Origin of the sequence: Marinobacter sp. 1-3A, assembly GCF_016597775.1 — a bacterium.
Lineage (GTDB): Bacteria > Pseudomonadota > Gammaproteobacteria > Pseudomonadales > Oleiphilaceae > Marinobacter > Marinobacter xiaoshiensis.
In genome coordinates, this window is the sequence record NZ_VCGZ01000006.1 from 230,687 (window position 1) to 279,810 (window position 49,124).

A 49,124-nucleotide genomic window follows, 5' to 3' on the forward strand; every position below is an offset into this window, starting at 1 on the left:
AAACTCGGGGTAGCGGGCAATATCGTTAACCAAGTGAAACATGCGCTCCGCGGAGTGCATAACCAGGGCTGTTTTATCAATCTGATGAGCCATCGGAACCGGTTGTCCTGCTTACAAATACACTTTAAGGCCGACTACAGGCCCTACAACAACAATCACACCTGCGATCAAACGCTATGATAAAGGATATCACCGTCTTTAGGGGCATTTTGAGGGAGGGACTGAGGCAGGTCAGGTTTGTTCTCAGTCGCCTGCTCTGCTGGTAGCAACTCACCCGCACCCTCTCCTGCCCCGTCGTCGACAACACCCGCACTACCCGTTTCAATTATTTGTGGTGGAGTGCCATTTTGTTCCTGGAGCACCAGCCCAGGCCCGGGTTCGCACCAGAGTGCCTCACTGCCTGTGTCGCACATATTTACCAGTGAACCTGCAGTGTAGTGAATGCCAATGTAAGCAACGACCAGAGGCAGGACCAGGCGCATAACCCAGAACCAGATTGTGCCAAAAAGCCCCGGGGTCTTTCCGAGCATGCTTTTTGAGAGATTGCGTGTCAGGCACCAGCCAGTAAAGAGCGCTATAAGAATCGAAACTAAAGGAATCATCAACCCGCCGGTTAACAACTCAAGCCAGCGGAATACCGTGGCGCCTCCAAGCCGGTATTGCGACCACAAATTGAATGAAAACAAAGAAGCGAGCCCCGCAAGCCACACGACCAACCCCACTAACAAAACAGACAACCCTCGGGGCGCTCCCGTCCACTCACGGAACCAGCCAACGACCGGCTCCAGCAGTGCAAGTGCCGTCGACCAGACGATCATCACTACCATCAGAAAGACAGTTGCGATCACAAACTGACTCGCAGGCAGTTCAGCAAGCGAAACCGGAAGCGATACGAACAGAAGGCTAAAGCCTCGTTCACCATCAAAAGCACTGCCTTGCGTCGCCATGGCGAAAATCATTAACCCCGCCAGAATCGCAACCAGCGTATCCATCAACACAACGGCCAGAATGGATCGTTTGAGTTGCGTATTCGGTGTGGTGTAAGCACCCAGAACCGCCCACACACCCATACCTAATCCCAGGGTATAAAAGGCATGAAACAATGCCGCGCTCAGGCTGCCCCATGTGAGATCCTGTGGATGCATCTCGAGTATCTGGCTCATGGCGCCATCAATCCGGCCATACCAGGCAGCAAGCCCAAATAGCGCCAGCATAAGCATCAGCGTACCTGGCACAACGATTCTGAAGGCCCGCTCAAGCCCGCCAACTACACCCTGCCCAGACACCCACAAGACCATCACCAGGAAGAACCCATGCCAACCCATGAATACGCGAAACTCGCGGGGGTCGGAAACCAGCGCAGCAAGAATCCCGGTAGCCTCTGCATGACCAACTCCGGAAAACCGTCCTACGGCACCGTAAAACACATAGGCCAGTGCAATCGCCCCGAAAACCGCCGTAAACGACAGGACCAGGAATGCGCCCAAAATACTGAGTCGACCCACGGCCATCCAGGCTCTCGAACGTTTAGCGCTGCGTATAAGCCCGTCCATCGCCAACACAATACCGTGACGGGCATGCCGGCCAATGACCGCCTCAGTAATCATTAGAGGCAGGGTAACCAGCAACAGGCATCCGAGATACAGGAGAATAAATAGCCCACCACCATGCAAGCTCGCCAGATAAGGGAACTGCCACAGGTTTGCCAAGCCCACAGTTGCACCCACTGCAGCCCAGAAAAAGGTTGATTTTCGGGTAAACGACCCGATATGTGTTTGGTATGGCGTAGGCATTTTCGCCTCGGAAAGTGTCTGGCCAAGTATTGTAGCCGAAGGACTCCTCCACGCACGAACCGCCTGTACCTTTGAGGGTGATTTCGTGACCAGTCTGGCACTCCTGAGCTACAATGCGCCTTTTGCCGACCTGCGACAGGCCGGCCCGTTCATTCGTCCGCATCCGGATAATTGATTCATGAGCAAGAAAAAACCCGGTACGCCGAGTAGTACCATCGCCCTGAACAAAAAGGCGAAACACGAATACCACATAGAAGAACGCTTCGAAGCGGGTATGGTCTTACTCGGCTGGGAAGTGAAATCACTGCGAGCCGGCAAGGCCCAGATAACCGACGCCTATGTATTATTAAAAGACGGCGAGGCTTTTCTGCTGGGCGGGCATTTTCAGCCCCTTACAGAAGCCTCCACCCATGTTATTGCCGATCCTACTCGCACCCGCAAATTGCTGCTGCACGCCAAGGAGTTGGCGAAGCTGATCGGGGAAACAAGCCAGGCAGGTCAGACTTGCGTGCCTTTGGCACTGTACTGGAAAAACAACAAGGTAAAGTGCGAGATCGCCTTGGTGAAGGGCAAGAAGCTATTCGACAAACGCGCTACTGAGAAAGAGCGCGACTGGGACCGCCAGAAGCAGCGTATTCTGCGTGATGGCAACGCCTGACACCAGTTTTTAGCCGACCCTATACTGATCCGCGTCATAAAGTGCAGGTGCTTTGTGTCGCATACTCCCTCTCTATGCACCGTTTTTTATCCTGCCTATACTGCGGTTTCGGTGCACCTCGGAGGGAGGAACTATGCCACCTAAACGAACCCCAATGACGGCGGTAGACCGCTCATGGTTGCGGATGGACACGGCCAGTAACCCGATGATGATCTCGGCGGTACTGGTTTTCGATAAACCGATCGCAACAAGCCGCCTCAAGCTCATCCTCAATGAGCGTTTCCTGCGTTTTCAGAGGTTCCGCCAGCACATTGTTGATGAAGGTGACAAGGTATACTGGCAGAACGACCCGCTCTTCGATATTGACAACCACCTGCACCGGATAGCCCTCCCTGGCAAAGCCGGAAAGAATGAACTCCAGGCATTGACCAGTGATCTGAACAGCACCTCGCTGGATTTTCGTCGCCCCCTCTGGCAGATACATTACATCGATAATTACCAGGGCGGATGCGCGCTCCTGATCCGCATCCACCATTGCATTGCAGATGGCATTTCCCTTGTACGGGTGCTGCTGTCACTCACAGACAAAACACCGGAACCCGGCAGCAAGAGAGCATTCCCGACACGAGCCCAAAAACAGCCCTCATCTTCAATCGTGGGCCGGGTTCTACATCGCGCCCTTGATACCACCGAAGCAGCAACACAGCAGGCTCGCCTGTTTATGCAGGCGGTAAGGGACCAACCCAACTACCCCCTAAAGCTTGCCAGCACTGCCAGCGGTGTTGCAGTGGACCTGCTAAAGCTGGGCCTTTCGCCCTTTGAACCCAAAACAGGCCTCAAAAACCCACTTTCTGGCCGCAAGCAGGTAGCGTGGGCGGAACCACTGGATCTTGCGGAAGTAAAAGCCTGTGCCAAGGCGCTGGGTGGCACTATTAACGATGTCCTCCTGTGCGCCACAACCGGCGCACTCCACAGGCACTTTAAAGCGAGCAAGGAAGTTATCCCGGGCTGCGGGATACGTGTTGCCGTGCCCTTCAACTTGCGGCCACTTAACCAGCCCATCGAAACGCTTGGAAACCAGTTTGGCCTGGTACTGGTATGCCTGCCGATTGAAATCGCAGACCCGATAATGTGTTTCCAGCAGGTGCAGGAGAACATGAACCGCCTCAAACAGTCCTATCAGGCCCAGGTTACCTACAGCCTGCTGGACCTGTTCGGGCGTGGCCCGGACATTCTGGAGCGGCGAGCCCTGGACCTCCTCAGCAATAAAGCCTCGGCGGTACTCACAAACGTACCGGGCCCAAGAGAACCCGTTTATCTGGCTGGGAGCAAACTGGTGCAGCCTATGTTTTGGGTGCCACAAAGCGGCAACATAGGTATTGGCATGAGCATTTTCAGCTACGCCGGTACGGTGCAGTTCGGTATTACTGTGGACAAAGCCATTCATGCCGACCCGAATGACGTGATGGACTATTTCCGGGACAGCTTCGAGGCCTTGAGCCACGCAGCTCTGGCAGGCCGGCATGAGAGCAAAAAACACCAGTCAGCCTGAGAATCATTGGCCCTTCAGGCAAGACTGCACAAAACAACAACAATGAGGCCTTGAAGTTAAGCGAGGCGGCCACATATACTGTGAGTAAGGGGACGACATGGCTTCGACGCTGGTGGCGAACCCTTGGGTGCATGTCGAGATGGCAGCGAATCTCGTAAATCCAAAGCTGCAACGCAATAGTCGCAAACGACGAAAACTACGCACTAGCAGCCTAAGGGCCGCTAGTCGTCCTGACTGGGTCGCCCGTAGCCCAGAGCTACATCTCAGGACGTCATCGCTTACGGGATGCTCCGTTATCCAGAGTTCACTGGCTAACGGCTAAGATTTAAAGAACTCGCCTCTTACACCCTGGCCTTCGGGTCGTTCGAGGTTAAATCAATAGAAGGACATAAACATGTAGATCTCAAGGCACAGTGCTGGCGGACGCGGGTTCAATTCCCGCCGTCTCCACCAACCAAGAGTTTCAAGGGGTCCAGCGAGACCCACTGAAACGCCCCAAAGCCCCGGAAACGGGGCTTTTTTTATGCCTATTCATTCCATAATGATCCAAAAGCCAAATTACATCCCACTCCTTTCAAACCATGCATCATAAATCCGCTTATCCCATTTGCTCTGGAAGAACGCGATGGCGGCTTTTTGATCGTCCCTGGAGAGTTCATTTCCGAACGGGGGCATTTGGCCACCCATGGGAGCGCCACCCTGGTTGATCGTACCCATCAGCATGTCGAATGGATGATGCCAGGCGTGCCCCGTTCCGTTAAGTGGTGGCGGTGGATAGGAGCCATCCTCCAGCCGTTTTCTCCAATTAAAGGCGCCTTGGGCGTTGGAGCCGTGACAGCTTGCGCAGTTGTCGTCGAATACGGTTGCGCCACGCTCGACCTGGGCTTGGGTGTACCAGCGGCCATCTACCGTCCCGTCACTGCAACCACTGATCAATCCTACTAAAAGAATTCCAAATGAAATTTTTACCTTACGCATTCAATTCGTGCACCCAAGTTATTCAGTGGTGGTGTTCATCTATCTTCCTTTATGCTTCTTCTCTTAAAAGGAGAGCCGCGCCCCAACGACTACAAACCAATCCTCCGTGCTACCGCCATCGGCCCTGGCAAAATCCGCTGTATCACCGTATTTGCGTTCGTGAACAACACCAACGTAAGGCGAGAAAGCGCGGTCAACTAGGTCGTAGCTCAGCCGTAACCCGGTTTCTGTGGACACCAGGCCCTTCCCTACTCCAATTTCCCGATCCTCGCTGAACGCTGCTGTTGCATCGAAAGTAGCTGTGAGTATCCAGTAATTGGTGAGCAGCAATTCATACTCTGCATCCAGATCAGCAGAAGTGTCGCCGTCCTTGCTCACGTAAAGGTTCGCATCGATTTCAAACCACTGCGGCGCCAGGCCTGCCACACCGAGAACTGCATAGGTTCGATCCGGGCCTTCCGGAGTGTCGAATCGTACCCCGGCCTTTGCATCGAAGAATGTTGATATCGGGATTTGCCCCACCAACTGGTTTTCGAGTTTTTCGTAAGCTTGCTCTTCGAAGGAATACTCCCCACTGGTAAGCCAGCGAGTTTTGAAATTGTCAGTGCCATAAAAGAAATCCGCGTCCCAAACACCTATTTCTTCATCACTGTCACTGTAACGGTATTCAAGTTCTTCGAACTGCGCGCCCCACACCTTCAACGGTTGCTTGCGCTGGGTGGTATCCGGCATCCGCTCTTGAGCAGACGCCAGCGCCGGTATGACACTCAAGCTAACAACCGCACTTGCAATCAACGGCATCCAAAGCTTCATACGTCACCCCCAATTTCGCTCGGCTGCTCACTGAATGCGGCCTGAGTGGATTCCGGCCCACCCTCAACAATCACTTTTCGGAACATGCCAGCCGCCATGTGGTAAGTCAGGTGGCAATGGAAGGCCCACTGCCCAGGCGCATCCACTTCGGTTTCCATGTAAACCGTGGTGCCAGGCTGCACACTGACGGTGTGTTTGATCGGATTCCATTGGCCTGCGCCAACATCGAGAATCGACCACATACCGTGCAGGTGCATGGGATGCGTCATCATGGTTTCATTGACGAATTTGAAGCGGACCCGTTCGCCATATTTCAGGCGTATGGGATCAGCGTCCTCGTATTTAACGCCATTGATGCTCCAGGTGTAGCGCTCCATGTTGCCGGTAAGCCGCAGCTCGATTTCTCGTGCGGGCTCCCGTTCTTCATAAAGAGGCTTCTGTGCTTTCAGATCGGCATAAGAGAGGAACTTGCCGCCATTGGCTGCGGTTGGAACCAGCCCACTGCCTTTGGCGTAGAACGGATCACTTGCACCACCTTCGGGCATCATCACGCTATGATCCATACCCTCCATATTGGAATGGTCCATATCAGGCATCTCAGCCATTTTATTTGCACTGCCCATGTCACCGTGATCCATTCCCGGCATGCCGCCCATGTCCGCCATGGTCAATCGTGCGGGCTCACGTAACCCGGGAACAGGCGCTTCAATTCCTTCCTCTGGCGCCAGCGTTGCTCGCGCATAGCCAGAACGCCCCATAGACTCGGCAAAAATCGTATAGGCTTGCTCGTCCTTGGGCCGAACGATCACGTCGTAGGTTTCCGCAACACCAATACGAAATTCATCCACATTGACCGGCTGTACGTTATTTCCATCAGCCTGCACAACGGTCATTTTCAGGCCCGGAATCCGGATATCGAAATAGGTCATTGCGGATGAGTTGATAAAACGCAGCCGAATTCGCTCGCCGGGCTCAAAGAGACCGGTCCAGTTCTGTTCCGGACCTTTGCCATTAATCATGCCGGTAAAACCCTGCAGATCCTCAACATCGGCCTGCATCATGCGCATGTCGCCCCATGCCAGGCGTTCTTTCACCGTGCTCAGGAAGCCGTTTTCTGAAACGTCCGAAAAGAACTCCCCCACGGTTTGCTGTTTACGGTTGTAGTAATCCGGCGTTATCTTGAGGTTGCGCATAACCCGTTCGCTGGCGTGCGGGTGTTTATCCGTCAACTGAACCACGTATTCGCGATCGTAGCGAAACGGCTCTCGCCCTTCTGGTTCGATGATAATGGAACCAGAGGCCCCCTCCGGCTCCTGAAAGCCCGAGTGGCTGTGAAACCAGTAGGTTCCCGATTGTGTAATGGGGAACCTGTAGGTGAACGTCTCTCCGGGTTTGATGCCAGGAAAGCTGATCCCTGGAACACCATCCTGCTCAAAGGGAAGAATCAAACCGTGCCAGTGAATAGAGGTCATCTCGTCAAGGTTGTTGGTGACGTTGATAGAAACCTCTTCTCCCTCTTTGAAGCGTAAAGTGGGGCCAGGAGATGTACCGTTGTAACCAACCCCCTCTTTCACAAATTCCCCGGTATCGATTGTCACTCGGTCCACGGTCAGGTTGTACTCACCCGCTAAGCCAATAGCGGGCAAAAGCAGGCTTAATGCGCCTGCGACAAGGGTCATCTTCATGATCAACTGCTCCCGAACTACTTCGTCGTATTCAAAGATCCCGACCCGCCGGCTATTGAGCGGGCGCGATAAACTCTTACTTGTTCAAAAGGATTCAGTTGAAATTCACTTCGCCGTACATGCCTGCCTGATAGTGCCCTGGAACGTTGCAGGCAAATTCGATATTGCCCTTTTCGGAAAACGTCCAGATGATTTCCTGGCTCTCTCCCGGCTCTAAAAGCACGCTGTTCGGGTCGTCGTGCTTCATGGACTTGCCGTGCCCCATATCCATTTCCATCATGTCGTGATTGAGCTTGCCGCCCTGAATAGCGCCGTGCTCAACCATCATCATCATTTCTTTTTGATGTGCTTCGTGCATATCGGGGGTGCCAATGTTGAATTCGTGCACCAACTGCCCTTTGTTCTGAACGACAAAGCGCACCGTTTCTCCTGGCTTTACCTCGATTTTTTCAGGCTCGTAGTAGTTGTCATACATCTCCACGGTGATGCTGCGGCTGGCGTCCGAGGCTTTACCCGGTTCGCCGCTCTTGGCGCTGTGACCATGCCCACCTCCGTGGGTACCTGCTCCAAGTGCTGCCAAGGGCATTGAAATGGCAACTGCTGCAACTGCGAACTTTGCTAGACTCATCAAATCTTCTCCTGTGGTGCGGCGTAACGTGCGTTCAAAACCTGTGTTTGCCCCGCAACGTGAATGTTGTGCTAAAACGCCTGATACCATCGCGCACGAACCTGAACTCTTTCTGAAAATCCGGATTTATTTGCAGTTCAGGCTCAGTTCAGTTTGATAAGCGACACTGCTGCCGACTGTTTTGACGTAAGAAGGAAGCGACACATGAGACTGCTGCTGGTAGAGGATGATCGACTGCTTGCGGAGGGGCTTTCTAGCCAACTTGAGAAGGCTGGATTCAGTGTAGATATCGCCCACACAGCCAAAGAAGCGGTGGTTTTAGGTGAGCAGGAAGACTACAAGGCAGGCGTGCTGGATCTCGGGCTGCCAGACGGAAATGGCCTGGATGTGCTGAGACGGTGGCGCGCAAACAAAGTTGCCTTTCCGGTACTGATCCTGACCGCAAGGGGGGACTGGCAAGATAAGGTAAACGGCCTCAAAGCAGGCGCGGATGACTACCTGGCCAAACCCTTTCAAACGGAGGAGCTGATTGCCCGCTTGAATGCCATCATGCGCAGAAGCGAAGGCAGGGGTCACTCAACGGTAAAAGTGGGGCGGTTTGAACTCGACGAAAATCGGCAGTGCCTGCAAATCGAAGATGGCACGGAACACAGCCTGACCGGTACGGAATTCCGGTTACTGCGCTGTCTGATGGGACGGCCTGGTCATATTTTCTCCAAAGAGCAGCTCATGGAGCAGCTATATAATCTAAACGAAAGCCCCAACGAAAATATCATCGAAGCTTACATCCGGCGCCTGCGAAAGCTGGTTGGCGCAGAAACCATCGCAACCCGGCGCGGTCAGGGATATCTGTTTAATGACACTGTTTAGAAAGCCTGTTTCCATAAAAGGGGCACTTCTGCTCCTGCTATTACCCGCAGGCATAGGCTTGATGGCCATCGCATGGTTTGTGCATGGATTGCTTCTGGAACGAATGTCCCGGGAATTTGTCGAGAGCCGCCTAAAGGATGAAGTGGCTTTTCTGGAACATCATATTCGCCAGGCTGGTGGCCAGACAGACATGCTCAAGACTGGAGATTATTTTGAGAAAGTATTCCATCATGCTTTTGCTATCCAGTCTCCGGCTCAAACAGTCATATCTCCACAATCCTGGCAACCGTTGCTGAGCCCCATGCTGTTATCGAATGACCAGAACAGCATCAGGGTGCACGGTGCTGAGATTCCGAATGCGCCCTCCGACATTCTCGCCTATCGAAAATCATTTTTGGCAAACGATATACCTTTCACCGTGATCGTTTCAGAAGATATGGGCGCGCTGCAAAACAGCCAAGCCGAACTGCATGCCTGGACAGCAATCGTATCGATTTTGCTGATCTTGTTGCTTGTGGGGATTATCTGGTTCGGCATCAATCTGTCGATGCGCCCCGTGGTCTCGCTCCAAGCTGCTCTCAAGCGCCTACAGAGCGGTGAAATTTCCCGGATAAACGTGGAGGCTCCGGAAGAATTCCGGCCACTGGTGCAGCAACTCAACCAACTTCTGGACTCCCTGGACCAGCGGCTTGAGCGCTCCCGGGAAGCGCTCGCAAACCTGTCTCACAGCGTTAAAACGCCCATCGCTGCCGTCAGGCAGGTTCTCGAAGATACCAGCCGCCCGCTGGAAAATGATCTTAGGCATGAGATGGGCTCGCGCTTGAGTGATATCGACCGGCAACTGGAATCGGAAATGAGGCGCAGCCGGTTTGCAGGCCCACAGGTCGGCAAAAGCGTCTATCCCGTAAAACAAGCCCGTGATCTCCTGTGGATGCTGGGCCGACTCTATCCCGAAAAGTCGTTTGAACTGTCAACGTCACTCAGCGGCGAGTGTCACTGGCCAATCGAGGAACAGGACCTGAACGAAATATTAGGGAACCTTCTCGATAATGCCGGTAAATGGTCGACCTCGTGCGTTGAACTTTCTCTGACACAAGGAAAAAGCATTGCCAGCATCGTTGTGACTGATGACGGCCCCGGAGTCAAAGCACATGAAATGTCCAGCCTGGGCCAGCGCGGGTTGCGTCTGGATGAACAGATACCCGGGCATGGCCTGGGACTCGCCATCGTAAGTGAGATCGTTGAGCGGTACGGTGGGAACATAACCTTCTCATGCACTTCCAGGGGATTGAGTGTAGCTGTCGAAATGCCCAGCTAGCCTGCGAGCATCAACTGGATATAGCCCTCCCGATATCACTCTTGAACCTCGACATGACTGCTGAGTTCGGATGTTCCTCAGCATGCTTCCCAGAAGCCGCCAAACGAGCGCCTCCATGGGCAGAAAAACCGGGCCTGGATTGGTATTGGCAGGGTTTTTATGGCACTGTCCCGCGCCGGAATTTATTAAAAAAGGTTTAGTTTATGATTAAGGGTAACGACAAATCAGGCGGAGACTATTCAATAGCTCAGCTTGGCGACCCGGTAGTACTCACGCTCAGCGTTGGTTTTATTGCGCTGTTTGTTGGCTTTTCTCTGTTCGATCTCAAAGGCGTAGCTGAGCTGATTGGTAACGGTTTTGCCTGGACTGCCAAAGTGTTTGGCACTTACTTCCAGATGTTGTTGTTGGCCACATTCTTTATCGCTATTGGTCTGGCTTGCACACCGGCGGCGAAAGCTAAAATTGGTAACCTCGACAGGCCAGAGATGAGCACCTTCCGCTGGCTCTCTATCATTATGTGTACGCTGTTGGCCGGTGGTGGCGTTTTTTTTGCGGCTGGCGAGCCCATCTATCACTTTGTAGTAACACCGCCAGCCTACACGTCAGAGCCGGGCACTGCTGCAGCAGTTTCCAATGCACTGGCTCAGTCCTTTATGCACTGGGGGTTTCTGGCCTGGGCTGTGCTGGGCACCTTGGCCGCAATCATTCTGGCACACGCACACTATGTACAGGGCAAGCCTCTGCAGCCACGCACACTGCTTTACCCGGTATTCGGTGAGCGCGTTATGAGCGGCTGGCTGGGCAGTGTTGTGGATGCCTGCTGCGTAATTGCCATTGTAGCCGGTACTGTTGGCCCCATCGGTTTTCTCGCAACCCAGATGAGCTTTGGGCTCAGCGAACTGTTTGGTCTGACTGATGGCCTGATAACACAAATGGCCATCCTGATTGCCTTGGCTATGATCTACGTGACCTCAGCGGCAACCGGCGTTCACCGTGGCATTCAGTTTTTGAGCCGGATGAACGTGTTTTTGGCATTGGCCATCGGAGCCATTATTTTTGTCTTCGGCCCTACTTTGTTCCTCACCAACACCTACTTTCAGAGCATGGGCCAATACGTTTCTTCCTTCATGGCTATGGCAACCATGACGGCCGATACCGCCCCGGGCTGGTGGATGCAGTGGTGGACTGTGTTCTTCTTCGCATGGTTTATTGGCTATGCACCGCTGATGGCCATTTTTGTTGCCCGTATCTCTCGCGGCAGAACCATTCGTGAAATGATTCTGGCGGTTGCGGTTATGGCACCTGTTGCCACAACCATCTGGTTTACCCTGCTGGGCGGCTCAGGCATCTATTACCAGATGACCGGCGTGATAGATCTGACTGAGGCTCTGAACAGCTTCCGCTTCGATATAGCAACTTTGACGGTTGCCCAGGCTCTGCCAGGCGGCGGCTTCATGGCACTGGCTATTCTGGTACTGACCACGGTTTTTGTTGCCACCACCGGTGACTCCATGAGTTACTCCATTGCTGTTGTGAGCACTGGCCACGATCAGCCGAATACTTTTGTGCGCGCATTCTGGGGTTTGGCAATGGCAGGCATGGCAGGCATTCTGCTGTACATGGGTGCGGGGCAGATCAGTGTGCTTCAGCAGTTCATTGTGATCACAGCCATTCCGGTATCTCTGATCCTGCTGCCTTCTCTGTGGCTCGGCCCCAAAGCGGCTTATGCCATGGCGCGGGAACAGAAGCTGATTCCTGAATAAACAATACTGATCAGCAGCCTCGGGAGCGTCGCTCTCAGGCTGTGAAACATTCTTGCTCCTCCCGACAAGCGCTCTGCTTTGCGGGAGGAGCAAGCACATCAGCACCCTGCCCCGTCACACCACGTCATACTGCAACTTCTCCAGAACAAAAGAGTGCATAGCTTGAGCTGCCGGGCTGAGCGTGCGGTTTGCCGCCTGCACCAATCCAATTCTGCGCACAACATCCGGATCACATAACGGGATAAAGCAAAGGTTAGCGCTGTGCTCCGGGAACGCCAATCGCGGCAGGGTTGTTATGCCAGCACCCGCTTCCAGCATGGCAATCAGTGAAATCATGTTGGAAATGTAAAAAGCGCTGTTCTCCACCAACTCCGTAGCCTCAGTGCCCATCAATAGCCGGGATGTTCCGTTCCGAATCAACTTTTCACCCTGCAAGCTGCGCCAATCCAGCGACGTTGCCGCAGCAAAGACATGATCCTTACGACACACCACCCCAACCTTGTCCTCAAAGAGGTGGGTGTACTCCAAGTCATCAGTATTTTGCCAAAGACTGGTTATTCCCAGATCAACCTCACCGTGCGCCACCATCTGGCAAACATAGTGGGCGTTTTCATCATGCAAACTGATATTGAGACCGGGAAACTGCTCAATAAACTCCGCCAGGAACGACGGCATAATCCGACTGGCCACCGAGGGCACGGTGGCAATGTGTATGTGGCCCTGCTGCCCACCAGCCTGGCTCACCACATCTTTTGCAGTGCGGTCATGCTGGCCTACCAGATCACGGAACCTTGGCAGGCAGTACTCACCAAACGGCGTTAACTTGTTTTGTGCGCCACGCTCAAACAGGTTCTGCCCAAGGCGGTTTTCCAGCTCACGCACGGCCATTGAGATGGCTGGCTGGGTACGGTGCAATCGCCGGGATGCCCCGTGAAAACTACCCTCTTCCACAACCGTGATCACATAGCGTAACTGCTGAATTTTCAGCTCTGGCAATATTGCACTCACCTTATAAGCACTCCTTATCGCTCAATCTTTATAATTGATTATGCTTATTATTACATCTTGACTAGTATGCATGCATCGTAAATAAGGAGGTCGTCATGTCCACTTCGCATCCGCTTTATATCAATGGCCAATGGGTAACCGGGGCTAGCAGTATCACCAACACCAGCCCGTCTGATCTCAGCGATGTTATCGGCGAGTATGATCAGGCTACCAACGAGCAAACCAAAGAGGCCATCAGTGCCGCCCAAAGCGGCTTTGCCCAGTGGAGCCAAAGTGGTCTTGAGCAGCGCTATAACATTCTGATGGCAATCGGTAACGAGCTGATTGCCCGCCAGGATGAACTGGGCGAGCTACTTTCCCGAGAGGAAGGCAAGCCTCTACCAGAAGGCAAAGGCGAGGTTTATCGCTCTGGTCAGTTTTTCCATTACTACGCCGCCGAAGTACTGCGCCAGATTGATGAGCGTGCAGACTCCGTTCGCCCTGGCGTGGAAATCGACGTTCGGCGTGAGCCACTTGGTGTTGTGGGCATCATCAGCCCATGGAACTTTCCGATGGCAACCGCCGTTTGGAAAATTGCCCCGGCATTGGCCTTTGGCAACGCGGTGGTATTCAAGCCCGCCAACCTGGTTCCTGCCAGCGCCTGGGCCCTGACAGAAATCATCAGCAGGCAAAACCTGCCTGCTGGCACCTTTAACCTGGTGATGGGTTCAGGTGGCGAAACCGGCGAAACCCTGATCAACAGCCCGGATGTACAAGCCATTACCTTTACCGGTTCCCTCGAGGTAGGCCGCAGGGTTGCAGCAGCTACCGTAGGCAATCTGGTTAAGTGTCAGCTCGAAATGGGCTCAAAGAACGCCCTGATCGTGCTTGATGATGCAGATCTCGACCTTGCCGTAGAAGCCGCGTTCAACGGTGCCTATTCAGGCAGTGGGCAAAAGTGCACCGCATCCTCACGTTTGATCGTGACAACAGCTGTTCATGATGAGTTTGTATCAAAACTGAAGGCACGGCTTGAGCAGGCCAAGGTTGGTCACGCGCTTGAAGAGGGTGTGCAGATTGGCCCCATCGCAGACAAGCGCCAGCTGGAATCCAACATGGCGTGGATTGAACGTGCCAAGGCCGACGGCGCAACGCTCGCGTTTGGTGGTTCCAGAGTAGACGCGAAAACCGATGGCTACTACATGCAGCCTACGCTGTTCACCGGCACCACCAACGACATGGCAATCAACCGGGATGAAGTATTCGGCCCCATTGCGTGCGTCATCAAGGTACCTGATTACGAAACTGCGCTGACCACCCTGAACGATACCCAGTATGGGCTGACAGCCGGCATCATCACCAACTCTCTGAAGATTGCTTCAGACTTCAAAGCCCGGGCACAAACTGGCTGCGTGATGGTGAATCTGCCAACCGCAGGTACGGATTACCACGTTCCGTTTGGCGGCCGCAAAAACTCCAGTTTCGGCCCCCGTGAGCAGGGTCAGTATGCCCGCGAATTCTACACCGTTGTGAAAACCTGCTACGTGCGGGCCTGATAAGAGGATGAACTCCATGCTCACCATTGATGGGCTTCAGTACTCCAACTGGTCCCGGGAGATATTCGAGCAGATGCGTGCCGGCGGTGTTTCCGCTGTGCACGCCACTCTGGTTTACCACGAGAACACGCGGGAGACTCTCTCACGGTTTGGTGACTGGAACCGGCGCTTCGAACAACATAGCGACCTGATCATGCCGGTCTATGAAGCCGAGGATATCCAGGTAGCACAGGAAGCTGGCCGAATCGGCATCTTTTTTGGCGCCCAGAACTGCTCGCCCATCGAAGATGACATCGACATGATTGCCGTGATGCGCCGCCTTGGCCTGATGATCATGCAGCTCACCTACAACAACCAAAGCCTGCTGGCCGCTGGTTGTTATGAAGCTGAAGACAGTGGCGTGAGCCGGTTTGGTCGACAGGCCATCGCGGAAATGAACCGTGTGGGCATGATCATCGATATGTCCCACAGTTCGGAGCGATCCACGCTGGATGCTATTGAACTATCCAGCCGGCCGGTGATTATTTCCCACGCCAACCCGGCATCTTTCCACCCGGCGAAGCGGAATAAATCTAACGCCGTGCTGAAGGCTATTGCTGAAAGCGGCGGATTACTTGGTTTCTCAGTTTACCCGTTTCACCTGAAAGACGGGCCAGACTGCACCCTCGAAAGCTTCTGCAACATGGTGGCCGATACCGCGGATTTGATGGGCATAGACCACATCGGCATTGGCACGGATTTGTGCCAAGGTCAGCCGCAGTCGGTTCTGGACTGGATGCGCAACGGCCGCTGGTCGAAAGAAATGGACTTTGGCGAGGGTAACAAGAACAACGCCGGATGGCCCAGGCCTCTGTCGTGGTTCAAGGACAACCGCGACTTCCCTGCCATTATCGAGGGGTTGCGACAAAAAGGATTTAACGAGACAGAGATAGAGAAAATCATGGGTCTTAACTGGCTGAACCAACTGAAAATCGGTACCAAGCCTTTGTAATGATCCTGAAATGCCAGCATGCACGGATGGCCAAACAGCACAGATAGAGCAAGGTGCAAAAACAACAAAGGTAGGCATCATGAAAAACAACAACATCAAGGCCGGTGGAGACTATTCTATAGCTCAACTTGGCGACCCCATTGTCCTTGCGTTAAGCGTGGGCTTTATCGTTCTGTTTGTCGGATTTTCGCTGTTTGATCTCAAAGGCGTGGCTGATTTGATTGGCGGTGGCTTTGCGTGGACGGCCAAAGTGTTTGGCACTTACTTCCAGATGTTACTGCTGGCAACCTTCTTTATCGCCATGGGTCTCGCCTGCACACCAGCAGCAAAGGCCAAAATCGGCAACCTCGACCGGCCGGAGATGAGCACCTTCCGCTGGCTCTCCATCATTATGTGCACCTTGCTGGCCGGCGGCGGCGTGTTCTTTGCGGCCGGTGAACCCATCTATCACTTTGTTGTGACACCTCCTGCGTATACAACAGAACCTGGTACCGCAGCGGCGGTGTCCAATGCCATGGCACAGTCCTTCATGCACTGGGGCTTTCTGGCTTGGGCGGTTCTGGGAACTCTCGCGGCGATTGTTCTGGCCCATGCTCACTATGTGAAGGGCAAACCGCTGCAGCCAAGAACACTGCTGTACCCGGTATTTGGTGAACGCATTATGTGCGGTTGGCTGGGCAGTGTGGTGGATGCCTGCTGCGTGATTGCTGTCGTTGCCGGAACCGTTGGCCCTATCGGCTTTTTGGCCACCCAGATGAGCTTTGGGCTTAGCGAATTATTCGGCATGACAGACGGCCTCGCCACACAAATGGCCATTCTGGTGGTTCTCGCAATTATCTACGTGACCTCCGCGGTAACGGGTATTCACCGCGGCATACAGTTCCTCAGCCGGCTAAACGTGTTTCTGGCGCTGGCTGTCGCCGCGATCATTTTCGTGTTTGGCCCAACACTGTTCCTCACCAACACCTATTTCCAGAGCATGGGGCAGTATGTGTCTTCATTCATGGAAATGGCCACCATGACCGCTGAAACGGCGCCGGGCTGGTGGATGCAGTGGTGGACCGTATTCTTCTTTGCCTGGTTTATTGGTTATGCACCGCTGATGGCAATCTTCGTGGCCCGCATCTCTCGCGGCAGAACCATCCGCGACATGATTCTGGCGGTTGCCGTGATGGCGCCTATTGCCACCACTATCTGGTTTACCTTGCTGGGCGGCTCAGGCATTTACTACCAGATGACCGGCGTGATTGATCTTGCCGAAGCACTGAACAACTTCCGCTTTGATGTGGCCACCCTCACGGTCGCCCAATCCCTTCCCGGTGGCGCATTCATGGCGCTGGCAATTCTGGTGCTGACTACCATTTTTGTCGCCACCACAGGTGACTCCATGAGCTACTCCATTGCCGTAGTAAGCTCAGGCCACGACCAGCCAAATACCTTTGTGCGGGCCTTCTGGGGCCTGGCGATGGCCGGCATGGCCGCCATCCTGCTGTACATGGGCGCCGGGCAGATCAGTGTGCTTCAACAGTTTATTGTGATCACCGCTATTCCGGTGTCGCTGGTACTGCTGCCATCGCTGTGGCTTGGGCCCAAAGCGGCCTATGCCATGGCACGAGAGCAGAAACTCATATCCTGATAACTTTGAACACTAGCCTGTAGATATGCCTGTAAGGGCAAGGGTGAGATCATGATTTCAGCAACCTCAGCATCCGCACCACACGACAACCTACGCCCTGCAAGTGAGGTGATGAAGCTGGAACGGCTGGGCAGCATGTTTGCCAGCCGGCTCAGCTTTGTCAGATCGCTAATGCGAAAAATGATCGCTGAAAGTTGGCAGATTACCAATACGGTGTTTGATCTGGATTCAAAGGGCCACGGCCTGGCGATCTACCGCATCACAACACCGGGTAACTACTACGAGTGTGTGATTTTTTCCAGGGATCTGGAGCCAGAACAGCGGTCCGACCGGGTAATAGCGGAAGCATGGGATGTCACCTTTGCCCTGGTTGAAGGCGAAGCAGAAAGCTCGCTGCTGGAACAAATGGCGGCCAACGTACCCTTGCAGGAAGCCGGCCGCCAGCACCCGAGGGTACTTGTGCTCTCACGGGCCAACAGAAGCCTGCGCAATTTCAGCCAGTTTCTGGCGGCTCTTGCGGCGGGAAAACAACCTGATCCCGCCTGGCTAACAGCTGTGGGTTACCTCTACAGAACCACGGCGGTTTATGGCAACGGCAAGTTTGGCATTGCTGACTTTGCACGGCTTGAGCGCAATCCGGATTTTAATCGTCCATTTGCAGCCCAGATGCTGGCCGTTTACGTGCTACGGCAGTTCTCAGTGGAACAGCTGAATCATCTGGCAAAAGTGCAGTCGCCCGATCGGGCCGTGCCTTTGCACCCGGAGCTGCAACGCTATTTGGGCATTGGCAATTCCACGGGGCTTGGTATGGCTCCGTTTCTTATCAACCACCCGCAACTGATTCAGCAGTGGGTTTACGGTAGGGAGCGCGCTCTGGCCTTTGCCCGTGCAGAGCCTGCGAATGAACAAACCCACAAGGCATTGCGATCTCTGATGGCTCGCGCTCTGAAGCACCTGCAGCAGACCATCACTGAAGATGAAGAACAGACCCTGCGCAATCGGGAAACAGCCAAGTCGGTTATTGAAGTTGTTGAATGGCTCGATCGCACGCCAGCGCACCAGGGGCTTTATGAAGAACTCATAAGCTGGGCCGGGAATCACTGTTCCCTGGAAGCCCAGGAACTCATCAACACCATGCTGATAGAGCTGTACCCGGAACTGGTTGAGCCTATTGATGATGAACTGGGCTGTCAGGAATCCATGGATCTGAAGCCCGACATGAAAGCCTCGAAACTGCGCGACCTGATTCACGAGAAATTTGGCTGGGCTCTGAGTTACCGCGAGGACTGCCCGGATGACAACTACTGGTTCTGGTATCGCTCCGTCGAAAAAGAAGAACCCAGGTTAGGCATTCGCGGAACGGAGTCCGGCGCCGAGAAGGAACTGGCCCTCGCGGTTGGCCCACGGATTAGCCGCTGTCTTACAAAGCTCGATGAATTTCTGGAGAGCAACCCGAATGCCATAGTAGTGGAGTTCCTCCTGGCCAACCCGGGGCAAAAGGAGTGCGTACGCCGCATCCAGACCATCGGAGATACACCTTACGGAGAGATCCGCGCAAACCTCTGGCACAGGGATATGAAACCCATGCACCTGTTAAGGACCAAACTGTCATTTTTTGGCGCCAGCCGGTTTGATCCGAAGTCTGACCGCTGGGTTCGCATCACGTTGTTTCAGGGGGCGCCGCTGCCCGGTGAGCTGAACGATCCGCGGCTACCGTTACACCAATTGGATGACTGGGGTTTTCCTTTGGAACCTGGCCTCGAAAGTATTGATAACGACCAGAAAAACCGGGGCGGCAAGCTATGAAAGTGTCATACAACGAGCTGCAAGGGCTCTCCCGAAAAGCATTCATTGGCATTGGCTTCGACGATGGCGACGCCAGCGATGCAGCTGACATGGTGGCCTGGATGGAAGCCCATGGCCTTAATGGCTTGGCGGCTCTGGGGAAAGGTCTGGACTTTCTGCTCAACGAAGACAAATCCCAGCCACCCAAGCTGATCTATCAGGATGCGGATTTGTGCGTTGTCGATGCCCAGAACAAGACGATTCTTGGCCACGCCAGCCTGGCAATTGAGCTGGGCTATGCAAAGTGCCGGGCCAGAGGCCTCTCGGTTACCAAAATTCGCCACTGCCATAACCGGATGCTGATTGTGGGATACCTTTCCCGCATCGCCCGCCGTGACATGAGCGTTACCGCATTCTGGCGCAACTCTCACGAACCGTTGACAGAAATACTGGTGAGCTTTAAATCAGGCGAGGCTGAGCCGGAGATATGCATGTACGGCTTGCCATCCATTCCAGATGACACCGAGCCCAATAACGGCATAACACTGGTGATGGTGAACCACGTAGATCTTCTGCCAAACCTTAAGCCCGAAGCGCCGGCTAATGACCTGATTTTGCAAAATCGCGCGGCGATGCTGGACTGGCATGAACGATCACTCGTTGATGGCATCGAAGTAGACACTGTTCTTTGGGAGCGACTCAAAGTACTGGCAACGAAAATGCTGGTGGAAGCTTCCGACGATTCACGTCAGGGCGCAGGCGCCGGAACAACCGATAACGACTAAGGAGTCACTGATGAATCCATATCCGGTTAAAACAGACTTACCTGCTTCCAAGTCCCCTCTGGCTTGGGCAACCGTGGGCAATGGCATGCTGTTTACAGCACAGATTCCCATTGATGCAGAGGGAAAGGTTGTGGATGGTGGTATTGAGCCTCAGATTATCCAGACCCTGGCCAATCTGAAGCACACACTGGAAAGCGCGGGGAGCCGTGTATCCGACCTGACCCAGGTTGTTATATACGTGACCGACCGGGAACATCTTGCTGTGGTGAACCGGGTATATGCAGATTTTGTATCCGAGCCTTACCCCAACCGCGCCGCCATTATTGTGTCCGGGTTTGCCCGTGAAGAAATGCTGGTGGAAATCCTCGCGTATGCGGTTGTACCTTAAGCCACGAACACTCATTGCCATCACTGCTCTAACTTTTCTGATGATAACGGCTCGTAAGCTTGCTATCGTTAGCCCGTATCGAATGTGATCTGCTCCCCTTACTCGCTCTGGCATTATGAGGGGGGCTATCTTCAAGGATCCGGGTGTTATGTCCAGTAAAGCCACACAATCCCAGAAATTGCTGTTATTCAACCTGTCCGGCAAGCGGCTATTCGGGATTGGCACACTGAAAATCCGCGAAATACTGCCCTTCAAACCGCTCACCAAAATGCCTCACAGTCATCCCGCGGTTGTAGGAGCAACGAGTTTCCGTGGTTCAGCCGTGCCGGTTATTGATATGGCTGCGGCCGTTGGTTATCCGGCGTTAACCGCAGACGAGCAAAAAACGTCGACCATTATTATCACGGACGTTCAACGCCAGGAAACAGGCTTTCTGGTGCGTAGTGTGCAGAAAATCATCGAGACAGACTGGAAGAAGGTGAAGTCCCCACCGGCGATGCTGGGCGACAGGGCATTTATTACCGGCCTGCTGAACGTGGATGACGAGATTGTTCAGCTGTTGGATGTTGAGCTTCTGCTGGCGAACGTATACCCCGATTCGCTGGAAACCCGCGATGTTGCGCTCACAGACGTGCAGCGCGAAGCCTTGAAAACCCTGAACATTCTTTTAGTGGATGATTCCAGAGTTGCTCGCAAGCAACTGTGTGATGTGCTCGACGCCAAAGGCATCCCCTACCAGGTCACCACCAACGGTGACGAAGCGCTGAAAATCCTGCTGAACGACAACGAACTCGGTAGACCGGTCGATATTCTGGTGAGCGATATCGAGATGCCCGGTCTCGACGGCTACGAATTGACGTTTAACGTTCGGGACAGGGCTACCCTGAAACAGCCATTCATCATTCTGCACACATCCTTGAACAGCCAAATGAGCCTGAGCTATGCCAATCAGGTAGGCGCAAACGAAGCCTTAACCAAGTTTGATGCAGACGAATTGCTAAACGCCATGCTCAGAGGCTGCCCGCCCAGGCAATAAAAGAATGACCGGATTATTCTGCTTGGGGTGGTTCAGCCTGAAGATGATTAACGGGCATCCGGTCTTCTCCCCAACTACGATAGACCCGTGCCATTACCCGCTTTAGCTCTTCCTCACCAACATCCGCCGGCTCACCCCGCTCAAGTGGATCGAAGTGGAAGATGTATAGCCGGGAGGTAAACTGCTCGAACGGCAGAGACGCTTCTCCAAACCGCTCCCCCATGCCTTCCGTGCTCACGTGCACATCATCACCCCAGTTTTGGCCACTGTCGTTATTTGGGTTGTAGAAATACGCGCGCATCTCGCCTTCCGGATCCAATGCTATCCGCAGAATGGTAATCGCGTGCCAGCCAATGAAACGTGCGGCCCTGTCGGTTACGGCAATCCCTGCAGGTTACCGGTAGCGACATCCACATTGATGGCAAACCCTCGCCCGGCAGACCAGCCATGGAATTCCGGGTTTACCCACCGGTGCGGGTCGCCCTCACGCCCTATGCACATGCGGCCCATCTCCCCGTATACCCGGTCAAGGTGGGGCACCACAACCAGCGAGACCGGGTCGAGATCCAAGGTCACTTCTGAAGCAACCCCACCAAGACTTTGCGCTGAAGAGACCGGTTGCCCTTCAAAATGCATAACGATTTCATTGTCTCTGGCCGCCCAGGCAACCATCTGCAAGAGATAGTCAGGGTCGTTGTAGGCCCACATGGACAGGGCGCGAGCAGACTGGCAGGTTGGATTATTCCCCTGCCCCACGCCCAAAGGCTGCCCCAGCATATTGAGTACTCCCTGGATCAGCCAGGCACCGGCCTGCGGTTGATAGCCATAGGCAAGCTGCAGGCGTTCACGGGCTTGTGGGCAGAGATTCAATCTGGCTTGGCGCCAGAGCGCGGGCGCTACCGGGGGCTGATAAAGAATGCCCCGTTCCAGCATCAGCGCAAGGCCATACAGCCCTTGTGCTGTCTCGGGGAAAACACCTTCGGTGATGAGCGCATACACCAGCTCGCGATAGCACATCAGGCAGTCGCGGCCAGTACTTGAGAGCCCCAGAGCTTCGCTGAGCAGGTAATCCTGCCCTTCCAGTATGTAGCGCACAAAGCAGGCATGGTAAGGCGACACCAGGCCGGTATCGTGCATGGAGCGCGCAAACCCGGTAGCTTCATTCTGTAACGTGGGGCCATCCATGGATTCCAGCCGCTGCTGGTACACCACAATACCCGGGTCTTCGCTGCACGCCCGGGTTGGCCCATACAAGCTGGAGATCAGACGGTCCGCCCCGCGACCCGCATTGCCAAGATCGACATTGGGCTCAGCCCGGCAAATCGCAATCTGGGTGATCATCTTGCGCACGTCACCCACCTGAATCGGGCGCTGCTGCAGAATACGCCAAATCTCCTCAATCAGGCTATCAATAACGTGTTCGTAACCAATATGCTCAGCCACGTGCTGCACAACGTGCTGGCTGATAAGTGCCAGCTTGCCCTGCTCACGCTCTGCCTCGCCGGCCATACCGAACAGCAGGCCAAGATTGACTGCCAGAACCTGCGTCAGGTAGTCCCGTGCCTGCTCAGCAGACACCAGAGGGTGCAAATAGGTGCCACGAACAACCGCCAGCAATCGAAGCTCACTAAGTGCTTCGATTACTACCGTATCTGCGTTCGGGCTTTGTAACGAATGGGGGGTTAAGGAGGGGAGCAAGGTGGCGGGCTCTGCCCAGTCCGAACCTGTAAATACACCGGCTTTTTCCAGGCGCTCTGCACGCGCTTCAACAAAGGCGCAGCCTTCCGGCTGCACGAGTATCTGGCGCACAAGTTCGAATACAAGGGTGAGCTTGCCAAATCTGGCCAAACTCTCGCTTTCGTCCAAGGCACGGATAGCATCAACCAGCTTGTGCGCCAAACCCCTTAGATGTTAGTGCATCACCCGATTATACATAGATATCCCGATCGCCCTGATGTTTCAGCGATTATCCGTTCAACTTCAGGGTAGAGAGCGTTCTTTCTCGTACTTTCGCCAGCAATTCACCGTCATTCACCAGTGACTGGCCGTAGGAAGGCACCATCACCTTCATGCGCTCCTGCCATTCAGGTGTCTGCATGCTCTGTGCAAAGCAGCGCTCAATAACGCTGATCATTGCATTTGCAGCTGTCGATGCACCAGGGGAGGCCCCAAGAAGAGCCGCCAGGGTACCGTCTTTCGAGGCCACGATTTCAGTCCCGAACTCCAGTTTCCCGCCACCGCCTTCAGCCTGCTTGATTATCTGCACGCGCTGACCGGCATTACGCAACTCCCAGTTTTCTTCCTCAGCTTCCGGGAAGAAGTTACGGAGCGCTTCCACGCGGTCGCTGTGGGACTGGAAAACTTCGCCGATCAGGTAACGGGTCAGATCCATGTTGCTCTTGCTCACCGACAACATGGGTTTGAGGTTGCTGGTGCGAACTGAGCCAAACAGATCGAAGATCGAGCCCTGCTTGAGGAAGCGGGTCGTGAAGCCGGCAAACGGGCCAAACAGCAGTGCCGGTTCGCCGTTGATTATGCGGGTATCCAGGTGCGGTACCGACATGGGCGGTGCGCCAATGGGTGCCTTGCCGTATACCTTGGCGTGGTGCTGTTTTACGACATCAGGCTTGCGGCATACCAGCCATTGCCCGCTAACAGGGAAGCCACCATAGCCTCGAGCTTCTGCAATTCCGGACTTCTGCAGCAGCGGCAGCGCGCCACCACCGGCGCCCAGGAACACAAATCCGGTTTCCAGTTTGGTGAGCTCACCGGTGTGCTGGTTTTTCACCCGAACTTTCCAACGGCCGTTATCGCGCTGGTCTATGTAATGCACCGGGCAGCCAAGCATCAGTTCAAAGTTGGGCTGGCTTTGCAGGTACTCAACCATGCTGCGGGTAAGAGAACCAAAATCCACATCTGAACCGTGGCGGATACGGGTTGCAGCAACCCGCTGCATTGGGTCCCTGCCTTCAACAACGAGAGGCATCCAGTTTTCGAGCTCTCGAGGGGATTCGGTGTATTCCATTTCGCGGAACAGGTGGTGAGCGCTCAGAAGCTCATAACGACGCTTGAGAAAAGCGACATCTTTTTCACCCCAAACGAAGCTCTGGTGTGGCGTACGGTTTATGAACTTTGATGGCTCGGGCAGCATGCCCTGCTCTACCAGATGCGACCACAGCTGAAGCGAAACCTCATATTGCGCATTGATCTGGAGCGCACGCTCGATCGCTACATCGCCGTCTTCGGTCTCGGGCGTGTAATTCAGCTCGCAGTATCCTGCGTGCCCCGTTCCTGCGTTGTTCCATCCGTCCGTACTTTCATGGGCAACGTGATCCAAACGCTCCAGCATGATAATTTTCAGGGACGGGTCCAACTGCCTGAGCATTACGCCGAGGGTGGCGCTCATGACACCACCTCCGACCAGCACTACGTCTGCCTGTTTAGCGGCCATTGGTTTTTCATCCTAGCTAGTATTGAGCCTTTCGCCCCTTCAAGATTCAAGAAGAGGTCTGACGGGCGCGGGCAAGTCGCGAGGTAAGTGGCGCTGCCTTGGGCGTCCGTTTTGAATGAGCGCGTAATTATCCGGGTTTTCACAAAAATATAAATTGTGATTATTAAAGAACCCGGACCTGTGCGTAAATTGCACGTTAGTTTAACGGTTGTTAGCCCTGCATACGAACGGTGGCTTGCGCTGAATCATAGGTAATAATCCTGATGTGGCTGGCGGCAGGCCGCCGTGAACCTGTGATCACGCCAGCTCATCCGAAAGGGGCTGACCTCAACCGCACATATGCGGTATCTTGCACACCTTTCCGGTGCTTGCGCCTCTGATTACACAGAGCGCTCATGCACCTGCTTTTCAGATGCAACATGACTGGGGCTGAATCTATGGTTATGGCTATTGGCGCAATTATCGTCGGCCTTGTATTACTGGTCTGGAGTGCAGACAAATTTGTTGAAGGCGCTGCCGCCGTTGCCAAGCATCTGGGCATGCCCGCGCTACTTATCGGCATGGTCATCATCGGGTTCGGCACATCTGCACCCGAGTTGGCCGTATCCGCTATGGCCGCGGCCGATGGTAACCCGGGGCTCGCCCTGGGCAATGGCTATGGCTCCAACATCACCAATATTGCGTTAATTGTTGGCCTTACGGCCGTTATCGCACCTATCGCCGTGCACTCCCAGGTAATCCGCAAAGAACTTCCCCTGTTGGTGGTCCTTACCCTGATTGCCGGTGCGCAATTACTGGATGGTGAACTCTCCAGGCTGGATGGCTGGATACTCCTGGGTGTGTTTGCTGTGGTAATGGGCTGGTCGATCTTTCAGGGCTTACGAGGCAAGGGGGACGCGCTGGGAGGAGAAACCGATGCCCAGCTGACCGATAATCTGATGCCCATGAGATCCGCCATAATCTGGCTGATCATTGGCCTCATTCTCCTTGTTGTCAGCTCCCGCCTGCTGGTCTGGGGCGCAGTTACTATTGCCCAAAGTCTTGGTGTGAGCGACCTGGTAATCGGCCTGACCATCGTAGCCATTGGCACATCGCTGCCGGAACTGGCCTCAGCTCTGGCCGCTGTAAGGAAGAACGAACATGACCTGATCCTGGGCAACATTCTCGGCTCAGGCATCTTCAATACGCTTGCGGTTGTGGGTTTGGCTGCGGTTATTCAACCGCTATCGGTAGAACCGGAGGTCCTTTACCGGGACTGGACGCTGATGCTGGCGCTAACGGTTGGCCTGCTGGTGATGGGTTTCGGAATGACCGGTTGGCGCAAGATGATCAGCCGGTTTGATGGTTCTATTCTTTTGCTGGTTTACGTTGCCTATACCGGCTACCTGCTATCAACCGTTGTTGCTGCCAGCGCTAGCTGACAGCAACTGTCGTTGCTGCTGATGATAAACGACGCTCAATCGCCCTCTTTGAACACCATGGCAATGGAGTTCAGGCAATAGCGTTGCCCCGTGGGAGGCGGGCCATCCGGGAATACGTGCCCGAGGTGGCTATCGCAACGGGGGCAGCGTACTTCCGTGCGAGACATTCCCAGGCTTGTATCCTCAATGTAGTGAATATGTTCCTTGTCGAATGGCTGAAAAAAGCTCGGCCAGCCAGTGCCGGAATCAAACTTTGCGCTTGAACTGAACAACGGAAGATCACACAGCCGGCAGTGGTAGACCCCAGCCAGCTTGTTATCCAGCAAAGTGCCACAAAATGGATGCTCCGTTCCATGATCCAGCAATACCTGACGCTCTTCTGGCGTCAGGCTTGCGGCTTTCTCTTGAATCTGTGCCTCTGTAAGAGGTGTCAGGTCATAACCTGCAGCAGAACTGCTCATTACCTATCTCCTCAAGCCAGGTTGTCGTTGGAATCGGTGTATTCCGGTTTTAGTCGATCACTGAAGCCCTCAACCAGCTTTTCCATTTTGGGGGCGGCAACAGCCATGATGTATGGCTGGTACGGATTCCTCGCCGCAAAATTCTGATGATGTGCCTCAGCCGGATAAAATGCTTGCAGAGGCTCCAGTGTTGTTACAACAGGGTCAGGATATACCCCGGCTTCATCAAGCTGACGAATGTAGGATTCCACCACCCGCCGCTGTTCCGGTGTTTCATAAAACACCGCAGAGCGGTATTGCGTACCCCGGTCGTTACCCTGCCGATTCAGCTGGGTTGGATCGTGCGCCACCGAGAAAAACACTCTGAGTATCTCCCCGAAGCTAATCTGGCGGGGGTCGTAGTGAACGTTCACAACCTCTGCGTGGCCCGTGGTGCCCGAGCACACAGCGTCGTAATTGGCTGTATCTGCTGATCCGCCGGCATAACCGGATTCAACCCGTGTAACGCCATCCAGAGCCAGAACCACTGCCTCCACACACCAGAAGCAGCCACCGGCAAGAACCACTCTCTGCTCACTGTCTCCCGCTGGCAGATCCTGCTCCGGCTCCGGGAAGCGGCTGCGAGGTACTGTCAGGCCTGGAATGCTGCAAGATGATGTCATAATGACCTCTGCTAGAAGTGTGCGTGTCTTTACCAGTTTACTGATTGTGGCCGCAAACAGATCAGTTTATCAATGTTCCCCCATCAATCGCCTCCGCCCCGTGTCAGCTTTAGCGGGTCCATAAGCTCTTCCAGGTGCTTTCGGGCAAGACCACTTCTCTCTTCTGCAACATCAATAACCGGACGACCCGTTTTGTATGCTTCCTTGGCGATCTCCGACGCCAGGCTGTAACCAATCTCCGGGTTCAGTGCTGTTACCAGCACCGGGTTGCGGCCCACGCTGGCATTCAGCGTGTCTGTGTTCACAGTAAAACCCCGGACGCTCTTGTCCGCCAGCATGTTGGTTGCATTGCCAAGCAGGCCAATCATGTCCAGCAGGTTAGCCCCCAGAAGCGGCAGCATAACGTTGAGTTGAAAGTTACCAGACTGCCCTGCGATCGCATTGGCGCTGTCCAGCCCCATTACTTGTGCGCCCACCATGGCCACAGACTCGGGAACTACCGGGTTTACCTTGCCGGGCATGATACTGCTACCGGGCTGCAGGGCTGGAAGGCTGATTTCCGCCAGCCCATGAATCGGGCCACTGTTCATCCAGCGCAAATCGTTGGCAACTTTGGTTAGAACGATGCCCATCCCGCGCAATTGAGCTGACAGCGCCACCGGGCCATCCACTGCACTTATCCCTACAAACTTGTGCTCCATGGAACGGAACGGGTATCCGGTGTTGGCTTTGAGGAACTTCACAAACTGACCGGAAAACTCCGACAAGGCATTCACGCCGGTACCTACGGCAGTGCCGCCCTGAGGAACGGCAAGCAGTTCATTTGCTGCAGCATCGAGGCGCTTCTCAACCGCCAGCAGCTGCTCGCGCCAGGTGCGCAATTCCTGCCCAAGGGTAATCGGCATGGCATCCATAAGATGGGTGCGGCCTGTTTTCACCTGTTCAGAGAACTGGGCTTCGCGCTCGTATATTACGCCGCACATATGCATGAGTGCGGGAATGAGCCGCTCCCGAATGCCTATTACTGAACTCACGTGAATAGCGGTTGGTATCACATCGTTAGAGCTCTGGCTCATATTCACATGATCGTTAGGGTGCACCTCGACGCCGTTTCTGCCGGCAATGGACGCAATCACCTCATTCACATTCATATTGGTGCTGGTACCCGAGCCGGTCTGATAACGGTCAATCGGGAACTGGTCAGCAAACTCTCCGCGAATGAGCGCTTGGCATGCGTCGGTAATCGCATCGCAACGGTTGTTATCAAGCAGCCCCAAACTGGCATTGGCTTCCGCAGCGGCCTGTTTAACGTGGGCAACCGCCGCAATAAAAGCCGGCGGCATGGGCTGACCACTAACCGGGAAGTTATCAACGGCACGCTGGGTCTGGGCGCCCCAAAGAGCGTCTGCCGGCACGTGGACATCGCCCAAGCTGTCGGTTTCTATTCGATAGTCACTCACTGTTGCCTCCTGTCCTGCCTTGTTATTCCGGATTAGCTCATCACAAGTGTAGCCCGTCAGGAGGCTCGCAGCTCGGCCTCAGCGGCCCAATGCGTAAAACTCTGCGTTCGGTCGCATGCTGGTCACGTTCGCCATCCGGTTAGACAGCCCAAAGAATGACGCAACGCCGGAGATATCCCAGATATCCTCGTCGGTAAAACCATGGCGATGCAGTTCTGCAAAGTCATCATCGCAGACCTCCTCGGCCCGCTGGGAAACCTTCACAGCAAAATCCAGCATCGCTTTCTGGCGATCACTGATATCCGCCTTGCGATAGTTAACCGCTACTTGATCCGCAATCATGGGGTTCTTCTCTCGAATCCGCAGAATCGCACCATGAGCCACCACGCAGTACTGGCACTGGTTCAGGCTACTGGTGGTCACCACGATCATTTCACGCTCACCCTTGGTGAGGTTGCTGTCTTTTTCCATCAAGGCATCGTGATAATCGAAGAAAGCCCGGAACTCGGCCGGCCGGTGAGCAAGTACCAGAAACACATTCGGGATAAAGCCTGACTTTTCCTGCACTGCCAGAATCCGCTTGCGGATATCGTCGGGCATGGCGTCCAGCTCAGGTACTGGAAAACGACTGATGGCCTGTTCTGTTTGTACCGACATTCTATTTCCTCTGTTTTATTATTCAGTTGGGTAAAAGCTGGGCTTAGCCGGCCACAGGAATCACAATACGGCCCCGGATCCTGCCATCCATAAGCCGACCAGCAGCATCGATTGCCTCATCAAAGGGCACTTCGGTGATCATGCTGTCCAGTAGTTCGGGAGAAAGGTCCTGCGCCAGCCGCTGCCATGCATGCAGGCGGTCTTCTTTCGGTGCCATAACGCTGTCAATGCCGCACAAGGTGACACCCCGCAGAATGAAAGGCGCTACTGTTGAAGGGAAGTCCATTCCAGCAGCCAGGCCACAAGCCGCGACAACACCGCGGTACTTCATACCGGCGCACACATTCGCCAGAACCTGGCCACCGGCCACATCAATTGCCCCGGCCCAGGTTTCCCGCGCCAGAGGTTTGCCCGGCTCATTCAACTCCGCCCGGTCCAGAATCTGCTTGGCACCCAAAGATTTCAGATAGCCCTCTTCTTCGGGCCGACCTGTCACGGCGGTCACCGAATAACCCAATTTGGCCAGCACCGCGACCGCCACACTACCTACACCACCGGTTGCGCCAGTCACCAGAATATCACCTGAATCCGGGGTTACTCCGTGCTTTTCCAGAGCAATAACGCACAGCATGGCGGTATAACCTGCGGTGCCAACACCCATGGCCTGACGAGCTGTAAATGGCGCTTGCAACGGAATCAGCCAGTCAGCAGACAACCGCGCCTTCTGGGCAAGGCCACCCCAATGTTTTTCACCAACACCCCAGCCATTGAGCACAACTTCATCCCCGGCTTTGAAGTCCGGATTGGAAGATTCTGTAACCACACCGGCCAGATCGATCCCCGGTACCATTGGGTAGCTTTTCGCAATAGGCGCGCGGCCGGTAATGGCCAGCGCATCCTTATAATTGAGAGTGGTATAGGCGACATCTACCGTGACATCGCCTTCTGGCAACTGAGCCTCGTCAATAGTTTTCAAGGACACCGTTTGTTCGCTCCGGCTGCCCTCAATCAAAATACCTTTAAACATATTGCCTCCAATGGTTCCGCTCTGTAATTTGAACTCAACTGCTTGCATCAGGAACTGCGTACCAACGTCATGAAACCTTCGGCAAACTGATCCAGCGGTTGTGCATTTTTTTCGAGTTTTGCGCGAAGCACCGCGCCTTCCCAGCCTATCCAGAAAAACCGCGCCGTCAGGTCTGGCGACAGGTGGCCCGGCACCTCACCGGCTTGTTGCGCTTCTTTCAACACCCGGGCGATCCGTGACTCCCAATCCTTAAACGTCTCGCGTAACAGATCACGAAAACTTTCAGGTAAGGCAGCCATCTCCTGCCCCAGATTGCCAATCAGGCATCCGCGCCGATAATCAAATTTCTGCATGCCGGTTTTCGCGCCTTCTACAAAAGCCTGAATTCGTGCCAATGGGCGAAGGGAGGTGTCAGACAGTGAGCGCTCCAATTTGCCGGCAAAAAAGCGACCGTAGGCCTCAATCAAAGCCTTCCCGAAAGCTTCTTTGTTTTCGAAATAATGGTAAAAGGAACCCTTGGGCACACTGGCCTGGCGCAGAATCTCATCAAGCCCGGTGTAGGAGTACCCTTTCTCCGTCAACGCCGCCAAACCCACCCCGATCAACGCCTGGCGGGTATCCTGATAGCCGGCATTCTGGCTTTTTGGTGGCCGACCGCGCTTGCGTTTTACTGGTGCATTTTCCACAAACAACCCTTATTTTAGACCGACCGTCTAATTAATTATGCATATTTATGACTGACCGTCTACTAAAATAAAAAAGGCCTCTGTAGAGGCGCGGGGGAGACTGGCGTCAGGCCCGTGTTCACAGGGCCTGACGCTGCTTCTAGATCAGAAGAACCCGAGCGGGTTGATGTCGTAGCTGGTCAGCATACACTTGGTCTGCTGATAGTGTTCCAGCGCCATCTTATGGGTTTCACGGCCAATACCGGATTTCTTGTAACCGCCAAAGGCTGCGTGTGCCGGGTAGGCGTGATAACAGTTCATCCACACCCGGCCGGCCGCAAGGTTACGCCCTACCCGATAAGCTCGATTGGTGTCGCGGGTCCAGACGCCCGCACCCAGGCCAAACTCGGAATCGTTGGCAATCGCCACAGCTTCCTCTTCGGTTTTGAACGTAGTCACGCCTACAACCGGGCCAAAGATCTCCTCCTGGAACACCCGCATCTTGTTGTCGCCCTTGAACAGAGTGGGCTGAATATAGAAGCCGTCTTTGAATTCGGCACCCATTTCTTCCTTGAACCCTCCGGTGAGTAGCTCGGCGCCCTCCTGCTTGCCAATCTCAAGGTAAGACATAATCTTGTCGTATTGTTCCTTGCTGGCCTGGGCACCCACCTGCACATCCGTATCCAGCGGGTTACCACGTTTGATGGATTTGGTTCGCTCAATTACCTTCTGCATAAACTCTTCGTACATATCTTCCTGCACCAGCGCTCGAGATGGGCAGGTGCACACCTCACCCTGATTGAAGAACGCCAGAACCAGACCTTCCACACACTTGCTCACGAACTCAGGCTCAGACTTCATAACATCAGAGAAGTAGATGTTGGCAGATTTGCCACCCAGCTCAACCGTTGACGGAATGATGTTTTCCGCCGCGCACTTAAGAATGTGCGAGCCCACCGGGGTTGAGCCTGTGAAGGCAATTTTGGCAATGCGCTTGCTGGTTGCCAGCGCTTCACCCGCTTCGATGCCGTAGCCGTTAACAATGTTAACGACGCCCGGCGGCAGCAGGTCACCGATGATTTCCATAAGCACCAGAATACTGGCGGGCGTCTGTTCTGCCGGCTTGAGCACCGTACAGTTGCCGGCCGCCAGGCAAGGGCCAAGCTTCCATACAGCCATCAGAATCGGGAAGTTCCAGGGAATGATTTGCCCCACCACTCCGAGGGGCTCATGGAAATGATAGGCCACCGTATTGTGGTCGATCTCGCCCATGTGCCCTTCCTGGGCGCGGATGCAACCGGCAAAATAACGAAAGTGGTCTGCTGCCAATGGAATATCAGCATTCAGGGTTTCACGTATCGCCTTGCCATTGTCCCAGGTTTCTGCGACAGCCAGCTTTTCCAGATTGGCGTCAATGCGATCAGCAATTTTGAGCAGAATGTTAGAGCGTTCTGCCGGAGAGGTTTTGCCCCAGGCGGGTGCAGCCTTGTGCGCAGCATCCAGAGCCAAATCAATATCTTCAGCGGTGGAACGGGGAATCTCGCAAATCACATCACCAGTCACCGGCGTTATGTTCTCGAAATACTCACCTTTAACCGGAGCAACCCACTCGCCACCAATGTAGTTTCCGTAACGGGTTTTGAAGGAAACGACGGAGCCGTCTTTTCCAGGTTGTGCATATATCATGGTCGTCACCTTTTGTTGTGGTTGTGAATGACAACGCGGTCATACGCGTTTACTCATTCACTGTAGACCTCAAACAACAATAGGTGAACCTCCGGGGAGTTCTGACAACTCCTGCACGCAGTCTTCAAGAAACTCCTGGGGGTCTGTCAGAATTGCTTCATCTGCAACCACACCGAACTGAACCTGCCCGGCATAGCTGACAATGCTGACTCCAAGCCCGATATCGCCTGCCTGAGGCACCCAGAACATCTGTTCGGTTATTCGGCAACCGGCAATGTAGCGCGCCTCCCGTGTACCGGGAACGTTGGAGACCACAGCACTGGCTTTGCGATAGAACATATCCGATAGTGGCTGGCGCAATGCTTCCGGGATAAGAGAGGCACAGGCCGCCAAACCCCAGGCTATGCCGGGCTGCCAACTCTTTTTGAGGCGACGGGTTTCCTGCTTGATACGATAGAGCCGCTCCAACGCACTCTCACCATCGATGGGCAGAGGGACAAACACAGTACCGAAATAATTGCCAAGTGCTCCCGGCTCTGGTTGCAGGTCTTCCGGCAGGCGGCTGCGAATATCCACAGGAACCGCAACATGCAACATGGCGTCGTCCAGTGCCGGTCCAGCAATTCCAAGGCGGGGTCGAACTGCTGCCGCTACACAACTGAGCAAAACATCATTAATGGTGACATTGGTCGCCTTGGCAATTGACCGAAACTGGTCGATAGGGACTGGTTCCGACCAGCGACAATGGCGCTGGCCCAGTAACGGCCGCTTGAGATCTGACGGTGTATCCTCCGGCTCAGCCAGAAAATCACTCATCTCATTAACCAACTTCAAGCCATTGTGAGCCAGCTTCTCCAACCATTCGCTGTAGCTGCCCCCCTGAGTTTCCGATTCCGGGCTCTGGTTATCAGTACCGGCGTCAGAAGCCAAGTCTCCACTAACCAGTTGCTCAAGCCGGTCTTTGGCCGCGGATACCCAAGGGGAAAAGCCTTCCGTTTGCTGCACGCCATATATTGCTGGGTATTGCTGTGGCGAAGCCGAGCACAGGCGGTCAAAAATATCCGTTAGAGAAACGCCATCGGCATAGCAGTGGTGTATTCGAAGTAACAATGCGGCGCCGCCCTCAGCATTAGGCACCAACCAAAACTTCCATGGGGGGCGGTAGGCAGGAAATGGCTGATTAAGTCGCTCTGAAACCCACTCCTGCAGAGACGTTTCCGTGAAGCGATCAAGCACCACATCCAGATGGTGCCGGATATCAAAAACCGGATCTGGCTCCCAATACCACGCTGGCGCACGTTTGACCGGCATATACCGGAAGCGCTCCCACGCCATCCAGTAAACCTGCATAAACTCCCGGAGTCTGGGCGCAGTCAGGCCTTCGACCCGAAACATGACGGTGATAGTCATAGGGTTTTTGGGGGACTCCAAGGCCAGCCAGGCGGAATCCGCAGGCAGCATGAGGTGCGTTTGCTCGTGACTCAAACCCGAACATCCCCGGAAGTGGTGAAGTGAAAAACACAGAGTCGGACATTGTGCCAGACATACACTACTGGCTCCACAAAGCTGCACGGCACCCAAGATTACAAAATGTTACACATATATATACCTTCACCCTATACTGGTTATAAGGCTTGGTGTAATAGTTATTAGCATAAGGTTTCGACTGCCTATTGGCCGCAGGCATGCAAAAACTGCGTTACCAGCGCCAATAAAGATCAGAGCGAAGCGATGTACAACAAGGTTACCAGCACAACCAAGGTCAAATGACCACACTCTAAAAACAGGCAACTGCCGTGCTGGGAGGAGATGCAGTATGAAAGCAAGCCACATTCGCAAGCTCATCAGACCAATCGACAGCGCCTATTCAGAGATGTTCTCAGGGCGCGTGTACCGTGTTGGCGAAGGTGCAGTGTCTGTTCGCAATCACAGTGGCGAGGCGGAACATACCGTTATTGGCGTTCATGGCTTTCTGGAAAATCATTGCTACTTCACTCAGACCTATGACGCACCAACAACAGAACTGATCCTGCTTACCTGCAGCAATTATCACATCCCGGTGAATGGCGTAACGCCGGAAACCCCCGAATGGGAAGTTCCGATCAAGCACCTGGAAGGCACCATTGAATACGATGCCTGCATCTTGAACCAGGCGCTTTCAAACTTGCCCAGCACCCGAAATGTGCGCATTCACGGCCATTCCCGGGGCGGAGCAGTGACGCTGGAGGCAATAAAACAGCGCCCGGAGCTTTACGAAAACGTTGAAGTGGTTCTTGAAGCACCGGCACTTCCCCAAGGCAAAATCAGCCCTTTAATATCTGCTCTTCTGGAGCCTGTCAGCCACGGTATGTGGCCTTGGCTGATCCGCCTGATCAGCAACGCACCCGCGTCTGCTTACGGCCAATCCTTCTTCGGGAAAATGAACCCGCGTAAAAAGCAGTTGCTGGCCAGTTTGTTTTACTCTACACGTGACCAACTGACGATTGTTCGCAACATAGAGAACATACTGGACTGGATGCAGCGCACTGACACCAACGTGTACAAGCACGTGCGCCACGGCACCTTCCTGGTTCCCGGTGTAGACCGCATACTGGATCGGCAGGCCATGCTTGCCAGCGCACGGCAGAGCCCCACCACCATGCGCATTATCGAAACAGGCGCGCCCAGCCACTTCGTAACTCTCGATAGCAAAGAGTGGCTGCCGGGTTTTGAGTCTTTGGCCGCTGCTGCTCAAGGCTAGGGCTAAACACCTCTGCTCATGATGCAGCGCCTGGCACTTGGCCGGGTTTGCTGCACATAGAGCTCCCCTTCGGTAAACTGTCCGCTTCTAAGCAGAACCACCGGAGTTGGCACCATGTATCGTGAGCGCCTTGTTGGCACAGTCGTGCGCTCAGAAAGCGCCAGCCGCCTGCAGAAACTTTTGCTGGAATATCACGATTTCCGCCTCCACAAGACGAATCACCGGCTGCTCGATAACACATTTGTTATCGCTGACTGGCAGGCTGGGCGCCTGAAGGCGACTCATCAGGATTTGTATCAGCACCCTGGCTATCACGAAGGCCTGGAGTTTCTGCTAACTGACCTTTACGCACCCTCGAGCATGACCCGCCGCGACGACAACATAGATCGGGTGTTCCCGAAAATGGTCAAATGGCTGCCGGATCAACAACTTGAAGTACTGGCCGGACTGGTGGAGCTGAACCTGATTACCCAGCAACTGGATCTTGAGCTGGCGGAGCTGCTTGATGAGCGCCGCATCCCTGCACACCTGGTCACCGCAGAACACTACTGTGACGTTTACCGTGCCAGCCAGAAACTGGAACAGCGCAGAAGGCAGGTTGTGTTAGTCGCCGATGTGGGGCAGCAGCTGGATCGTTATGTGCGCAACAGAACCCTTGGCTGGCTGCTTGCTATGAGCCGAGCGCCCGCGGAAATGGCCGACCTGAGTGATCTGCACAACTTCCTGCATCGGGGTTACTCTGCATTTCGCAAAATGGACAAGGTGGACTTGCTGATTGAGCGGCTGGTAACCCGTGAACAGCGGGTTATGGAAAACATTCTCAACGGCCACCCTGAGCCATTTGCGCTCCCGGGTGACCTTTGATCGATCAAGCCTTCAGAATCTGATCAAGTTGGCTGTGAATTTCCTGTTCAATCCTTGATTTGAAAGGCCGTAGCAGCATACCCAGCTCCAGGCGCACATTGAGGTCGTTGCTGGTAATGTTCAAGTGCCCTTTAACGCCCGAGCGTTTGAACTTGAGCTGATCACCTTCCCACTGGTAATTGAGCTCAAACTTGTTGGAAAGATCCTTGGCAAGCGCTTCTGCAGCTTCACGAGCATGTTCTTTATCAAGAGTGTGGGCGCGATGTACATCGATTACGGACATGAATCAGTTTTCTCTTCAAAATTGAACGGTTTTACAGTGTAAGGCGGTATTAAACGTGTAGCTACCCTTGTAGCAACTCCGTCAAGCGTTAGAATACGGGGTTCAGATTCTGACAGGACATGCCCCATGAGCGAGCAACAAACGCCAACCAGTCCCGGCAACAGCCAGGACGACGTTACACACTTCGGATTCCGCAATGTGGCCAAGAGCCAGAAAGCCAGCCAGGTAGCCGAGGTTTTTCATAGCGTCGCAGGCAAATACGACCTCATGAACGACCTTATGTCCATGGGTGTTCACAGGTTGTGGAAGCGCTTTACCATCGAACTTTCCGGCGTTCGCCCGGGGCACCAGGTTCTGGATATTGCCGGTGGCACCGGCGATCTCACCATGAAGTTCTCTGATCTTGTTGGGCGTGATGGCAAAGTGGTTCTCGCCGACATCAATGCCTCCATGCTGCAGGTTGGGCGCAGCCGCCTGACCGATCGCGGCTACGCCGGCAACATTGAGTACGTGCAAGCCGATGCAGAGCACCTACCCTTCCCGGACAACAGCTTCAACGCCGTATCCATTGCTTTTGGCCTGCGTAACGTAACCGACAAGGATCAGGCTCTGCGGGACATGATGCGAGTGCTCAAGCCCGGCGGGAAGCTGATGGTGCTGGAATTTTCCAAGCCCACCAACCCGCTGCTGAGCAAGGCTTATGACACCTACTCGTTTACAGCCCTGCCTCTGATGGGCCAGCTCATCGCCGGCGACAGCGAGAGCTACAAGTATCTGGCCGAATCCATCCGCATGCACCCGGATCAGGACACGCTCAAAGGCATGATGGAAAACGCGGGCATGGTGAACTGCAAGTACTACAACATGACCGGCGGTATTGTTGCCCTGCACGTGGGAACCAAACCCTGATGTTTCCCGGCCCGACCCTGCTTACGGCGCTAACTGCCATAATCGAGCGGGCACTGAACCACTCGCTTGAACTGGACCCCGCCGGCCAGCAGGCGCTGCTGGGCTCTCTTGAAGGGCCAGTACAGTTCCGCATTACCCACCCGATTTCTCTTACCTGCTCACTGCACAGAGCAGGCAATCGGGTGCAGGTGCGCAGCCAGCCAGTTGAAGATCCCGCATTGGAAATCAGTGGCAAGCCCCTGGCCTTCGCAGCGTTGGCCACCGGTGATAACCGTGTATTCACCGATAACCGGTTGAGCGTTACCGGTGACACCGCCCTGGCACACCAGTTCCAACGCGCGCTGGACAAACTGAACCCGGACTGGGAAGCGGCCATGGCAAGACACATAGGCGACGTGCCGGCTCACTTCATCGGCAAGCGTATTCGCAACGCCGTCAGCTGGAGCCGACAGGCATTCGGCGCTCTGAACGCAAACATTGAAGAATATGTGCATGAGGAAAGCCGCGCCCTGCCCGGCCGCCGCGAACTGGAAGCCACGTTCGAAGACATAGATGCCCTGAACCTGCGGGCCGAGCGCTTGGCAGCACGCATAAGCCAGATCGAAAGCCGCGGCACTACTGACAAACCGGAGACTCCGTGACCCGCCTGCAACGCCTGATTCGCATTTCCTGGGTATTCTGCCGCTACCGGCTGGACACGTTTTTGCCAATGGCAGAGCTTCCCGCACCGCTGAAGGTATTTTTTCTGCTGGCGCCCTGGCATCTTTTTCCGCAACCAAAACTTAGCCGCGGTGATCGCCTGCGCCTGGCCCTTGAAGAGCTTGGCCCGGTATTCGTAAAGTTCGGCCAAATACTCTCCACCCGCCGCGATTTGTTACCAGACGATATGGCGGAATCCCTAAAGACCCTTCAGGACCGCGTTCCGCCCTTCTCCAGCGACGTTGCCCGCAACATTATTGAGGGGTCTCTTGGAGCGCCGGTAGCTGAGCTATTCAAAGAGTTCAGCGCAGACCCGCTGGCCTCGGCTTCCGTTGCACAGGTTCATGCGGCTACTCTGCTGAACGGCCAGGATGTTGTGGTGAAAGTACTGCGTCCGGGTATTGAGAAAGTGATCCGGCAGGACCTTGCTCTGATGTACCTGATGGCCAACTTGCTGGAGAAATACTGGACAGAAGGCAAGCGACTGCACCCGGTAGAAGTGGTGGCCGACTACGATTCCACCATTCATGACGAACTGGACCTGCAGCGGGAAGCGGCCAACGCAAGCCAGTTGCGCCGCAACTTTGAAGGCTCCTCGCTGATCTACATTCCGTTTATCGACTGGGACTACACCCGCAAAAACGTGATGGTAATGGAGCGTATCTACGGCATTCCCATTGCCGATGTTCCCGCACTGGAAGCGGCTGGCGTAAACCTGAAAGTGCTGGCTGAAAAAGGCGTCGAGATCTTCTTTACCCAGGTATTCCGGGACAGCTTCTTCCACGCCGATATGCACCCGGGAAACATTTTTGTCGACGTTTCCAACCCCGCAGACCCGAAATACATCGCCATCGACTTTGGCATAGTGGGCACCCTGGCGCCGGACGATCAAAGCTACCTGGCGCGCAATCTTTTGGCCTTCTTCCGCCGGGATTACCGGCAAGTGGCGCAGCTTCACATTCAATCTGGCTGGGTACCACCAGATACAAGGGTAAACGAATTCGAAGCGGCCATCCGCACCGTATGCGAACCGATTTTTGAAAAGCCCCTGAAAGACATTTCCTTCGGCCACTTCCTGCTACGCCTGTTCCAGACCGCGCGACGCTTCAACATGGAAGTGCAGCCACAGCTGGTTCTACTGCAAAAGACCCTGCTGAACGTAGAGGGCCTTGGCCGCCAGCTTTACCCGGAACTGGATCTTTGGAGCACGGCCCAACCTTACCTGGAAGGCTGGATGCGCAAGCGGATAGGCCCAAGCGGCCTGATAAAATCCCTGCAAACCCACCTGCCCTCATGGCTGGAACAGTCCCCTGAAATGCCCCAACTGGTTCACGATGCTCTACTGCAATTGCGCAGCGCCGGCCCCACCGAGAAACAGAACCAGGACACGCTGGCACTGCTCCGCGAACAACAGCTCAGAAGCGACCGCCGCTGGCGCCGGGGGATTGCAGCGATAGCACTGGTTGCCGCAGCTGTTATCGGAACCCAGCCAGAAGCCCGTGAGTGGGCAGAACACGCGCCAGTGTGGTCTTGGGTGTTGCTTGCTGCAGCAGGGGCGTTGGTTTGGCGTGGCAGCCGCTGAGAGCGACCATGGGACTCAAGCAGGTCAAAGAGAATCTATTAAGCACCGACTATCCACAATGGCGAAACCTGCTCTCTACCGCGGCTTTCCTGATTATGGTCACAGGAACTGCGTTTGCTTGGTTCTACACCTATTACACATCGCCCAATGCAGCATGCCACAAGGGTTTTCTCTACCTCACGTATGCGTGGCTATTTATTCAGTGGGTCGTCATCGGCTATCTTTACCAATCCAAAGACATTCCGTCATTTGCCAGAGATGCGATAAAGGTTTTGATCTTATTAGCGAATGTCTGGTTCGGGCTTTTCCTGTTTTCTTTGCAGCCCTGCGCTTAGCTGGCGCTTGGTTCCTGGCGCAAAAAGTTTTCAAGAGGCAACAATGGATAATGACCGGTGGGCGCAACTTATGGGTACCTGGGGCTTTGCCCCGCATCAGGAAACCTATGATTCCCTGATCACCGCCTATTCCGGGAAGGGCCGGCATTACCACACGCTGGAGCATATCTCAGCCTGCCTTCGGCATTTGGATAACTGCTCGGCCTTGCTTGACCACCCGCGAGAGGTGGAGCTCGCATTCTGGTTCCACGATGCCATTTACAAGCCTTTATCCAGCAAAAATGAACTGGAAAGCGCCGATTGGGCAGCTTCGTTTTTGGCAGAGTCCGGCGCAAGTGCTGAAGAAATCGATCGTGTTCACAGGCTCATTATGGTCACCGAGCATGATGCACCTACCCAATCCCGTGACGAATCGATTCTTGTGGATATTGATCTTTCGATTCTGGGAACGTCTCCGGAAACCTACGAGATTTTTGAGCAAGGGGTTCGCAAGGAGTACCGGCTCGTGCCTTCGTTTATCTACCGAAAGAAGCGTGCCGCTGTGCTCCGGGGATTTATGGAGCGCCCGCAGATTTACACGTCCGGGATATTCCCGGAAGCACGTGAGCGCCAAGCCAGGGAGAACCTTTCAAATGCGGTGTCCAAGCTGGAAGGGCGCGCATAATCCCGGCACCCTCCTGTGATCACAGGTACGCTTCAGCGCTGCCAACGCAGCTAGGGGGTTAACACTACCTTGCCTATATTGGCACGGCTTTCGATGTAGTCGTGGGCCAATGCGGCATCCTCAAAGCTGAAGGACTCGGCGATGGTGGGATTGATCCAACCCTCCTCCACGCCTGCTATGATTTTGCCCATCCACACACGGATCTTTTCAGGCTCATGCCAAAGCCGCCCCATATTAATTCCGAATACAGATTTGTTTTCGTTCATCAAACTGATGGGGTGGAATATGGGCATCATCACTGCAGTTTTCGCCAGCGCCAACTTGCTGCCAATGCCATTGCCAGATGCGGCCGATATTCCGAACATCGCCAAGCGCCCGGACGCACGCAACGCCTTGTAACTCTTACGCCAGCTCTCTCCACCCAACGGGTCAAGAATCAGCTCAGCGCCTTTGCCATCAGTCAGGTGCATCAGCTCTGTGTACCAGTCGCTATTTCGGTAATCTATGGCGTAGTTAAGCCCGCGAGACAATAAGTATTCATGCTTTCCAGGGCTGGCTGTCCCAATGGTGGTGGCACCAATGTGTTGTGCAATATCCAATGCGGCAAGGCCTACTCCACCTCCCACATTGTGAATCAACACTGTATCTTCCGGTTGCAGTGCGCCACAAATAACAAGGGCTTGCCATGCGGTCAGGTAGTTCACGGGGATAGCTGCAGCTTGCGCGTAGGAGAGCCGGCCTGGTTTCTCGAAGATCTGGTTGAGCGAAACAACTACCTGGGAGGCATGGCCGCCAAACCGGGTCAAAGCCATTACAGGCTTACCCAACCACTTTTCTTCGACACCGTCGCCAATGGAGTCGATCACACCTGACACTTCATACCCGGCCGTAAAGGGAAAGCCTGGGGCATCCTGATACAAACCTTGGCGCGCCATAATATCGGCAAAATTCAGCCCCGAGGCTTTAACCGAAATTCGCACCTCACCTGGCCCAACCTCCAGGCTTGGAAACTCCTTGAGTGCCAGTACACTGCTGCTTCCAGCTTTAGGTATGATCACACGTTTCATAGAGGCTCCGGCATCGTATTCCAAGTATTATCTTTGTTCATCGGATATGACATAGTTCGAGAAAACGCTAGGAGTTATATCACAAGCATGTCGTCACTAGAGCTTAGAATCCCACCTCCCGCAGTTGCCGCTATTGCGGCGCTTATCATGTGGGGCATGGATTTGGTGACACCGCCACTCCAATTTCACGACACCATTCGAGTCATTGCGGCCACCTCAGTCGCACTACTTGGCGGCTGCATAAGTTTGGTTGGCGTTATCTCTTTTCGCCGAATGAAAACTACCATCAACCCAACCAGACCGGAAAAGGCATCTCTGCTGGTAGCTTCCGGAATATTCAAGGTTACGCGTAACCCCATGTACGTGGGCATGGTGCTAGTGCTGATTGGTTGGGCTGTCTTTCTTTCCTCTCCCGGAGCATTGCTCGGCCCTATCGGGTTTGCGCTCTATATAACCCGATTTCAGATTATTCCGGAAGAACGCGCTCTCGATGCGCTCTTCGGTTCAGAATATACTGCGTACAAGGCACGTGTCCGGCGCTGGATTTGATTTAAACGTGTAGCCAAAAAACCTGACCCAAAGCAGATAAACTATGGATTTTTCGATTACATTTTTTAAACTGTTTCTTTGGGGAACGTACTTCTCGCTCCCGATTCTACTTTCGATCTGTGTTTCTATTATTGCTCTCGGATTGTTTGTTGGCCGCCTGGAGTCCTGGGGAAGGTTCGATGCGCTTTACTGGGCGTTTATAACGGCCTTTACCGTTGGCTACGGAGGGCGCCGATTGGGGTCGGTTTGGAGTGAGGTCGGTGGGTCTAAGTCGTTGTTCGTCAGTAACTTGGATGTCGCGATCATAAATTTTGTAGTGCTGAAATGTAGTGGTCAACTAATCCCGGACAGTGTTTTAAGTTTTTCTTCCGCGACTACAGGTGGCATGCCGTCATTGAATGTATGGGGACGCTGCCGGTTGTAGTAGTCCATCAGGTAGTCACCAATATCCTTTCTTGCATCAGGAATCGAGCGGTATCCAAGTGATGGGATCCATTCGCTCTTCAGGCTCCGGAAGACCCGTTCCATAGGGGAATTATCCCAGCAATTACCCCGACGACTCATGCTTTGCTCCATGCGGTAACGCCAGAGCCTCTGACGGAATAATCGGCTTGCGTACTGACTGCCCTGGTCAGAGTGGAACAGAACACCCGCTGGCTTTCCTCGTTGCTCATACGCGTGATCCAGTGCCTTCACGACCAACTCAGCATCAGGGCGGTCTGAGAGCGCCCAGCCGACAATCCGGCGGGCATAGAGGTCGAGAACGACCGCCAGATAGCTCCATCGCTGCCCGGCCCATATGTAGGTGATGTCACCGCACCACACCTGGTCTGGGTGGCTGACGCTGAACTCACGATCCAGCCGGTTTGGAATGTCGGGCCTTTCCACAGTGGCCTGTTTATATGCGTGTGGGCCAGGTTGCTTGCAGATCAGTCCCAGCTCACTCATGAGGCGGCGAACCTTGAAGCGTCCGATCACAACGCCTTCCTCATTAAGCATGGCGGTGATCATACGGCTTCCCGCTGAGCTTCGGCTCTTGCGAAAGATCCGGTTCACATCGGCTCGCAGAGCCACTCGCGTGGCATCCACTACGGACCGCCTCCGGCGATAGTCGTAATAACTGGATCTCGACACTTCAAACGCTTTACAGACCATCTCAACCGGCTCCTGCTCACTCAACTGGTCTATCAGCGCGTACGATTCATCTCGTCCGACATCAAGAGAGCGGTGGCCTTTTTTAGTATCGATTTCTCCCGTTCCAGCCTCTCACAACGGGCTTCCAATTCCTGGATTCGCTGCTGTTCCGGGGTCATGGCTTTGGACTTGGGTGTAACACCGCCACGCTCTTCGGAAAGCTGTTTTACCCATCGCCTGAGGGCGTTCTCGCCGACATCTAAAGAGCGACTGGCTTCGGCAACACTGTAGCCCTGGTCAAGCACCAAACAGGCAGCTTCCTGCTTGAACTCTGGTGTAAAAGATCGTCGTTTTCTGGTCATCAGACACCTCGCTTATGGTGGCGATATTACCACCTACGTTGGTGTCCGGAATCATTGAACCACTACAGAGACGGGAGCTTTGATGCTGACACGCTGGATGATGAAAGTGAGAAGGGCGCCGTCCCTGGCTAAGATGTTCACGCTATTGAGTGTTGGAGGAAAGATCTAACGACTCCACGATCAGGCGGCCTCCCGAAGGAAATCTCAGCAGCTTCAGGCTGGCGGTCACTCGGTTGCCTAATACCGGTACGTCAGTCTGAACTGCCTGAGCCTGCGCGAGATAAGCCATCACCTGTCGTCCGCGACAGTGCAGGGTTAGTTGATAAATGGTTTTCTGAGTGCGAGCTGACTGGAACGGATGCACTCCGAGAACCGTAAACTGATCCCTCCAAAAGGCTAGATGAAGGCCCGCAGTGTCAATCGCCGGATTGGCCATTAGTATGTCCTCCATTCATGCTCCAGTTCCTGAAGCCGGTTGATCAGCATCGGAAGAGAGTCACGGCCCGCTTCCAGATTCTGCTTAACGAGTTCGCAGTACACCCAGGTTTCCATCGCCTCCTGGTTGGTGCGTTCTCCTCCCAGACCAAGGATGGCCACCAGATGACAGCCCTCTTGCAGGATGCCCATGGCCACACACAGGCTGCTAGCCAGATTACGAACGGTGCGCCGTTCGGCAGGTATCAGACGGTTCAACGGCATGGCCGCCAATAACATCAGCTCAGACCTCATCGCTTGCTGCCTCCTCTTCCGGTGTTACCTTGGCCTCGAACTCATTGATCAACAGCCGCTCAAACGCAGAACCATCCCGATGGGTCAGGTTCGGCACATACCGGCTATAAACCCGGAACAGCATTTCGGTCGTAGTGTGCCCCATCTGCCGGGCAATCCATTCCGGGTTCTCGCCAGCGGCCAGCCACAACGTGGCGGCAGTGTGGCGGGTCTGATACGGTCGGCGCTTTCGCAGGCCCAGATGGCTGAGCAGGGGATACCACACCCGCTTGGTAACATTGTTGTGTTCAAGTGGATTGCCTGCCCCATTACAGAACACAAAGGTGTTGTTGCCGGTGGCCTTGCGCTGATCCTTCAGGGCGTCGTAGACCAGTTGAGGCATTTCAATGTGCCGGTAGCTGCCGTCGGTTTTGGTCTGCTCGATCTCGCCATTCACCAGTGCCTGGCGAACCAGAATCTGCCGGCGTTGAAAGTCGACGCAATCCCACTGCAGCCCGTCGATCTCACCGGTCCGAAGACCGGTAAAGAAGCGAACGGTGTAGTAGTTCCTGAAGTCCGCCCGAACCGTGGCGAGAATCAGCCGAACTTCCTCCAGCGAAAACGGCTCCACATCGGACCGCGGCACCTTCAGTGATTTGATCCCCTGAAAGGGTGAGGTAAACTCAAATCGGTTGGCTGCCTCTCCCAGAATCATGCGCAAAGGCGTCATGATGCGGTTGATACGGCTGGCGGAAAGCGGCTTTTTGCTCCGGGTCTGAACTTTGGCGAGGGACGCCCGGAACGAAAGAATTTCCTGCCTGGTGATGTGGCCAACCTCCTTCTCCCCAAACTCGGGGACCAGGTAGTTCTTCAGAGTGCCTTCGATGGTGGTGATGTGCGACTTTCGCCACTGCACCCGCATCTCATCCATCCAGGTTTCACAAAACTCACTGAACAACGGTGTGTCGTGTGCTTCGCGAGAACGCCGGAGCTCTGCTTGGCCGGTGAACTCCTGAGCACGAGGGCTGTTTGGGAAATACTTGTGGTACTCGAAAGTACCCAGTGTGATTTCCGCTTCGATTCGTTTGAGAATCGCCTCGAGCTTCTTGCGGTTGGCAGGAGTATTTTCGAGAGCCGTCTGCTCGCGGCAGCGCTTACCCCGAAACTGAAAATCAAAAAACAGCTTCTGCGTCGCTTCGCGTACTCGAATGCTAGCCATGCATACGTCCTCCGTTAGCCATAGGGATAGAAAGTGAGTGGTGGCCGGAGTGCAGCGCCATATCGCGCTGTATTGGCTCCCACATGTAAATAATCTTCCGGCCGCCAAACGGCCGAATGTAATGAACTCCTTCGAGGAGAACGGAGTCTTTCAGGCGCTCGCGAATCGTCCGGGCTTCATAGCGAATCCGTTCTGCAAGTTCTTCTGTGGTTAGGTACTCGGTAGTGTTCATATGTTTCTCCTGGGCTTTCTTTGTAGCGTACAAGCTACATATTAAGTCTATTTTCGACGCTGTCAACAGTCTTTTGTAGGTTTTGATCATCATTGGATGCGAGCTGGCGTCTTATGAGGTATCATCGCTACACACATAAAGGCCTGCCGACCATGATCAGATTTCGTCTAAAAGAACTAATCGCAGAGAAGGGATTTCAAGAAAATCGAAGGGTTACGCTGGATGAGGTTTCGAAGGAGACTGGAATCCACAGGACGACGCTATCCAAAATTGCGAACCAGCGTGGCTATAACACCACGACTGAAATTTTGGACAAACTGTGTGAGTTTTTTGGGGTGCCGCTTGAGGCTGTTGCTCAACATGTTGATGTTGCAGATGACTAACGGCGTCTTATTGGAGTACTAGCGGGCTCGAATGATCAAGCCAGCGAATGATTCCTGCTCAGGTTAATCGGTGGACACACCACCGGTGTTTATAGTCAGTCGCGCTAGGTATCTGCAAGTGGCGTGACTGTCAGGGCTGGCTCGTACGCGGCAGCCACCCACTCGCCACTTTAACTCCTATGTTCTGATTAAGGCTGGCGTCAACCGGTAGTGTGGAAATTGGCTAAGAGTGAGCGAGAGGTTTGCGTTTTGACTTTTGTCAATAGGCTGAACGCTGTTTCCAGCCCCAAGCTAATGATCCCGCGCGTCAATGTTGATGCTAAAAGATTGGGATGAGGCCACACCTGTGACGGGACTAATCCAGTGGTCACAGCGCTCATCCGCAGTACATTTTAGTGGGGGAAAATTGGCCGACGTCATTCTAAGCCGAATTGAATGGTTGGTATGTCAGTGTTGCGTGACCTTAGGTTATGGTTTACGAACATTGATAGTATGATGAGCTGCAGGCCTCCCGCATGAGTAACAATAATTGGTCCGTGGTTCAATCATGCCTAAAAAGAGTGAAATTGTGAAAGTATTGCACCAAGACGTGGTCGAGCTCCTTTCCAGCAAAGTCATTCCGGCCAAATTTAACGCTAACGCTTTCTCTCACATTTCCGAGTCAACAGATTCTGCCTTTCTTCTCAACCAGCTCATTGATCTGGGCTTCATTCAGTCGCTCGGGGACGGGCTATACGCCAGGGCCTCCGCCTTCGACACCCTTATGGTCGAATACGGCGTTGAGTTAAATGAAAGCGCTATAACACTCGCCAAGGTGAAGCTTTCCCGATGGATCGAGAAAAACTACCACGAAGCGACGACAGACCTGATCCGGGCATGTTACGAGGTCTATAGCGACAGCAACCTTGCCGAAAACCTGGTGCGCCACCTCTTCTTTTCTGGTCGTTTTCGGGTTCTGTTAACGCTCTTCGACCTTATCGACATCCCGGAAGAGAGCCTGAAAAACTCGATTTTCAAATACAAGACCTGGTGTGAAATTTTCACCCGGGGCTACTCGCAGGCTGACTCCGTGATCGCTAATTTCGAATCGCGAATCTCTGAAACCTCAGATCCGGAATTGCTGGCTCTTGAGCCTATCATCCTGATCCTCAGGGACGACCTACAGGGCGCACTCAAAGCAAATCTTGCAAATTTGGAGTTCGTTAGCCGGGAGAATGAACTCGAATACACCATTCTCATCTCACATGCCGCGACTCTGTTGGTTGCCTTTGGCCGGTTTTCAGAAGCAAGTTATTACATCACCAAATACTATGAGCATTCGCTCTACACCTACTCCGATTTCTTTAACCAGTTCTTCTGCACCATTGAAGGTTGGATGGAGCTCATGGAGGGGCGGGGAACACGGGCACGAAGCCGTTACGAGTCCCTGATAACAGAAGCTGAGGCAAAAGGTGGAAGAAAGGTTGGCATCAACGCCATCCTGCTGACTGCCTATATCGACTCGCTGTACTTCACGTTTGATCTGCCAGCCCTTGAGCATGCCGTGGATCGGTACAAAACAGTAATCGCCGAGTTTAACCAGCCCGACCAGATTATTACGCTTTACCGGACCATGATTCGACTGGCAGAACTCAAACACGATGGTGATCAGGTAGAAGTTCTCCTATTGCGGTGGGAGTCGGCAGGAACCAAGCTTGGGCTCTTTCGCGTAATTATCCAGTCACGATTGGAGCGAATCCGGATAAATCTGAACCGAAACAACCTTTATGATGCAGAGCGGGATCTCACCAGGGTAAAGCTCCTTCTGAAAAACAACCGGAAGAGCCTGGAGACCCAGCCGGGGAACGAGGTTGAAGATTACTCCCTTGCCAGAATCCGGTTTCTTGTCCGCTTTCGCAACTCCCGCAAGCTCCACCGTGCAATCGATAATCTGATCCGCAAGGCAGAAAAGTGCAGCCTGATCCGTCGGGCCACTAAATTGAAGATACTGCTGGCCTGGAGCCACGAGCGGTGCGGCAACCTCTCTGACGCCAGGCAGCTTTTCTTCAGTTGCCTGGATACGATAAAAAACGGAGGCGGCACCTCCCTGCTCCATGAAGAAGGCCCAGACTTTGAAGCCTTCGCTCTGGCACAGCTCAATATCTACAAACAGCAGTCCAAAGGCCACGCCGTTCAAACCGACACCATAATCAGGCACTTTGCGGTGGCGCCGGAAAGCGCCGAAGGCAAAGCAGTGCCAGAGCTCCCCACCAAGACAGGCTCACTGACGCCCAAAGAGCTGAAGGTTTTACAACTTGTGGCAAAGGGCTTTACCAATAAAGAGATAGGCGAATCGCTGGCAGCCTCCGAATCCACGGTGCGGGCTCACCTGCGCAATATAAACATCAAGCTTGATACCAAAAACCGCATCGAAGCATTAAATGAAGCCAAAAGACTGATGATGCTGTCAGATGGCTAAGGAAGTCCCCGGCAGTGATGTCCGTCCGTCAGGGGGCAGGGCTTGGTTACGCATGGTTTTTTTCAGCTTGAGTGTCCACTAGAAAATAAGTGGACACTCAAGACGAGGCTGTAAACCAAATTGTGTAACTGCCCACGACTGAGTAACCTTTTCAAAAGGATACCATCGTGGGTACGCAATTGGACCAAGAAAAACTCAAAGCTATGGCCGCCGAGCTGGCCAAG

General features: G+C 54.2%; 47 protein-coding genes, 1 other RNA gene and 1 pseudogene (1 of these 49 cut by a window edge). 25 read left to right on the forward strand and 24 right to left on the reverse strand.

The genetic code is table 11. From position 1 onward, the window contains the following. Positions 1-93 carry the beginning of a type II toxin-antitoxin system RatA family toxin gene (locus FE848_RS11695; protein WP_200202998.1) on the reverse strand. Its footprint begins 351 nt before the window's first position, so only the first 93 of its 444 coding nucleotides appear in the window; its start codon is at positions 91-93; the stop codon falls past the left edge of the window. A gap of 74 nt (positions 94-167) precedes the next feature. Continuing rightward, positions 168-1,793, reverse strand: coding sequence for a sodium-dependent transporter (locus FE848_RS11700; protein WP_200203001.1), 1,626 nt, complete (start codon positions 1,791-1,793; stop codon positions 168-170). A 178-nt stretch (positions 1,794-1,971) separates the two neighbouring features. Between FE848_RS11700 and smpB the strand changes: the two genes are divergently transcribed. From smpB to ssrA, 3 genes are all read left to right on the forward strand, one after another. After that, the gene (smpB, locus tag FE848_RS11705) at positions 1,972-2,451 is read left to right on the forward strand and encodes an SsrA-binding protein SmpB (protein ID WP_200203011.1); all 480 of its coding nucleotides are present in this window, start codon (positions 1,972-1,974) and stop codon (positions 2,449-2,451) included. A 133-nt stretch (positions 2,452-2,584) separates the two neighbouring features. Further along, positions 2,585-4,003, forward strand: coding sequence for a WS/DGAT/MGAT family O-acyltransferase (locus FE848_RS11710; protein WP_200203013.1), 1,419 nt, complete (start codon positions 2,585-2,587; stop codon positions 4,001-4,003). A gap of 88 nt (positions 4,004-4,091) precedes the next feature. Then, positions 4,092-4,456: a transfer-messenger RNA gene (gene ssrA / locus FE848_RS11715) on the forward strand. Positions 4,457-4,561: 105 nt separating this feature from the next. On the opposite strand, the gene FE848_RS11720 is transcribed toward ssrA, so the two are convergent. The 4 genes from FE848_RS11720 to FE848_RS11735 form a co-directional block, all read right to left on the reverse strand. After that, the gene (locus tag FE848_RS11720) at positions 4,562-4,981 is read right to left on the reverse strand and encodes a c-type cytochrome (protein WP_200203016.1); all 420 of its coding nucleotides are present in this window, start codon (positions 4,979-4,981) and stop codon (positions 4,562-4,564) included. A 63-nt stretch (positions 4,982-5,044) separates the two neighbouring features. Next, the gene (locus FE848_RS11725) at positions 5,045-5,794 is read right to left on the reverse strand and encodes a copper resistance protein B (RefSeq protein WP_200203018.1); all 750 of its coding nucleotides are present in this window, start codon (positions 5,792-5,794) and stop codon (positions 5,045-5,047) included. Next, the gene (locus FE848_RS11730) at positions 5,791-7,479 is read right to left on the reverse strand and encodes a copper resistance system multicopper oxidase (protein ID WP_200203020.1); all 1,689 of its coding nucleotides are present in this window, start codon (positions 7,477-7,479) and stop codon (positions 5,791-5,793) included. Before FE848_RS11730 ends, FE848_RS11725 begins: the two co-directional genes overlap by 4 nt. 94 nt (positions 7,480-7,573) lie before the next feature. Continuing rightward, positions 7,574-8,107, reverse strand: a complete 534-nt coding sequence (locus FE848_RS11735; RefSeq protein WP_200203022.1) for a cupredoxin domain-containing protein — start codon at positions 8,105-8,107, stop codon at positions 7,574-7,576. 204 nt (positions 8,108-8,311) lie between these two features. On the opposite strand from FE848_RS11735, the gene FE848_RS11740 reads away from it, so the two are divergent. The 3 genes from FE848_RS11740 to FE848_RS11750 all read left to right on the forward strand — a co-directional run bounded on the left by FE848_RS11740 (position 8,312) and on the right by FE848_RS11750 (position 12,058). Further along, positions 8,312-8,977 carry a response regulator transcription factor gene (locus FE848_RS11740; RefSeq protein ID WP_200203024.1) on the forward strand — a complete coding sequence of 222 codons (666 nt, stop codon included), beginning with the start codon at positions 8,312-8,314 and terminating at the stop codon, positions 8,975-8,977. Further along, positions 8,964-10,295 carry an ATP-binding protein gene (locus FE848_RS11745; RefSeq protein WP_200203027.1) on the forward strand — a complete coding sequence of 444 codons (1,332 nt, stop codon included), beginning with the start codon at positions 8,964-8,966 and terminating at the stop codon, positions 10,293-10,295. Before FE848_RS11740 ends, FE848_RS11745 begins: the two co-directional genes overlap by 14 nt. Positions 10,296-10,498: 203 nt before the next feature. Continuing rightward, positions 10,499-12,058 (forward strand): BCCT family transporter, encoded by a 1,560-nt coding sequence (locus FE848_RS11750; protein WP_200203029.1) that lies wholly within the window; start codon positions 10,499-10,501, stop codon positions 12,056-12,058. Between the two features lie 114 nt (positions 12,059-12,172). Here the strand turns inward: FE848_RS11750 and FE848_RS11755 are convergent, their stop codons facing one another. Further along, positions 12,173-13,057, reverse strand: coding sequence for a LysR family transcriptional regulator (locus tag FE848_RS11755; RefSeq protein WP_200203146.1), 885 nt, complete (start codon positions 13,055-13,057; stop codon positions 12,173-12,175). Positions 13,058-13,161: 104 nt separating this feature from the next. Between FE848_RS11755 and FE848_RS11760 the strand changes: the two genes are divergently transcribed. The 7 genes from FE848_RS11760 to FE848_RS11790 all read left to right on the forward strand — a co-directional run bounded on the left by FE848_RS11760 (position 13,162) and on the right by FE848_RS11790 (position 21,222). Further along, entirely contained in the window at positions 13,162-14,601 is a 1,440-nt protein-coding gene (locus tag FE848_RS11760; RefSeq protein ID WP_200203031.1) for an aldehyde dehydrogenase family protein, read from the forward strand. A gap of 7 nt (positions 14,602-14,608) precedes the next feature. Continuing rightward, entirely contained in the window at positions 14,609-15,592 is a 984-nt protein-coding gene (locus tag FE848_RS11765) for a dipeptidase (protein WP_227715307.1), read from the forward strand. Between the two features lie 79 nt (positions 15,593-15,671). After that, a complete protein-coding gene (locus tag FE848_RS11770; RefSeq protein WP_200203035.1) occupies positions 15,672-17,228 on the forward strand; it encodes a BCCT family transporter in 1,557 nt (518 codons plus the stop codon). Between the two features lie 51 nt (positions 17,229-17,279). After that, positions 17,280-19,034, forward strand: coding sequence for a hypothetical protein (locus tag FE848_RS11775; RefSeq protein ID WP_200203037.1), 1,755 nt, complete (start codon positions 17,280-17,282; stop codon positions 19,032-19,034). Beyond that, complete coding sequence (locus tag FE848_RS11780; protein WP_200203039.1) at positions 19,031-19,798, forward strand: DUF3726 domain-containing protein; 768 nt, start codon at positions 19,031-19,033, stop codon at positions 19,796-19,798. The genes FE848_RS11775 and FE848_RS11780 overlap by 4 nt, the downstream gene beginning before the upstream one ends. Before the next feature lie 10 nt (positions 19,799-19,808). Then, positions 19,809-20,186, forward strand: a complete 378-nt coding sequence (locus FE848_RS11785) for a RidA family protein (RefSeq protein ID WP_200203041.1) — start codon at positions 19,809-19,811, stop codon at positions 20,184-20,186. Positions 20,187-20,334: 148 nt separating this feature from the next. After that, on the forward strand, positions 20,335-21,222 hold the full coding sequence (locus FE848_RS11790; protein WP_200203043.1) for a chemotaxis protein: 888 nt from the start codon (positions 20,335-20,337) through the stop codon (positions 21,220-21,222). 13 nt (positions 21,223-21,235) lie between these two features. On the opposite strand, the pseudogene FE848_RS11795 reads toward FE848_RS11790, so the two are convergent. Next, positions 21,236-23,121 (reverse strand): annotated as a pseudogene (locus tag FE848_RS11795) (hypothetical protein). Positions 23,122-23,188: 67 nt separating this feature from the next. Beyond that, a complete protein-coding gene (gene mqo / locus FE848_RS11800) occupies positions 23,189-24,673 on the reverse strand; it encodes a malate dehydrogenase (quinone) (protein ID WP_200203045.1) in 1,485 nt (494 codons plus the stop codon). A 437-nt stretch (positions 24,674-25,110) separates the two neighbouring features. On the opposite strand from mqo, the gene FE848_RS11805 reads away from it, so the two are divergent. Beyond that, on the forward strand, positions 25,111-26,094 hold the full coding sequence (locus FE848_RS11805) for a calcium/sodium antiporter (RefSeq protein ID WP_200203157.1): 984 nt from the start codon (positions 25,111-25,113) through the stop codon (positions 26,092-26,094). Between the two features lie 35 nt (positions 26,095-26,129). Here the strand turns inward: FE848_RS11805 and msrB are convergent, their stop codons facing one another. The 8 genes from msrB to FE848_RS11845 form a co-directional block, all read right to left on the reverse strand. After that, positions 26,130-26,555, reverse strand: a complete 426-nt coding sequence (msrB, locus tag FE848_RS11810; protein ID WP_200203047.1) for a peptide-methionine (R)-S-oxide reductase MsrB — start codon at positions 26,553-26,555, stop codon at positions 26,130-26,132. Between the two features lie 11 nt (positions 26,556-26,566). Beyond that, complete coding sequence (gene msrA / locus FE848_RS11815; protein ID WP_200203049.1) at positions 26,567-27,217, reverse strand: peptide-methionine (S)-S-oxide reductase MsrA; 651 nt, start codon at positions 27,215-27,217, stop codon at positions 26,567-26,569. Between the two features lie 83 nt (positions 27,218-27,300). Continuing rightward, a complete protein-coding gene (locus FE848_RS11820) occupies positions 27,301-28,677 on the reverse strand; it encodes a class II fumarate hydratase (RefSeq protein WP_200203051.1) in 1,377 nt (458 codons plus the stop codon). 78 nt (positions 28,678-28,755) lie between these two features. Further along, positions 28,756-29,334 carry a peroxidase-related enzyme gene (locus tag FE848_RS11825; protein ID WP_200203053.1) on the reverse strand — a complete coding sequence of 193 codons (579 nt, stop codon included), beginning with the start codon at positions 29,332-29,334 and terminating at the stop codon, positions 28,756-28,758. Positions 29,335-29,377: 43 nt separating this feature from the next. Further along, a complete protein-coding gene (locus FE848_RS11830) occupies positions 29,378-30,361 on the reverse strand; it encodes an MDR family oxidoreductase (protein ID WP_200203055.1) in 984 nt (327 codons plus the stop codon). A gap of 47 nt (positions 30,362-30,408) precedes the next feature. Then, the gene (locus FE848_RS11835) at positions 30,409-31,047 is read right to left on the reverse strand and encodes a TetR/AcrR family transcriptional regulator (protein WP_200203057.1); all 639 of its coding nucleotides are present in this window, start codon (positions 31,045-31,047) and stop codon (positions 30,409-30,411) included. A 144-nt stretch (positions 31,048-31,191) separates the two neighbouring features. Then, positions 31,192-32,712 carry an aldehyde dehydrogenase family protein gene (locus FE848_RS11840; protein ID WP_200203059.1) on the reverse strand — a complete coding sequence of 507 codons (1,521 nt, stop codon included), beginning with the start codon at positions 32,710-32,712 and terminating at the stop codon, positions 31,192-31,194. Positions 32,713-32,781: 69 nt separating this feature from the next. After that, on the reverse strand, positions 32,782-34,197 hold the full coding sequence (locus tag FE848_RS11845) for a WS/DGAT domain-containing protein (protein ID WP_227715310.1): 1,416 nt from the start codon (positions 34,195-34,197) through the stop codon (positions 32,782-32,784). A 331-nt stretch (positions 34,198-34,528) separates the two neighbouring features. Here FE848_RS11845 and FE848_RS11850 point away from each other — a divergent pair, with 331 nt between their 5' ends. Both FE848_RS11850 and FE848_RS11855 read left to right on the forward strand, forming a co-directional pair. After that, positions 34,529-35,452 carry an alpha/beta hydrolase gene (locus FE848_RS11850; protein ID WP_200203061.1) on the forward strand — a complete coding sequence of 308 codons (924 nt, stop codon included), beginning with the start codon at positions 34,529-34,531 and terminating at the stop codon, positions 35,450-35,452. Between the two features lie 114 nt (positions 35,453-35,566). Beyond that, entirely contained in the window at positions 35,567-36,316 is a 750-nt protein-coding gene (locus tag FE848_RS11855; protein WP_200203063.1) for an FFLEELY motif protein, read from the forward strand. A 4-nt stretch (positions 36,317-36,320) separates the two neighbouring features. Here the strand turns inward: FE848_RS11855 and FE848_RS11860 are convergent, their stop codons facing one another. Then, the gene (locus FE848_RS11860; RefSeq protein ID WP_200203065.1) at positions 36,321-36,599 is read right to left on the reverse strand and encodes a polyhydroxyalkanoic acid system family protein; all 279 of its coding nucleotides are present in this window, start codon (positions 36,597-36,599) and stop codon (positions 36,321-36,323) included. A gap of 126 nt (positions 36,600-36,725) precedes the next feature. On the opposite strand from FE848_RS11860, the gene ubiE reads away from it, so the two are divergent. The 5 genes from ubiE to FE848_RS11885 are packed head-to-tail and all read left to right on the forward strand — an operon-like array spanning position 36,726 to position 40,788. Continuing rightward, a complete protein-coding gene (ubiE, locus tag FE848_RS11865; protein ID WP_200203067.1) occupies positions 36,726-37,508 on the forward strand; it encodes a bifunctional demethylmenaquinone methyltransferase/2-methoxy-6-polyprenyl-1,4-benzoquinol methylase UbiE in 783 nt (260 codons plus the stop codon). Further along, the gene (locus FE848_RS11870; RefSeq protein ID WP_200203069.1) at positions 37,508-38,149 is read left to right on the forward strand and encodes an SCP2 domain-containing protein; all 642 of its coding nucleotides are present in this window, start codon (positions 37,508-37,510) and stop codon (positions 38,147-38,149) included. The genes ubiE and FE848_RS11870 overlap by 1 nt, the downstream gene beginning before the upstream one ends. Continuing rightward, a complete protein-coding gene (ubiB, locus tag FE848_RS11875; RefSeq protein ID WP_200203071.1) occupies positions 38,146-39,789 on the forward strand; it encodes a ubiquinone biosynthesis regulatory protein kinase UbiB in 1,644 nt (547 codons plus the stop codon). The genes FE848_RS11870 and ubiB overlap by 4 nt, the downstream gene beginning before the upstream one ends. Positions 39,790-39,797: 8 nt before the next feature. Continuing rightward, the gene (locus FE848_RS11880; protein ID WP_200203073.1) at positions 39,798-40,124 is read left to right on the forward strand and encodes a hypothetical protein; all 327 of its coding nucleotides are present in this window, start codon (positions 39,798-39,800) and stop codon (positions 40,122-40,124) included. A gap of 43 nt (positions 40,125-40,167) precedes the next feature. Beyond that, on the forward strand, positions 40,168-40,788 hold the full coding sequence (locus FE848_RS11885) for a hypothetical protein (RefSeq protein WP_200203076.1): 621 nt from the start codon (positions 40,168-40,170) through the stop codon (positions 40,786-40,788). Between the two features lie 50 nt (positions 40,789-40,838). Here FE848_RS11885 and FE848_RS11890 read toward each other — a convergent pair whose 3' ends face one another. Further along, positions 40,839-41,855: a zinc-binding dehydrogenase gene (locus FE848_RS11890; protein ID WP_200203078.1), complete on the reverse strand. Its 1,017-nt coding sequence runs from the start codon at positions 41,853-41,855 to the stop codon at positions 40,839-40,841. 87 nt (positions 41,856-41,942) lie between these two features. On the opposite strand from FE848_RS11890, the gene FE848_RS11895 reads away from it, so the two are divergent. Together FE848_RS11895 and FE848_RS19050 are read left to right on the forward strand one after the other, a co-directional pair. Next, the gene (locus FE848_RS11895) at positions 41,943-42,404 is read left to right on the forward strand and encodes a methyltransferase family protein (RefSeq protein WP_200203084.1); all 462 of its coding nucleotides are present in this window, start codon (positions 41,943-41,945) and stop codon (positions 42,402-42,404) included. Between the two features lie 43 nt (positions 42,405-42,447). Then, a complete protein-coding gene (locus FE848_RS19050; RefSeq protein ID WP_200203086.1) occupies positions 42,448-42,828 on the forward strand; it encodes a potassium channel family protein in 381 nt (126 codons plus the stop codon). Here the strand turns inward: FE848_RS19050 and FE848_RS11905 are convergent. The 5 genes from FE848_RS11905 to FE848_RS11925 form a co-directional block, all read right to left on the reverse strand. Further along, positions 42,738-43,900 (reverse strand): IS3 family transposase gene (locus tag FE848_RS11905; RefSeq protein ID WP_200203088.1). Its coding sequence is split into 2 segments (ribosomal slippage): positions 42,738-43,645 and positions 43,645-43,900, totalling 1,164 coding nucleotides; the frame shifts between segments, so codons are not numbered across the junction. The two genes, FE848_RS19050 and FE848_RS11905, sit on opposite strands and share 91 nt — an antisense overlap. A gap of 142 nt (positions 43,901-44,042) precedes the next feature. Further along, positions 44,043-44,351, reverse strand: coding sequence for a hypothetical protein (locus tag FE848_RS11910; RefSeq protein ID WP_200203091.1), 309 nt, complete (start codon positions 44,349-44,351; stop codon positions 44,043-44,045). After that, positions 44,336-44,629, reverse strand: a complete 294-nt coding sequence (locus tag FE848_RS11915; protein ID WP_035232409.1) for a hypothetical protein — start codon at positions 44,627-44,629, stop codon at positions 44,336-44,338. The genes FE848_RS11910 and FE848_RS11915 overlap by 16 nt, the downstream gene beginning before the upstream one ends. After that, positions 44,619-45,827, reverse strand: a complete 1,209-nt coding sequence (locus FE848_RS11920) for an Arm DNA-binding domain-containing protein (RefSeq protein WP_200203093.1) — start codon at positions 45,825-45,827, stop codon at positions 44,619-44,621. Before FE848_RS11920 ends, FE848_RS11915 begins: the two co-directional genes overlap by 11 nt. Continuing rightward, positions 45,820-46,059, reverse strand: a complete 240-nt coding sequence (locus tag FE848_RS11925; protein ID WP_200203095.1) for a hypothetical protein — start codon at positions 46,057-46,059, stop codon at positions 45,820-45,822. The genes FE848_RS11920 and FE848_RS11925 overlap by 8 nt, the downstream gene beginning before the upstream one ends. A gap of 152 nt (positions 46,060-46,211) precedes the next feature. On the opposite strand from FE848_RS11925, the gene FE848_RS11930 reads away from it, so the two are divergent. Next, on the forward strand, positions 46,212-46,442 hold the full coding sequence (locus FE848_RS11930; protein WP_200203097.1) for a helix-turn-helix domain-containing protein: 231 nt from the start codon (positions 46,212-46,214) through the stop codon (positions 46,440-46,442). A 568-nt stretch (positions 46,443-47,010) separates the two neighbouring features. After that, the gene (locus FE848_RS11935) at positions 47,011-48,900 is read left to right on the forward strand and encodes a helix-turn-helix transcriptional regulator (protein ID WP_200203099.1); all 1,890 of its coding nucleotides are present in this window, start codon (positions 47,011-47,013) and stop codon (positions 48,898-48,900) included. The last annotated feature ends 224 nt before the right edge of the window (positions 48,901-49,124 follow it).

Bases quoted from the DNA above. Each gene is read 5' to 3' on its own strand.
- FE848_RS11860 (WP_200203065.1), bottom strand. From the start codon at position 36,599: ATGTCCGTAATCGATGTACATCGCGCCCACACTCTTGATAAAGAACAT.
- FE848_RS11740 (WP_200203024.1), top strand. From the start codon at position 8,312: ATGAGACTGCTGCTGGTAGAGGATGATCGACTGCTTGCGGAGGGGCTT.
- FE848_RS11735 (WP_200203022.1), bottom strand. From the start codon at position 8,107: ATGAGTCTAGCAAAGTTCGCAGTTGCAGCAGTTGCCATTTCAATGCCC.
- FE848_RS11850 (WP_200203061.1), top strand. From the start codon at position 34,529: ATGAAAGCAAGCCACATTCGCAAGCTCATCAGACCAATCGACAGCGCC.
- FE848_RS11930 (WP_200203097.1), top strand. From the start codon at position 46,212: ATGATCAGATTTCGTCTAAAAGAACTAATCGCAGAGAAGGGATTTCAA.
- FE848_RS11775 (WP_200203037.1), top strand. From the start codon at position 17,280: ATGATTTCAGCAACCTCAGCATCCGCACCACACGACAACCTACGCCCT.
- FE848_RS11790 (WP_200203043.1), top strand. From the start codon at position 20,335: ATGTCCAGTAAAGCCACACAATCCCAGAAATTGCTGTTATTCAACCTG.
- FE848_RS11920 (WP_200203093.1), bottom strand. From the start codon at position 45,827: ATGGCTAGCATTCGAGTACGCGAAGCGACGCAGAAGCTGTTTTTTGAT.
- msrB (WP_200203047.1), bottom strand. From the start codon at position 26,555: ATGAGCAGTTCTGCTGCAGGTTATGACCTGACACCTCTTACAGAGGCA.
- FE848_RS11770 (WP_200203035.1), top strand. From the start codon at position 15,672: ATGAAAAACAACAACATCAAGGCCGGTGGAGACTATTCTATAGCTCAA.
- msrA (WP_200203049.1), bottom strand. From the start codon at position 27,217: ATGACATCATCTTGCAGCATTCCAGGCCTGACAGTACCTCGCAGCCGC.
- FE848_RS11710 (WP_200203013.1), top strand. From the start codon at position 2,585: ATGCCACCTAAACGAACCCCAATGACGGCGGTAGACCGCTCATGGTTG.
- FE848_RS11805 (WP_200203157.1), top strand. From the start codon at position 25,111: ATGGTTATGGCTATTGGCGCAATTATCGTCGGCCTTGTATTACTGGTC.
- FE848_RS11885 (WP_200203076.1), top strand. From the start codon at position 40,168: ATGGATAATGACCGGTGGGCGCAACTTATGGGTACCTGGGGCTTTGCC.
- FE848_RS11725 (WP_200203018.1), bottom strand. From the start codon at position 5,794: ATGAAGCTTTGGATGCCGTTGATTGCAAGTGCGGTTGTTAGCTTGAGT.
- FE848_RS11830 (WP_200203055.1), bottom strand. From the start codon at position 30,361: ATGTTTAAAGGTATTTTGATTGAGGGCAGCCGGAGCGAACAAACGGTG.
- ubiE (WP_200203067.1), top strand. From the start codon at position 36,726: ATGAGCGAGCAACAAACGCCAACCAGTCCCGGCAACAGCCAGGACGAC.
- FE848_RS11895 (WP_200203084.1), top strand. From the start codon at position 41,943: ATGTCGTCACTAGAGCTTAGAATCCCACCTCCCGCAGTTGCCGCTATT.
- FE848_RS11870 (WP_200203069.1), top strand. From the start codon at position 37,508: ATGTTTCCCGGCCCGACCCTGCTTACGGCGCTAACTGCCATAATCGAG.
- FE848_RS11890 (WP_200203078.1), bottom strand. From the start codon at position 41,855: ATGAAACGTGTGATCATACCTAAAGCTGGAAGCAGCAGTGTACTGGCA.
- FE848_RS11765 (WP_227715307.1), top strand. From the start codon at position 14,609: ATGAACTCCATGCTCACCATTGATGGGCTTCAGTACTCCAACTGGTCC.
- FE848_RS11780 (WP_200203039.1), top strand. From the start codon at position 19,031: ATGAAAGTGTCATACAACGAGCTGCAAGGGCTCTCCCGAAAAGCATTC.
- FE848_RS11910 (WP_200203091.1), bottom strand. From the start codon at position 44,351: ATGGAGGACATACTAATGGCCAATCCGGCGATTGACACTGCGGGCCTT.
- FE848_RS11745 (WP_200203027.1), top strand. From the start codon at position 8,964: ATGACACTGTTTAGAAAGCCTGTTTCCATAAAAGGGGCACTTCTGCTC.
- FE848_RS11785 (WP_200203041.1), top strand. From the start codon at position 19,809: ATGAATCCATATCCGGTTAAAACAGACTTACCTGCTTCCAAGTCCCCT.
- FE848_RS11825 (WP_200203053.1), bottom strand. From the start codon at position 29,334: ATGTCGGTACAAACAGAACAGGCCATCAGTCGTTTTCCAGTACCTGAG.
- FE848_RS11730 (WP_200203020.1), bottom strand. From the start codon at position 7,479: ATGAAGATGACCCTTGTCGCAGGCGCATTAAGCCTGCTTTTGCCCGCT.
- FE848_RS11880 (WP_200203073.1), top strand. From the start codon at position 39,798: ATGGGACTCAAGCAGGTCAAAGAGAATCTATTAAGCACCGACTATCCA.
- mqo (WP_200203045.1), bottom strand. From the start codon at position 24,673: ATGGCCGCTAAACAGGCAGACGTAGTGCTGGTCGGAGGTGGTGTCATG.
- FE848_RS11700 (WP_200203001.1), bottom strand. From the start codon at position 1,793: ATGCCTACGCCATACCAAACACATATCGGGTCGTTTACCCGAAAATCA.
- FE848_RS19050 (WP_200203086.1), top strand. From the start codon at position 42,448: ATGGATTTTTCGATTACATTTTTTAAACTGTTTCTTTGGGGAACGTAC.
- FE848_RS11760 (WP_200203031.1), top strand. From the start codon at position 13,162: ATGTCCACTTCGCATCCGCTTTATATCAATGGCCAATGGGTAACCGGG.
- FE848_RS11925 (WP_200203095.1), bottom strand. From the start codon at position 46,059: ATGAACACTACCGAGTACCTAACCACAGAAGAACTTGCAGAACGGATT.
- smpB (WP_200203011.1), top strand. From the start codon at position 1,972: ATGAGCAAGAAAAAACCCGGTACGCCGAGTAGTACCATCGCCCTGAAC.
- FE848_RS11750 (WP_200203029.1), top strand. From the start codon at position 10,499: ATGATTAAGGGTAACGACAAATCAGGCGGAGACTATTCAATAGCTCAG.
- FE848_RS11840 (WP_200203059.1), bottom strand. From the start codon at position 32,712: ATGATATATGCACAACCTGGAAAAGACGGCTCCGTCGTTTCCTTCAAA.
- FE848_RS11720 (WP_200203016.1), bottom strand. From the start codon at position 4,981: ATGCGTAAGGTAAAAATTTCATTTGGAATTCTTTTAGTAGGATTGATC.
- FE848_RS11855 (WP_200203063.1), top strand. From the start codon at position 35,567: ATGTATCGTGAGCGCCTTGTTGGCACAGTCGTGCGCTCAGAAAGCGCC.
- FE848_RS11915 (WP_035232409.1), bottom strand. From the start codon at position 44,629: ATGAGGTCTGAGCTGATGTTATTGGCGGCCATGCCGTTGAACCGTCTG.